Genomic DNA, 56,391 nt, shown 5'->3' on the forward strand with positions numbered 1-56,391 from the left:
ACCCGCGCCTGATCGAAGGCGTTCCGGTCTGGATGAAACCATTGAAGTTCGCGCTGAGTTTCGCGCTACTCTTCGGAACTCTGGCGTTGGTCGAAACCCGTCTGTCTGCCCGGGCCCGCGACGGCTGGACATTGCGGATCACCGGCTGGGTCATGGCGGCGGCATTTCTTTCCGAGATGGCCTACATGATGTATCAGGCAGGCCGCGGAGAGGCATCGCACTTCAACCTGTCCACGCCCTTTACCGAGTTGATGTACACGACCGTCATGGCGGTAGGCGCGGTGGCCCTTGTCGTCGGGACGGCCGTCGTCGGCTGGGTCGTCAAGCGCGATCAGGCTGCATCCGTCAGCCCCGCAATGCGCGAAGCGATCTGGCTGGGCTTTCTGCTGACCTTCGTGCTTACGATGATCGTTGCAGGCTATATGAGCATCGGGAGCACTCGCTTTGTCGGTGTGCACCCAGACGGCGCACCAACCTTACCGCTGCTGGGGTGGTCAGGTGTCACTGGTGACCTGCGCCCGGCACATTTTGCATCGTTACACGCCATGCAGGCGCTGCCGCTTCTGGCGCTTTGGCTGGGTCGTGGCGGAGAGGGGTTCGGTGCCGTCCGAACCATTCGCATCGCCGCATTCGCCTATGCCGTACTGACCTTGGCCATCTTTGCACAAGCTCTGATGGGCCTGCCCCTGATCCCGCTTGGATAACGCTCCCTCCGGTCGCGCACTCATGCGCGGCCGGTTTCAACGCCATCGGCGAAAAGGCGAAATTTTGCCTCTCAAGGCCTCACTTCTCGCACTCTGCATCGGTGTACTGACACCAACGCTTGCCTTTGCAACAATGCCTGCCGATGAGCTTGGCGCATGGTGAACCGGGATAGGCGACCAGCCCGCTCCCGATGGCGGAACCGCATATCTGCAAGTTACAATCGTCTTCACCTAAACGGCTGTTCGCGGCACCTCTGAAGGCGCCGTCATTTATCGTACCGAAGTCGCGTTTTCCAAAGATCCATCACACCCTAATTCCCCGGTGTGCGCTCTGCCCATCCTGCAAAGATCCGCTCCAGGAACACGACGATGTAGAACAGGATGATGCCGAGCGCGGCCATGGCGAACAGAACGGCGAACATAAGAGGGTAGTCGGCGCTGATACGCCCGCTGTCGAACAGGTCGCCAAGCCCACGGCCATGGGGGCTTACGATCTCCATCAGGTTGGTGCCGATGAACGCCAGTGTGACCGCGACTTTGAGCGCGCCGAAGAATTCCGGCAGGGTTTTCGGCAGCGCGATTTTCCAGAAGATCGTGGTGTTTGTCGCGCCAAGTGACCGCAGAATGTCGCGGTATTCCGGCTCCAGCGTGCTGAGGCCGATCGAGACCGATACGGCGATCGGGAAGAAGCTGATCATGAAGGCGATCAGGATGGTGTTGAAGTTGTGATCGCCCACAAACATCAGCGCAACAATCGGCACGACGGTTGCCTTAGGAATCGCGTTGAAGCCCACGAGGATCGGGTAAAGGCCTTCGCGGGCGAAGCGGGAGAAGCCCATGATCATGCCAAAGAGCGTGCCAACGATGACCGCGATGAAAAGGCCCACAACCGTGCGCCACAGGGTTTCCCAGGATTTTATTAGGAAAAGGTCCCAGAACTGGATGTAGCGTGGCACGAGGTCTGAGGGGGAGGCCATGCGGAAGTCCGGCAATTGGTTCCACCACACCGCGAATTCCCAAAGGGCGAGAAGGACCACTATGAAAATCGTCGGGGCGAAGAATTTGCGGAACGTATCGTTCATGCCGCGCCCTCCTGCAGCCCATTCTCTTGCTCCTCGGGCACGCGGCCTTGGGCGACCTGAATTTGATGGCGGAGCGTTGCCAGCATCTCGGCCGCTTGCGGGGTGTAGAGATCTTCAAGCGTGCGCACACCGGGGATATCGACGTCCAGCACGTATTGGCTGCGCGCGGGTCTACCGGACATAACGACGACCTGGTCGGCGAGAAAGACGCTTTCGCGCAGGTCGTGAGTAATCAAAAGGCAGGTGAACGGCTCTGCCCGTCGCAGATCGTGCATGGTGCACCACAGGTCTTCGCGGGTGAATGCATCCAACGCGCCGAAGGGCTCATCAAGAATGAGGACGTCAGGTTTGTGGATGATGGATCGGCAAAGCGAGGCGCGTTGGCGCATTCCGCCCGAAAGCTCGGACGGTCGCTTATTCTCAAACCCGGCCAAACCGACCAGATCAAGCAGCGACATCGCGCGGTCATGGGCCTGCGCTTTGGTCATCGGGGATTTGACGATTTCGAGCGGCAGCATGATGTTTTGCAGGATCGTGCGCCACTCCAGCAAAACGGGGTTCTGAAAGGCCATGCCGACGGTGGGGCGCGGTGAGGTCACCTTCGCGCCATGCAACCATACATCCCCGACATCGGGCTTCATCAGGCCGGATACCAATCGGGTCAGGGTGGATTTTCCGCAGCCCGATGGGCCCACGACGGCGCAGAAGGAGTTCTCTGGAACCTGCAAATTGAATGCGTCCAGCACAGGCAAAGGCCCGGATTTGGTGCGGTACGCATGTGTCACCGCGTTCAATTCGATCATATTCTCGGACATGTCCCACCCTTCGTCAAAACTTGGGGCCACCAAAACGGCAGCCCCAAGTCAGATCAATCGCATAGCACTTGGCCTATTGCGGAGCGATCATCAAAACGTCGCCCTCGGGCAGGTATGCGTCCGTGAAATAGAGCGACGCATCGGGTTCAGCGGCGAACTCATAAGTCAGGCGCAACTGCTCAATGGCGTTGGCAAAACGGTCGGGGTCGATGCCGCCCATCCCGTTTTCCATCACATAGGGTGTGAGAATGTTGGCCTCGATCGCAAGCTCCAGACGGCGCTGCTCCAATTCTGCGTCACCTGCAGGGTTGCGTTCAATCACTGCGGCGGCCCCTGCGGCGGGGTCAGCGATGGCGGCGGCGGTGCCCTGTGCCACAGCTGTCAGGAAGGCCGTGACGACCTCCGGGTTCTCAGCGGCGAAGTCCGTGTTCACGATGATTGCATTGCCGTACAACTCGACCCCGTGATCCGCGAACAGGATCGTGGTGATGTCGTCCTCGGGGATGCCGAGGCGCGCAAGCGACAAGTAGGACGAGAAGTTGAAGCCCGTCACGCTATCAACAGCGCCTTCTGCCAGCATCGGCTCACGCGTTGGGAAGCCAACAGGCTCCACCGTGATGGTCGACACGTCGATATCGTTGATCTCGGCCAGAATGGGGAACTGCGCCCAAGCGCCATCGGGCGGCGGTGCGCCCAGGATGGATCCTTCAAGGTCGTCGATGCCGGAAATGCCTTGAGACACACGCCCGACGATGGAGAATGGAGGCACATCATAGACCATCATCACAGCCGTGACAGGCGCGCCGGGGTTGGCATCAAGGAACCGGATAAGTGAGTTGATGTCAGCAAAGCCAATCGGGAAAGCACCGGAGGCGACCTTGGGCAGAGCGTCGAGCGAGCCCTGGCCCGCAGTCACTTCGACCGCGAGGCCAGCATCTGCAAAATAGCCATTGTCTATCGCCAGGAAATAAGGGGCGGAGGGGCCTTCAAAGCGCCAGTCGAGCGCGAAGTTGATCTCTGTTTCCTGGGCAGCCAGAGGCGTTGCGACAAGCATTGCGCCAGCCAGCAGAGGCAGCATACGGGTGAACACGGGTAACTCTCCTTGTATTTAAGGCCGCACAACGGCCAGTGGAAAACCGTGTGCAGCGGCCATCGCGAGCGTCAATGTGCAACAGACACTGCGATATCCCCCCTTCTGGATTTGCTTCAAAAGTGGGCGCGTTGATTAAATACTGTGCAGAACTAAATTCAAGCCATCGCGAGAAGCGCCGCGGCAACGATGGCAATGAATGTGCGATAACCCATGTTGATGTCTTTGGTTGTCCAGGGCTCAGAGCTTCCATTGGATGCAAAGCAGAAAATGGGCGCGGCCGCGCGGGCAAGCGCGAAAAAGACCGCCACTCAAGCACCCTAGGTAGCTCGTCCCACGCTGCCTTGCTGCATCGTCAAAGCAGGCACTGGTAGATCACGCTGCGTTTTGGGGCGCATCCGGCTTGCCCTGCAGGACTTTGCGCATTTCCTGCCGCCGGGCTGAAAGCCCGATGCCTGGCTAGCCGAGGCAATGGCTCCGTCAATTGTCGCAACTGTTCGCTTCAAACTCACAGCCGTGGGTTGGCCGTGTTCATTCTAGACGGCCCAGAAACCGAAGCGCGCGAGGTTTCTTGATAGATCGCTTTGGGCCGCATCGAAAATCGATGCAGGGGCTGCATAAGACACCGTTCACAGGTCCTTTGCATCTACGAAACGATATTTTGCCCATGCGCGCTTTTCTCATGCTAGCCTTTTCACGAACCCGCCAAAGCCATTCAGTCGTTTTCGGAGATGTATCGTGCAAGCAAGCCTAACCTGTGCCTTTCGCCGCGCCACACTGATCTGTCTTCTCCTTGCCGCACCCTTGGCGGCCACGGGTGCCACGTGCGGCAATGACGCTTCCGGATTCTCCCGTTGGCAGCAGGAATTCGCGGCGGAGGCCGCCGCCGCAGGTATCGGTCCCGCCGGGTTGCAAGCACTGGCTGGCACGACTTACGCCACGCGGACGATTTCGGCTGACCGCAATCAGCGCTCCTTCAGTTATTCCCTTGAAGAGTTCATGCGCGTTCGTGGTGCCGATACGATTGTGCGGCAAGGCCGACAGCGGATCGCTGCAAACCCTGCATTTTACGACTCGCTTGAGCGGGCGTACGGCGTGCCCGCAGCCGTGATCGTCGCCATTCACGGAATGGAAACCGGGTTTGGCAACTTCATGGGCGATGCGAACGTCCTGTCGGCCATTGCAACGCTGGCCTATGACTGCCGCCGCTCGGCTTTTTTCAGCGAACATGCGCTGGCTGCGCTTACGCTCGTGGATCGCGGTGTCATAAGCCCCAGTGCAGTCGGCGCGATGCATGGTGAACTGGGACATACGCAATTCCTGCCAGGCAACGTTCTCCGCTACGGCGTAGATGGCAATGGCGATGGGCGCATAGACCTAAACAATCTGACGGATGCCCTGGCTTCGACCGCGAATTTTCTGCGCCAGAATGGCTGGCGGCCGGGTCAAGGGTATCAGGAAGGCCAGCGCAACTTTGCAGCAATCGAAGCATGGAATGCGGCGCCGGTCTATCAGCGTGCCATCGCGATCATGGCAAACCAGATTGAGGTCCAGTCCTAGCCATGGGCGGGACGTGAAGACGTCAGTGCGTCGACCACTTTCGGCCCTAAGCGGACATCCAGTGGGAGATCACCTTGCTGCAATGCGCAAGGCGGAGGGAGACGGTCGCTGCCGTCACGACGTCCTCGCCTTCAATTGTCACCTGCCCGTCGATGACCTGGCTGCCTTCGACTGTGTTGGCCGAGGGGCATGGCCTGAAGACCGCTCTTAAAGTCAGGACCTTGAAGCCGAGCAGCGTAGCAAAAACGGACTGGCTTGCCGAAGGATCTGAGGCAGCCGACTATACGGTGAATTCAATAAATCTGTTACATCCGCACCGCATGTTCGCGCCATTGAAATAGCAATGGCGATGCCAAATCCCCAGGCGTTATGCGTTTTGCGCACCACTTCAGCCAAAAGCACTGTTCACCGCGTGGCGCGTTCGGGTGTCACTCATACGTCCCAGGGCATACCCGCGAAGCGCTGACCGACCAACAAGAAGGGTAGTCGAGGCAAGCTCGTGGACCGCTTTCAGCAAGCTACGCCGAGATGCCCATGCCCAGTGTTAGCCATACCCCTTTCGGAGCTCCCCCTTGCGAACGCAGACATGAAAAAGGCCCTCGCAAGGAGGGCCTTTGATTTCAGTCCATTTGCCTTCAATTTGGTCGCGCTTCATAGCGCCTCTCCTTGGAACGTGGTTGCGGTTTGGTGGGACGAGGACATCAGTTAGATGCGATATCGTCGTTCTCAGGCGGTGTGATTTCGAGGCCGGGTACGGTCACGGTCTCTTCGGTGATTTCGACCGAGCCTACTTCGGCGTCGAATTCCGGTAGATTGCCGCCTTCCATGGTGACGTCCGGCAATGTCGCTTCTTCAGTCTGATCGATGTCGATCATGTAGATGCCAACAACGGCAACGATCGCGGCGGTGGCAATGGCGAGAATGGTTCCGGTTTTCATATCTCAATCTCCTCCGGTTCTTACCAGACAACGGGGTTTCGAACAGAAGGTCCCAAGACTTTTTTGCAGTTAAAACAAATTCTTAAAAGAAAAGAGGCGAACGGTCACGAGGTTGAACCGTTCGCCCCTTTCGGGCATCTCGCGATGCGGTTGGCGTCAGCTTCGTCCACTAATGGCCCGCGCCATCGGTTTACAGGGCCACAACATCCTCGGTGCGAAAGGGCTCATTCAGAAGGTGAAAACCGTATTTCGCTGCATCGTCGTATCTGTGTTCGTCCTCGAGCAAGACAATCGGTGTGCCTTTGCGAACCCATGCGTCGAATTGCGGTGCCGACAACGTGCGTTCGAGACCGCCTGACGCAATAACCAGGGCGGCCGTGTCTTCCATGATCTGGGCGCAATCCCGGGCCGTTGGTCGTGACAGGCGCCGGCCTCGCTTGGATGGCATTGAAAGCTGCCACGCGTCGCTCTGGCTCGTGCGTCGGCTACGATGAAACCGCTCACCCAACCGTCACAGGATTTCGGCAGCCAACGCCGCAAATGGCTGGCTTCGATGCCCGCCTGGCCGCCGCAGACTGCGCGATCAAAGCCGATCAATCCGACAGTATTTTGGAAGGAGGCAATTCGATGACCGATGAAACGCACAACAACACCCGTTTGGACGCTGCCAAGGGCCATCTGTATGATACAGCCGCAAACCTGCACTCCCTCCATGGCCCCGCGCAGGCTATCGAACAGGGTTCTCATCTCGGACCAGATGATCGGGGCGTTGCGGATGGCCTCACTGATTGTCGGCTCCACGATCAGGTAGATCAGCGCAACTGCACACAAAAAGACCGCCATGATCATCATGGCGGCTGCTGCACTTGGAATGCGCCATCGGTCCAGCACGTTGCAAAACGGGGCGAGGACGATGCCCAAAACAATTGCGCTGATGATCGGTGCAAATAGCCCCTGCGCCTGGTCCAGAATGACAAAGAGCATGAGGACAACCACAGCGATTAGCGCCAGGTTGCCAATTCTTGCAGAGGAGAGGGATCTGTTCATTGGAGCGGAACGCAGACCGCGCTCTTTCAGTTCCATAATTCTCTGGTGCGACCCTGCCTTTCTTGATCACTCCCTGTCTGCGCCACCGTTCAATATCATCTAATGAAACGCCGCCAGATCCCGCGTTGGCGGGGTCGACGTTTGGCGCGGTCAAAGTGCTCGGGGAAGCGCGGGGCCTTTGGGTCACAGACTGAAGGCGGATTGGACAGCGTCGCGTGTGGTTTCGGATTTGCGGGCCTCGAAACTGATTTGTCCGCGTTGCATCACGTAGAACTGGTCGGCGAGGTTGAAGGCGAAGTCGAAATATTGCTCGACCAGGACAATCGCCATTTCTCCCTCGTCACGGAGTTGCGCGATCACGCGACCGATCAGTTGGATGATGTTGGGCTGAATACCCTCGGTCGGTTCATCCATCAGCAAAACCTTGGGGCGGGTCACAAGGGCGCGGCCAATGGCGAGTTGCTGTTGCTGGCCGCCCGAAAGGTCGCCGCCGCGGCGTTTCTCCATGTCTTTCAGGACCGGGAAGAGCTCAAAGATCCGGTCGGGGACGACGCGCTCGGATTTGGGGAGGCAGGCCAGGCCCGTTTCCAGATTCTCGCGCACGGTCAGGAGCGGGAAGATCATGCGGCCCTGCGGGACATAGCCGATGCCGAGGCTGGCGAGCTGATGGGCCGGGCGCTTTGCGATGGAGGTGCCGTGGAGCGCGACATCGCCGCCCGATATCGGGTGGGTGCCGGAGATCGCGTTCAGGAGCGAGGTCTTGCCGACCCCATTAGTGCCCATGATGCACGTCACTTCCCCAACCTTGGCCTCGACCGACAGGCCATTGAGGATCTGGCTTCCGCCGTAGTGAAGGGTCAGGTCTTTTGTCTGCAACATCGCCTAGCGCCCCAGATATACGTCAATGACCCGTTCATCTTTCATGACGTGGTCCAGTGAGCCTTCGGCGAGAACGGAGCCTTCGTGCAGAACCGTGACACGGCAGTCGAGCCTTCGGACGAATTCCATATCGTGTTCGACAACCACGACGGCATGGGTTTCTGCCAATCGTTTGAGAAGCGTGGTTGTGTGTTCACGCTCTTCGCTTGTCATGCCCGCGGCGGGTTCGTCGACCAGCAGAAGCTTGGGGTCTTGGGCCAGAAGCATCCCGATCTCCAACCACTGCTTTTGCCCGTGGCTGAGGATGCTTGCCATATCAGACAGCCGGTCTGTCAGGCCGATTTCGGCGGCAATGTCTGCAATGCGGGTGCGGTCGGTTTCGGTGACGCGGTCAAAGATGGCAGAGACCGGCCCGCGGGGCTTTTTCAGGGCGACCCGCAGGTTGTCCCAAACGGTTTGATCCTCGAACACGGTGGGGCGTTGGAATTTGCGGCCAATGCCTTCCTGTGCGATCTGCGCCTCGGACTTGGTCAGGAGGGAGCGGCCGAGATCCCCCCAGCGCACGGTGCCTTCATCGGGTCTAGTTTTGCCCGTGACAATGTCCATAAACGTGGTTTTGCCCGCGCCGTTGGGGCCGATGATGGCGCGCAGTTCGGGCAGGCTGATCTCGAAGCTGAGATCGTTGATGGCCTTGAACCCGTCAAACGTGACGGAGATGCCCTGGACTTCCAAGAGGCTGCTCATGTCCTGTCCTTCCGCACGATGTAATCAACCAGACCGCCCAGACCCTTGGGGGCAAAGAGTGTGACCAGCACAAAGCCCAGACCCAGCAGGACTGGCCACCAATCGACCCACTCGATTGCGAAGAGACCGAGGTTGATGTCAGGGGCGCGCCCGCCGGTGAAGTAGGTCGACAGAAGTGAGACGACCGCCGCCCCGATTACGGCACCATAGAGCCGCCCGCGCCCGCCGATGGCCACCCAGACGGCCAAGTAGATTGAAGCGATGGGCGCGATCTCGTCTGGGTTGATGATGCCGGCTTGCGGGTAATAGAGCGCGCCTGCAATGCCGCAGATCATGCCGGTCAGGGTGAAGACGAAGAGTTTGTAGGCTTCGACCTTGTAGCCGAGGAAGCGGACGCGCTGTTCATCATCGCGGATGCCTCGGACGATGTTGCCGAACTTGCCTGAGACCAACCAGGCCGCGCCGATATAGGTGAGCCCTAAGGCTGCGGCAGAGGCCCAGAAGAACCAGATGGAGATACGATCCTGGCCAATCGCCTCGGCACCGGGGATGTTCTGCAGGCCCGACAGGCCGTTATTGCCGCGCAGGCCGGTGTCGTTCTGGAACAAGTACAGCGACAGGGCCAACGTCATGGCCTGGGTCAGGATCGAGAGGTACACGCCAGTGACGCGGCTGCGGAAGGCAAGCCAGCCGAAGACCAGCGCCAGAAGGCCGGGGACAAGAACGATCAGCACCAGCGACAGGAACAGGCTGTCGGAGGCGGCCCACATCCATGGCCAATCCTCGCCACCGACGACTGAGAAGATTTGCAGGGCGGTGGCGTCGCTGACCTCAACCTCGGTCGGTGGGATGACCTGGTTGGCAAGGTTGGCGCGGACCACGGCTTCGGTCCGCGCTGTCATCAGCCACATGCCGATGCCGTAGCCGCCAAGCCCGAAAAACGCGAAATGGCCAAGCGAGAGGATACCGCAATAGCCCCAGACCAGATCCATCGCCAGTGCTGCGAGGCAAAGGCAAAGGGTCATCCCCAGCACCTTGGTAAAGCTGACTGATATGGCGCCGGTTCCATAGGCCTCGGACATGACGGTCACGCCAAGGGCGAAGGCGGCAAGTATGGCGATGAAGATGGGGACGGAGCGATTGCGTGTCATGCCCTCAATCCCCCGCAGCACGGCCGCGGAGCGCGATGATACCGCGCGGTCGGAACTGGATGAAGAGGATCACGAACAGGATCATGTAGGTTTGCGCGGCCAGCGTGTTGGTTGGGTTCAACCACTCGATGGCCTTTTGCAGTGATCCGATCATGCCCGCCCCGATCAGTGTGCCGAAGATGTTGCCGACGCCGCCCACCACAACGGTCATGAAGCTTTGCACGATGTAGTTCGCACCCATGTCGGGTGTGACCTGCGCGAAAAGGCCGATGGCGACGCCCGCCACGCCCGCGATGCCTGAGCCCAGGCCGAAGGTCATCATGTTGATGCGGTCAGGATTGATGCCCATGGAGGCCGCCATGGCGGGGTTTTGCGTGACGGCGCGGACCTCCAGCCCCAGCCGGGTACGGTTGAGGATGAGCCAGAGCAGGACGAAGAAGATCACGCCCAGGATGAAGATCGCAATGCGGATCGAGGAGATGGAGATGACGTCGTTCACGGTGACCGCACCGGCCAGCCAATCGGGCGGGGTGAAGGGGCGGGCCTGCGTGCCGAAGATCTGGCGGATGATCTGTTGCAGCGCGATGGAAATGCCGAAGGTCGCGAGCAGCGTTTCCAGCGGGCGGTGGTAGAGCCAGCGGATGACCGAGCGTTCCATCAGAACGCCAAGCGCGAAGGTCACAAGGAACGCAAGCGGCAGGGCGACGGCAATCGAAAGCGTGTAATCCGCGATCAAGGTTTGCACGACATAGCCGGTATAGGCGCCGATCATGATGAATTCCCCATGGGCCATGTTGATCACACCCATGACGCCGAAGGTGATGGCGAGACCGATGGCAGCCAGAAAGTAGATCGACGCCAGCGAAATGCCGTCGAGCGACAGGTCGAAGAAGCGATAGACGCCGACGCGGGACTCAATACTGTCGAGCGTGGTGCGCGCAGCCCGTGTCACGGCGGCGGAGGGTTCGGTATAGGCATCAAAGAAGGTGTGGGCGGCGAGGGCTGCATCGACCTCAGCCGAGGTGGGGATGGGTTCGGCGAGGTTTGCGTCGACCAGGGCGGCGTAAGCCGTGTCGCGGGCCTCTTCAGAGTTGAGCGTTGCGACCGGCACGCCGCCGACGCGCCCATCCACGATATTGGCGGCAAGCACATCGCGCTGTTCAGCGCGGGAGATCAGTGGCGGGGCGAGGTCAGACTGCACTAGCATAGCATAGGCGTCATCGCGGCTGAGGGCAGGGCTGCCCGGTTCCAGGATTGCGGCGATATTGGCCTCTTCGGGCAGCGCTTCGGCCACGCCCCGGCGGGTGGACAGAATGCGGTTCAACGTGGCGCGTGCATCGAGGCTGACATTGCCGTCGAGCGTGCGGATCGCGTCGACGCGGGTTTGATCGTCTTCGGCAAAGGCAATGATCAGGCCGGGCAAGGCAACCTCCAGCCGGGCGCGGATCGCGGGGTCTTCCTCGGCCTCCAGCCGCGCCTCGACCAAAGGCAGGTAGCTTTCCTCAGGATCGTCGGCGATGGCATCCAGCGCTTCGAGGCGAACGGCTGGATCGTCCGCCCCCAGCTGGAATTGCACCAGCGCCCCGCCGATCACCCGGCGCACACCGCCATTTGGGCGCAACTGCGTGATTTCGCGCGACCCTGCCGTGCCGACGGCCTCGCCCGTTGAAATGTCGAGAAGGACAAGCGGATCGGCATCTTCATCCTCGACATAGACAAACAAACCATCCGCATCGCGCTGATAGGCTTCGCGGTTCTGCCAGCGGGTCAGAAAGCCGGGCAGATCGGGGTGGCCCGTGGCCACCAGCGCATCGAGCGTTTCGCCGACGGTGCGCCGCGACGGGTCTGCGATCTGTTCGGCATGGTCTTGGAGGATGTCTTGCAGCGACAGGTCTTGTGCCTGTGCGGCTGGCGTCAGGAACAGCGAAATCGCCACGATAATGGCGATGCGGAGAAGGTGTTGCATATGGTGCGGCCTGCTCAGGGGGTCGTGATGGCGGGCCGCGTCAAAGCGCAGCCCGCCGCAAGAAAGGCGATCAGTAGTTCGACTGAATCTGAACGCAGGTCTCGGTTTCGGTGTTGTACATGCCGCATTCCAGACCCGGCCAATCGCTGACCAGAACCGCCGATTCCGGGAGGAAATCGGTCCAGGCGTCACCCGGAACAGGGTCGGTCTGGGAAATGATCGAGAACTGGCCATCCGCCTCGATCTCACCGATCAGGACCGGCTTTGCGAGGTGGTGGTTGGGCAGCATGACTGCGGTGCCGCCGGTCAGGTTCGGAACCTCAAGGCCGTACATCGCCTCACGCACCGCGTCGACGTCCGTGGTGCCCGCAGCCTCCACAGCCTGAACCCACATGTTGAAGCCAATATAGTGGGCTTCCATCGGGTCATTTGTGGGGCGGTTTTCATCGCCGATGAACTCATGCCAGGCGCTGATGAACGCCTCATTCTCGGGGGTGTCGGCGGACTGGAAGTAGTTCCACGCGGCCAGGTGGCCGACCAAGGGGCCAGTATCTAGACCAGCAAGCTCTTCTTCGCCCACGGAGAAGGCCACCACGGGGATGTCATCGGCTTCGATGCCCGCCGCGGCGAGCTCGTTATAGAAGCCGATATTGGCGTCACCGTTGATGGTGGAGATTACGCCAACCTGCTGCCCGCCTTCGCCAAGGGCCTGAACGTCGGCGACGATCGAGGACCAGTCGGAATGACCGAAAGGGGTGTAGTTGACGAAGATGTTTTCCTGCGGGATGCCCGCATCGAGCAAGTATTGCTCAAGAATGCGGTTGGTCGTGCGCGGGTAGACATAGTCGGTGCCCAGAAGCGCGAAGGTTTCAACGCCTAGCTCTTCCAGGAAGTAGTCGACGGCCGGGATCGCCTGCTGGTTGGGCGCAGCACCGGTGTAGAACACGTTGCGGGAGCTTTCTTCACCCTCGTACTGGACGGGGTAGAACATCAGCCCGTTCAATTCTTCGATGACCGGCAGGACCGACTTGCGCGACACGGAGGTCCAGGCGCCGAAGATCACGTCGACTTCATGCACGGTCAGAAGTTCCCGCGCGCGTTCGGCGAACAGCGGCCAATCGGAGGCTGGATCGACGACAACCGGCACGATTTCTTCGCCCAGAAGGCCGCCGGCAGCGTTCTGTTGTTCGATCAGCATCAGCATAACGTCGCGCAACGTGGTTTCGGAAATGGCCATCGTCCCGGTCAGGGAGTGCAAGATTCCAACACGGATTTCTGCGGATGCAGCATGGGCAGACACCAACGACAATGCGCTGGCGAGAAGTAGTTTTTTCATGTGAGCCCCCTCAGGCGTATACAAGTATTTCGCGCGTGCAGCGACATGGATACGGATTGGGGTGTTGTTGTCTGCCATTTGTTTTGCAGCTCTGTTGTGCGTTTTTTGCACCACCCCTATAAGTGCCTTATGCGGCACCTAAAAATGTATCGGGCGATCCAGATGATCCATCGCTGTGGCTCGATCCGACGGGCGGCGCAGGAATTGGCTGTCTCCCCTTCGGCGCTGAATCGATCTGTGCAAGCTTTTGAGGAAGAACTGTCGTTCACGGTGTTCCAGCGCACGGCCTCTGGCGTTGAATTGTCCGAAGCGGGTGAGTTGCTTTTGGACGTGATCGACCGCCATTTGATCGAATTCGGCGAGTTGCAGCGGCAATTGGGCCGCTTGCGCGATGGCGAGACAGGAGAGTTGCGGATCAGCGTGGGCAGTGATCTTCTGGCAGGCCACCTCTCCGCCGCGATCACCGATATGGAAACGGCCCATCCGGGCTTCACGCTCGAAGTCCGGTGTGAGGATGGCATTGAAAGCTTGCGCCAGCGGCAGGTGGACCTCGCCTTGCTGACAAACCCCGCCACCGACGACGCCACCGAAGTTGTGCACGCCCAATTGCTGCGCCTGCGCGCGTGGAAAAGTGAGGGGCAAATTGCAGTGCCTTCGGGCTTGTGGGATCTTGCGAAGGCCCGCGTTCTACTGCCGCCGGAAGGAACCGGATCCCGAATTGCGCTGAGCCATCTGCTGCGCCGAAATCGGCTTGAACTCAATGCGGTCTCATCCCTGCCTGCGTCGCAGGCCGTGGACTATCTTCAGCACACCGATCGTATCGCCATCTTTCCAGACGTCCTTCAGCCTAATGCGTACGGCCCAATGAAGATTGCCCCACTGCCGCTTGATCTGGGTGCCGTGCAATTTTGTGTCCTCAGATCCGCGCGCGTGCCGATGACCCGGGCGGCACAGCTTTTTCTGACGGGGCTGCAGTTGAAATTGTTGGATGTTGCTGCGGAGTGACCGAGGCTGGTTTGGCGAAACCTCTATCTGAATCGGGCCGTGTCTGGCCTACAAAAAGCGCAGGCGGTGTTTTTGTAGAAGATCGACGATGATCTTCTTCGCTTCGCGGCGGTGATCGCGGTGGGTTTCCCGCGCGGTCTTGGCGTCGCCGTCCTTAATTGCCTGATAAACGCGGCGATGGTCTTCGTTTGATTTCGTGGGCAGAGGGCGCATGAACAAGGTGGTCATCCGGGCGCGGCGAACCTGATCGCTCATCATGTGGACGATGCTCATGATCCGTTCGTTGCGGCCCAAGCGGACCAGTTCTGCGTGGAACCGATCATCGGCATTGGCCCACGCATCCAGATCCGATTGGGCGATTGCGATGTCCATATCGTCGATGGCCTTTGCGAGATCCTTTAACTCATCCTCATCCAGATCGGCCTGCGCGGCGCGTTCAGCGGCAAGGCTCTCCAACTCGGTCAGAATATCGTAGATCTCGGCCATGTCTTCCGGTGCCAAGGGGCGGATGCGCACGCCCTTGCGGGGGCGCATCTCCAGCAAGCCCTGGCTTTCCAACATAAGGACGGCTTCGCGCACGGGGGTGCGGGACATATTCAACTGTTCGGCAAGCTCGGATCTCGAGATGGTCTGACCCGGCGGCCAGTTCGCCCGCGAAAATCTTTTGGCGCAATTCATGCAAGGCACGCTGAGAACTGGACGCAGGTTTGTCGGACATGGATCGTTACGCTCGCTTCACGGCCTGTTTTTGCCCGGTCGCAGCAGAGGCATAGATCGTCTCTTCGATGCGCCGGACGGTCAGATAGCTTTCGGCCCTGTTCTCAATCGGTTCGCCGTCCAAGACGCCAGAAACCACATGGCTTTGCAAGGCGTGAACGCAATCGCCGCCAAAGCCCTCATGCGTATCGGGCGGGCAGATGATCGTCTCCGATTGATCGCCAAAGCGTCGCAGTGCAACAGAGCCATCCCCGCGGAGCAGCAGTGAGCCTTCCAATCCCTCGACCAACGCGTCGCCCATCGTGCGGCGCAAATTGTCGGCCCGGTGATCGAGAGTGCGGTTCCCGTCAAACAATGCGCGGACGCTGTTGGGATGTTCGAACAGGACGTAGCCCGCATCTTCGCCCGCAATGCACGGGTTGATGCGACGCAGATCAGCGAAGACCGCGACCGGATCACCAAGCAGGTATCGGAACGTATCGATGAAATGCACAGCCGTCTCGTGGATCAGGAAACGCTGCATATCGCGGAAATAAGGCTGCCGGTCGAGATAGGCGTCCGGGCCCTGGCCATCGCCGGGCCGGAAGCGAAAGCTGATCTGTTGGACGTCGCCGATTTGGCCTGCATCAAGGCTTTTCTTGATGGCGCGATACCACGGCTGGAAGCGAAAGTTTTCGTGGATGATGAGAGTGGCGCCGGCTTGGTGTGCCGCATCTGTGAGCGCTTCGGCCTCGGCCAGATCAAGGCCGAATGGCTTTTGGCAGATGATCCATTTGACGCCATTCGCAAGGGCTGACCGGATCACGTCAGCCTGCGCCATGGGAGGTAGGATGATATCCAGCAGGTCCGGGGCCGTTTCATCCAGCATCGCGCCGACGTCTGCGTAAGCCGGGCACCCCGTTGCGCGGGCCAAGGCAAGGTCATGGTCGCAGGACCCGACCAGATCGACACGCGCAAGCCGTGACCAGCTGTTGTAGTGGAACTGGCTGAAATAGCCCGCGCCAACACAGGCCACACGGAGGGACGCGCTTGCCGTCATAGGGCGTGAAGCACGGCGTTTGCCGCCTCAGACGTGCTGGCGGTGCCGCCAAGGTCGCGGGTCAGCACGTCGCCGCGCACGACAACCTGGTCAACGGCCTGCCGCAAGCGGTCGCCGTCAGCGCGCATCTCGGGGATGTCATGGCGCAGACCAAGCCAGTCCAGCATCATGGCCGCGGACAGGATCATCGCAAACGGGTTGGCCGTGCCCTGCCCGGCAATATCAGGGGCGGACCCGTGGCAGGGCTGAAAGACAGCATGGTCAAGGCCGATATCCGCTGAGGGCGCAAGGCCAAGCCCGCCCATAAGACCGGCACCAAGATCAGACAGGATGTCACCGAACATGTTCTCTGTCACCAACACGTCAAAGTCCCAGGGTTTTTGCACCATCCAAAGCGCCGTGGCGTCAACATAGGCATGATCTGCGGTGATCTCGGGGTGATGCGCCGCTTCGGCATCGAAAATCTCGCGAAAGAAGGCAAAGGCGCGGAAGACATTTGCCTTGTCGACGCAAGTGACCTTGCCGGGGCTTCGGCCTGTTTCTTTCCGCGTCTTCGCCAGATCGAAAGCAAAACGGAACAGCTTTTCCGAGACGCTGCGTGTGATCAGGAGCGTTTCCGTTGCTGCATCTTTTGTAACTTCGCCGCGGCCTTGCGAATAGAACAGGCCTTCGGTGCTTTCCCGGATCAGCACAAAATCGATCTCGCGATCTGCCGGCAGATTGAGTGGGCTGCGCTGGCCAGCCTTGACGGTCACGGGGCGGACGCCCGCAAACAGGGACAGCTCTTTGCGCAGATCAATCTGCGGTGAGATTTCCGTGCCATCGTCGTAGCGCACATCCGGCAATCCCATCGCCGAGAGAAGGATCGCATCGCAGCTGCGCGCCAGATCCATGGACGCTTGCGGCAGTGATTCTCCGGTCTGCGCATAGTGCGATGCGCCCGCGGGTGCGTCCTGGAATGTCAGCCCATAGGACTGCGCCGCCCAAGCCAAACGCTCCAGTATTTGAAGCGTTGGTTTCATGATCTCTGGCCCGATCCCGTCCCCGTGGAACACTGCGATATCAAGGGTCTTGGTCATTTGGGCCTCTTAGCGGATCAAAACGGAAAAGCGAACGTATCCGTTGATGAAGTTGACAACGTATCATTTAATGCATACGCAAATGAATGCAACATATATCAGCTTGCGTCTGGGAGGACGACCAAATGAACTTCAAACTCGGAAAACTGGCGGCTCTGGCCATTGCAGCGGCGGGGCTCGGCACTGTCGCCACTGCGCAAGAATACCCGTTCCGCGATATTACCACCGCCGTGGTTTGGGGCGCTGGCGGCGGCACCGACAGCATCAACCGGATGATCATGGCCGAGATGGAGGCGCATCTGCCCGTATCGATCAATGTCATCAACCAAACCGGTGGCGTCGCCGGATCCAACGGCATGGTCTATGTGATGAACCAGCCCGATGACGGCTACACGCTGGTGGGGCTGTCGGAATCAAATGTGACGGCGGCAGTTCAGGGCGGCTGGGATCAGCGCTTTGATTTCTGGTATCCGTTCATTGTTGGCGGATCGCCCGACCTGATCTCGGTGCCCGCAGACAGCCCCTACACAACGCTGGAAGAGCTGGTCGCAGCCGCGCAGGACGCGCCGGGAACCATTCCAGCGGCAGCTTCGGGTGCAGGCTCGATCCACCATTTGAACCTGTTGGCGATCCAAAATGGTGCGGATGTCGAATTCCTGTTCGTGCCCTATGATGGCTCCGCGTCCGGTCAGGAAGCGGCGATTGCGGGTGAGGTTGCGCTAGTCGTGACGTCGCTGGCGGAGCAGGCAGCATTGATCGAAGGCGGCATGCTGCGCCCACTTGCCATGCTGACCGAAGACAGTGCCGAGATTGCGGGCATCACCGTGCCGTCGGCGTTTGATATCTACGATGGCCTGGATGCGTATCTGCCGCTGATGCAGGCCATCGGGTTCGCCGTACATGACAGCGCATCGGACGAGGTGAAGGCGGCCCTTGGCGCAGCCTTTGAGGCAGCCATCGCGTCGGACGTCGTGGCCGAATGGGCGGCTGCGAACAACTACACTGTCGGCGGCCAATACGGCGAAGAGGCGCAAGCCATCTTCTCAACGTTGGAGGCCAACTTTGCCTACACCCTGCAAGAGCTTGGCGCGACAACCGTTGATCCTGCCAGCCTGGGGATCGAACGGCCCTGATTTCTCAATCTGGAACGTGACATTCTGCGGCGCCGGGCTCCCCTGGCGCTGCATTTCTGAGCAAGGTGATGGGACGCTGATCCGATGAATGACCCGGCTGTTGAAGAAAGCCCCTCAAAACCGCGCCCACCGACGAAGACATCGCGATCTTGAGGGCGCGGGATTTCTGGGCGTCTTTGCTGCTGATAGGCCTGTCGGTCTTCTTCCTGTGGCGGACCCTGGATATTCCCCTTTTCGGCGGCAACCGGGCCGGGGTCTCGGGCGCGTCCTGGTACAATTCCGCCGCGATCGTGCCACTGGGAATTTTCACTGCCCTGCTGATCCTATCGCTGGTTCTGCTTCGGATTGCGATCAAGGCGGGTGGTGCGAAAACAGCTTTGTCCGCCATGGGGATCGGGTGGGACCGAACCGAGGCTGTGCGTTTCAGCACGATCGGGATCATCTTGTTTTTCTACATCGCCGGGCTGGTCCCGCGTGTCGATTTCATCGCCAGTAGTGGCCTGCTGATCACGGCGTTGATCTTCGGGTTTCACGGCGGGCGTGTGGCGCGCATGGTGCTGTGCGCTGCTGTTGTGGCGGCCTGCGGTGTCTACGCTTTCGTGGCCCACCTGTCGCAAGCGGAATGGGGCGCGCATGACGATGACGTCGTGACACTGGTTGCCTGGGCCGGGCTGACCCTCTGGGTGCTGATCTGCGGGCGCGGTGACCGGGTCTTGCGAGTCGTACCAGTGATTGCGGTCCTGACGCCGGTCATCCTGGTCTGCGCGATGGCCTTCGGGTTCCGGCAGAACGTGCCGAACCGGGGCGGCGTGATCTTTAGCCAGATCGAATATCATTACTACGTCACTCTCCGCCCGATCTGGAGGGAGTAAGAGATGGACTTCATCCTGACCCAGCTTTCGGGTTTTGGCGGGGCGCTTTGGGCGCTGATCATTGATCCGCTGACGTATATCTACCTGATTGTATCGGTCTTTCTGGGCATCACCTTTGGCGCCTTGCCCGGGCTGACGGCGACGCTGGCGGTGACCATCCTGACGGGGTTTTTCGGGAACAAGGTGCCGCTGGATTATTCGCTGATCGCTTTGCTTGGGGCCTATGTCGGCGCCATTTACGGCGGCAGTTATCCGTCCATCTTGCTCAATATTCCCGGTACGGCGGCCAGTGCGGCCACCGCGATGGACGGCTACCCCTTGGCCAAGGCAGGCCGGGGCGGGGAGGCGCTTGGCCTGACCACAACAGGCAGCTTCATCGGCACGCTGATCGGCACGCTCGCGCTATTGGTCTTCGTCTGGGTTCTGCTGTTGCTGTCCGAGAATATCGCAAGCCCTGAAAAGGCGCTTCTGGCGCTGTTTGGCATCCTGCTGTCCGGCACGCTGATGTCCGAGGATTTGGTGGTGAAGGGATGGATTGCGGGGCTGATTGGCCTTGCCATGGCCATGGTCGGGCTGGACCCGCTTTTGTCCGAGCCGCGCTATACATTCGGCTGGTCTTACATGCTGAGCGGCTTCCAGGTGGTGCCGGTTCTGATGGGGGCCTTTGCGGTGCCGCAGATCATCGAAGGTCTGCGCCACATGGATGCAGGCAAGATCACGGAGCTGAAGGGCCGCATCCTGCCCAACTGGCGCGCGGTGCGCCGGTACCTGCCGACCATCACCCGGTCGGGCGTGATCGGCACCGGTGTGGGCGCCTTACCCGGCGTGGGTGAGGATGTTGCAGGCTGGGTCAGCTACGGCGTGGGCAAATCCGTCAGCAAGGAAGGCCACAAATTCGGGAAAGGCTCGCTTGAGGGGCTGTTGTCGTCCGAGACAGCCAACAATGCCTGTATCGGCGGCGCGCTTATTCCACTTTTGGTACTCGGTATTCCCGGCTCCCCCCGGCTGCGGCGCTGTTGGGGGCGTTCAAGATCAACAACATCATCCCCGGACCAACCATCGACCCTGACATCATTTTGCGCGTTGTCGCGATCATGGTCCTGGCGTCGTTCACGATGTTCTTCATGGGGCTTTTCACGGCGAAGGTCTTTATCAAGATCCTGGCGATCCCGCGGACCGTTTTCCTGCCCATTGTCATGGTGCTGACGACCATCGGGTCGTTCAGTGTCGGCGGCGGTATCAATGACCTCTACCTGATGCTTGGCGTTGGATTTGTCGCCTATTTTATGAACCTGCTGAAGTTTCCCATCGCGCCGCTGGTCATTGGGGTGATTCTGGGCGGTTTGTTTGACGAGACCTTCCGCAGATCCTTGTTGATCTCGGGCGGGGATGTGATGGTCTTCTTCTCGCGCCCTGTGGCGGGGGTCCTGCTGGTCTTGAACATCAGCCTTGTCTTGAGCCAACTTCCTTTTGCCAAACGCGCCTTTGCGCGTCTTCGTGGAAAGACTGTCTGATGTATGTAGTAGCCGTGGACCTTGAGATTGACCTGGCTGAGGCGGAGGCCTTCATGGACCTGATGCTGGCTAGTGCCGAAACCTCGCGCACCGCGGAAGAAGGGTGCATTCGGTTTGACGTCTGCACCGATCCTGCGCGGCCGGGCAAAGTCTTTCTGTATGAGCTTTACACCGATCGGGCCGCCTTTGACGCCCATCTGGCGTCCGAGCATTTCCTTGCGTTCGATCAGGCGGTTGCCCCGCTGTTGCGTGCCAAGTCCATCCGGACATTCGCGGAGGTCCGCCCATGACCGAGTGGGAGGTCTACAGCCTGAAATACGCGGACCGGAACGCGCGCACGCGGGCGGACAGCTTCATTTTCGATGACAATCACGATGCACCCCATGCGATGGACTACTTCATCTGGGTGCTGCGCCGCGGGCCTGAGGTGATCCTTGTCGACACTGGCTATGATGCCGAAGAGGGCCATGCGCGGGGGCGCCCGATCCGCATGGACCCTGTGGCGGCGCTGGAGCCTTTGGGTCTTGCACCGGACGACATCACTGAGGTCATCGTCACCCATCTGCACTATGACCATGCGGGCGGGTTGCACCTGTTCCCGAACGCCACACTGCACCTTCAAGCCGCTGAAATGGCGTTCGCGACCGGCCCTTGCATGTGCCACGACACCCTGCGCATGCCATTCACGGCTGAGCATATCTGCGAAGCGGTGCGCCGGCTCTATTCAGGCAAAGTCATCTTCCACCACGGAGATGCGGAGATCGCGGATGGCGTGACCGTCCATTGCATCGGCGGCCATAGTCGCGGCTTGCAATGCGTGCGGGTGCGCACGCAAGCGGGCTGGCTGGTGCTGGCCTCGGACGCGGCGCATTTCTATGAAAATGTCTTCGCGCGGAAACCTTTTCCAATCGTCGTCGATCTGCAAAACATGCTCGACGGGTTCGACACATTGCACATGCTTGCCTCTGCCCCTGGCTTGATCGTTCCGGGCCATGATCCACTCGTCCGGGCGCACTTTCCGCAGGCGATGGCGCCGCATATACACCGGCTCGACCACGGGCCAAACAAGGTGATCACCACATGAAAATTGGCGTTATTGCGGATGATTTCACCGGGGCGTCCGATATTGCGCTGACGCTGGCCGAGGCTGGAATGCGCGTGGCCCAGTTTATCGGCGTACCCGAAGGGCCCAGCGACCCAACGCTGGAGGCTGGGGTCGTTGCGTTGAAATCGCGAACCGCACCGGTGCAGGACGCCGTCGCGCAATCGTTGGCGGCCTGTTCCTGGCTCAAGGCCCAGGGCGCTACGCAATTCATCTTCAAGATATGCTCGACCTTCGACAGCACGCCGCAGGGGAATATTGGCCCGGTCCTCGATGCATTGGCCGACCATCTTGGCGCCGGGGCCGTTATAGTGTGCCCGGCTTTCCCGGAGAACGGGCGCAGCGTTTATCAAGGCCATCTGTTTGTCGCGGACCGTTTGCTGAGCGAAAGCGGCATGCAGGATCACCCGCTGACCCCGATGACAGACCCGGATTTGCGCCGGGTTCTTGCCGCCCAAGCGGACCGCGCGGTGGGGCATATTCCAGCCAAAACCGTGCGTGACGGGCCAGATGCCATCCGGCGCGCGCTGGAAGTGCAGGCCCATTTGATCACCGATGCGATTGCCGACGAAGATCTGATCCAGATCGGCAGGGCCGCCAAGGGCGAAGCGTTGCTTTGCGGTGGGTCCGGCATTGCCTTGGGATTGCCGGCCAACTTTGGAATTGCGCCGCGGACCCCGGACTGGCCGGGCATTGCAGGGCCGGGGGCGGTATTCTCAGGCTCGTGCAGTGTGGCCACGCGCGGCCAGGTCGCCGCCTATTCTGCCTTGGCCCCCACCTTTCAGATTGACGCGGCAAAGGCGGTGAACAGCGAATACAATGTCGCGGACCTGGTTGATTGGGTCATGGCACAGGATCGGGCGCCGCTGATCTACTCGTCCGCTGATCCGGACGTGGTGCGGGCGGCGCAAGCCGCCTTTGGGGCAGGCGTGGCTGCTGACGCAATCGAAGGCTTGTTCGCAGCACTAGCACCCGCCCTTGTCAACGTCGGCATCCGCCGCTTGGTCGTGGCAGGGGGCGAAACCTCGGGCGCGGTCGTCTCGGGCCTTGGGGCCAAGGTCCTCAACATCGGGCCGCGCGCGGCGGCGGGTGTGCCATTGGTTGAAAGCGATGGCACAGCGCTGGCGCTGAAATCAGGGAATTTCGGTGGCCCGGATTTTTTCGCCGAAGCACTGGCGATGATGGAAGTCGCAAACTGATCTAGCGGGGCGCGGCATCTCGGTCGCGCCGATCTGGGCCAGGGTGATGCTGGTCTCAGCAGTCAGAACCGACCAAAGCTGCGCCAAACCCTCTTCCCCTCCAGCCGCAATTGCGAACTGCAGGATGCGCCCCAGAAAGGCGAAATTCGCGCCCTGCATATACGCCTTCACGACATCCTCGCCGCTGCGCAGGCCGGTGTCGAAGAACAGGGGGTAATCGGGGCCGACCGCCTCGCGGATCGCGGGCAGAACAGAGATGGGGGCAGGGGCGCTTTCCAGTTGCCGCGCGCCGTGGCTTGAAACCTGAATTGCGTCAACGCCCTCGGCCTTCAGTTGTCCGGCATCCTCGGGGTCCAACACGCCTTTGACGACCAGATTGCCCGGCCATGCATCCCGCAATTTCTTGAGCGTATCCCAATCCGCCTTGGCCCGGCTGGCCTTGCGGTCAAAGCTGAAGCCATTCATCCGGAAATTCGCCATATCGGGCTTGCCCGCCAGCAGCGAGGTGATGGACCACCGCGGGTGCAGCGCAAAATCGAGGAACTGCCAAGGGCCGATGCGGAAGGGCAAGGTGAAGCCGTGGCGTAACTCGCGGGGGCGACGGCCAACCTCCGGCACATCGACGGTCAGAACTAACGTCTCGTAGCCTGCCGACTTTGCACGCTCGACCAGTTTGAACGTCTCTGTTCCATCGCCCGAGAAGTAGAGCTGGAACCATGCATAGCCTTGTGCTTCTTCTATAATATCTTCCAGCGGCGTGGAGGATACGGTGGACACACCCAACGGCACCTCTTCGCGCGCCGCCAGGCGTGCCAGCATCAGGTCTGCGCCGGGGCCGGACAGATTGCACATCCCCATGGGCGAGATGCCGAACGGGGCCTTTGTTGTCTTGCCAAATAGGGTGGATGACAAATCCCGCTGACTGACATCGCGCAGAATGCGGGGCCGCAGGGTGAGCGCGTCAAAGGCGGCTCGGTTGCGATCCGCCCCCGTTTCCGCCCCCGCTGCGCCGTCGATATAGTCGAACACCATCCAGGGCAGACGCCGCTTCGCAATGCGCCGCGCGTCCGCGCTGGAATGGATTGCCGGGGCCATGTTAGCTGGCCACGGCTTTCATGAAACGGTCGCGGATGATGACCGGGTCCATCGTGATGACAGGCATCTTGGCATTGCCGCTGTCGCATTTCACGATCATCACGGTGCCTTTGCCGCTATCGAGGGCGGCTTGCAGCGCGTCGCCGGTATCCACATCCTGCACCTCGACCACGTTGTCACAGCCCGCCGCGCGCGCCATGCCCGCAAGGTCGGTCTTGCGACCCGTATAGGTGGGCTGATCGCCGGTGGACCCGTACGAGCCATTGTCGATGATCATCAGAATGTAGTTGTCCGGGCAATTGTTGCCGATGGTGGGCAGGGTGCCGAGGTTCGTCAGGACCGAGCCGTCGCCGTCGATCACGACAACCGGCTTGGGCTGCGACAGTGCGAGGCCAAGGCCGATGGACGACGCCAGACCCATGGTGCCGAGCATGTAGAAATTCGTCGGCTGATCGTCGATTGCATGCAGTTCCTGGGACGGAATGCCAATATTGCAGACAACCAGTTGGTCACGAAGGATGGGCGCGATCTCGCGCAGGATTTCGGAACGGATCATTGGTCGCCATAGCCTCCCCAGAAAGAGGCATCCGTCAGGATCGCCACGGGTTTGTTTGCCATAAAGGTGTATTTCAGGATTTCGTCGAACTCTTCCGCGTCCGATTCCTTGTGGAAATGGTAGGTCGGGATCAGCATCTGGTTCAGCAGGGCCTTTGTGTGCACGGCCATTTCCACCTGACAGGCAACCGGTTCGCGCAGCTCACCCCGGTACGAAATCAGGATCGGTAGCGGCATCCGGTAGTACTGCGTCAGCGTGGCAAGCGTGTTGATCGTCACGCCAATGGCGGTGTTCTGCATGATGATGGCCGGGCGCTTGCCGCCCATCCACGCCCCGGCGCACAGGCCCATCCCCTCGTCTTCCTTGTTCGACGGGATGTGGAAGATCTCGGGCCGGGCTTCGACTTCGTCGATCACCCCGGCCAGCTGTTTGCACGGCACGGTGGTGATGAAGGACACGTCGTTGGCGACGAAATCGTCAACGAGCTTCTTGGAAATGTTCACTTGTTTCGATGCTCCTGATGGCCCAAGCGGCGGGCTGTTGCGGTAAGACGGCTTAGACAGTGTCGCGCAGGACGTGGACCGCGCAATGGGCGTGGCGCACGACCCGCGATGCTGTGGATCCCAGAAGGAAATCGACAAGCTCAGGGCGGTGGGAACCCATGATGATCAGATCGGCCCCTTCGGCCTTGGCTGCATCAATGATCGTGCGCCCCCCATGGCCCTTCACGGCGACACCCTTGGCATTGGGCACATTGGCCATGCGGTCAGCCATTTTTGCCTGTGCGGCCTCAAACGCGGCGTTTGAGATATCGGCGTCGATCCAGGCGTTCACAGTTCCCTGCGGTTCCTCAAAGACATGGAGTGCCGTGATCTGGCCCCCGTCAGCCAAAAGACAGTGCGCCAGTTTCAGCGCCTGCGGTCCATAGCCGTGGTCGAGGGCCATTGCGATCATGATATGCTTATACATGGTGGCGGTGTCTCCGTTCGGCGGTTGGGTTTACGCGTTGGGACGCAGGATGATTTTCGGGGCGGCCACGCGGCCTGCGCGAATGTCGGCAAAGGCGGCGGCTCCATCAGACAGGGGGCGGTCTTCCGTCCAGTCCAGCGGACCGAGACGACCCTCAAAAAGGGCGGCCGCCGTGTCGCGGAAATCCTGCTTGGTGTAGGTGTAGGTTCCGATGAACGTGATCTCCTGCAACGTCATGCGCCGGATATCCAGGCCGCCTGCATCCGAGCCAAGCCCGACATGGGCGATCACACCCCCGGTGATGCATGGGCAGAGGCAGCGGCGCGCGTCGCCTCGTACCCAACCGCGTCAATAACGACGGGGTAGAGCGCATCCGCAGGGATCGCGTCGGCCACGGCCTCCGCGCATTGGTCTTGCAGGAAGTGTCTGCGGGTCTCGTTCGGCTCAACGATCAGCGTCTCACGGCACCCCATGGCGCGAAGGGCCAGGGCTGCGGCCAGACCTATGGCGCCGCCCCCGATCACAAGGGCGCGTTTCTCCATGGTTGGGTGCAGCGCCTCGAGCGCCAGGCGCGCCGCGTGCCAGCTGACAGCAAGCGGTTCGGCCAATGCGGCCTTTGCCAGCGACACGGTGTCCGGCACAGTCACCAGATTGTCTTCCGGCATAGCCACGAATTGCGCAAACGCCCCTTCGCGCGGAGGCATGGAGATGATCTGACGATCCGGACACAGGTTTTCGCGCCCGGCTCGGCTGGCGGCACTGTCGGGGTTGGTCACAAGCGGATTGATCGTCACACGCCGCCCGTCTTGCGGGCCGCCCACGATAACGCCAGCCGCTTCATGGCCAAGGATCAGGGGCGCGGGCCGTCGGGCGTCATGGCCAAGATAGGCATGCATGTCTGAGCCGCAGATGCCAGCAGCCTCCACCCGGATCAGATGCTCCCCCGGACCGGGAACGGCCATCTCGGTATCCCGGAACCCCAGGGTTTCAACACCATCGTAAATCAGGGCCTTCATTTCGCTGTGAACCCCCCGTCGACCATCAGAACCTGCCCTGTGACATAGGCGCTGGCCTCGGAGCACAGGAACAGAAGCGGGCCGTCTATGTCATCCAACGTGCCATTGCGCCCCATGCAGGTATGCGCCGCATTCCGCGCTGCGCGTTCAGGGTCGGCAAAGACCGGGCCTGTCAATTCCGTGGGGAAAAAGCCCGGCCCGATGGCGTTGATGTTGATCCCAAATGCCGACCAGGCTTCGGCCATGGCACGGGTCAATTGGCCGATGCCTGCCTTTGACGCGCCATAGGCAAGCCCACCCGGGAACGCGCGCGTCGTCTGAAGCGATGCGAAATTCACCACGCGTCCCCAGCCCTTGTCTTTCATTGCCGGCACGAAGGCCTGCGTCAAAAAGAAAGGGGCTGCGAGGTTCAGGTTCAGAGTCAGATCCCATCCGTCCGGCGTGACCTCATCGGCAGCTTGGCGGGTGTTGACGCCCGCGGCGTGCACGATGATGTCCGGTGGTCCGAACGGGGCCGTCACGCTGGCCGCGATGTCGTTCAGCGCACTGCGATCCGAAAGATCGGCAGCCACCACGGCCGCTGGCGGGCCCGTCCGATCTGCCCAGTCTTGCAGGGCCTCTTCCCGGCGCGCCACGGCGACCACCCGCGCCCCGGCATCGGCCAGCGCGCTGGCGGCCTGTTGCCCCAGCCCGGCGCTGGCGCCGGTGACGCAGGCCACGCGGCCCGTCAGATCGAAGAGGCGCGAGGTGTCCGACATCAGCCGTCGGCGCTCAGATCAAAGTTCTCGCCGGGGAAGTATTTCGCCAGGCGCACATCGGCCGCCCGGGCATGGCCCTCCATCCCTTCCAGGCGCGAGATGCGCGCGGTCGCCTCGGCCACACCGCGTGAGCCTTCGCGCGTGGCTTGCTGCCAAGTGACGATCTTCATGTATTTGTGCACTGAAAGGCCGCCCGTGTAGGACGCAGCGCCTGAGGTCGGAAGAACATGGTTCGTCCCGGTCGCTTTGTCGCCGTAGGAGACCGTTGTTTCCTCGCCCACGAAAAGTGAGCCGTAGCAGGTCAGCCTGTCTTTCCACCAATCCAGATCGTCGGCCTGCACTGTCAAATGCTCGGGCGCATATTCGTCGGAACAGGCGGCCATATCTTCACGGTCCTCGCAAATGATCACCTCGGCATAGTCACGCCAGGCCGCGGTCGCGTTTTCACGGTTGGTCTCGGGCAGGTCGTCGATCAGGCCGGGGACCAGCGCCATGACCTTCTCGGCCAGATCGCGGTCGTCTGTGACCAGCCAAACCGGTGAGTTATAGCCATGCTCGGCCTGGCTCACCAAATCCGTGGCAACGATATGTGCGTCCGCCGTCTTGTCAGCGAGGATCAGGCTGTCGGTTGGTCCGGCGATCATGTCGATGCCAACACGCCCAAACAGGATGCGTTTGGCTTCGGCGACGAACTGGTTGCCCGGCCCGACAAGGATGTTGGCCTTTGGCAGACCAAACAGGCCAAAGCTCATTGCGGCCACGCCCTGCACGCCGCCAAGTGCCATGATGGTGTCCGCGCCGCAGATATGGGCCGCGTAAATGATGGCAGGCGCGACACCAACACCGGGGCGGGGCGGCGAAGTGGCAACGATATGTTTGCATCCCGCGACCTTTGCCGTCGTCACCGTCATGATGGCGCTGGCGATATGGCTGTAGCGGCCACCGGGGACGTAACAGCCTGCCGTATCGACCGGGATCGCCTTTTGGCCAGCAATGAAGCCCGGTACGATCTCGACCTCCACATCGCTGAGCGTGCTTTTCTGCGCCTCGGCGAAGCGGCGCACATTGTCGTGGGCAAAGCGGATATCGGCCTTGAGCTTTTCAGGCACTTGCGCTGCCGCGGCCTCGATCTCTTCCGCGGTCAGAATGATGTTGCCGTCGTACTTGTCGAACTTGGCGGCATATTCCTTCGCCTTTGCGTCACCGCCAGCCTCGATATCGGCAAGGATGCTCTGCACCGTCTCGTGGACGTCCGAGGCATCCGACTTTGAGGTGAGTTGCGCTTTCTTCAAATATTCGCGGGTCATCGGCGGCGTTGTCCTATCGATCGAAAATCTGGGGCGGTGGCGCCGTGCGGGCTGCGAAACGGCGAATCTCTCAGCCTCATGTAAGCGCTTGCACATTCATTATGCAAGCGCTTACATTTTCGACCGGCAACGACCAACACAAGCCCTGTTTCATGGCGACCAATTCAGGGGAGCGGCTTTCAAAGTGTGACCCGATTGGTGGTCAGAATGCTGTGCCGTTGCTTTGCAGATGCCCTGAAAATGCAACTTCTTCTTGTTGCTAAATCACATCCCCGCGCCGAACGGCGGCCTCGACCTCGGCGATATCCTCAGACGACAGGCCATAGTCCCGGGCTGCCGCGTCTGCGCTGATATAGCCGCGCGCAAGATCCCGCATGATCGCGTCCCGCGACCGCTCCGCAGGGTCGCCGTAACCCGCGCCACCGGGGAAAGCCATTTGCACCCGCCGTCCATGTGGCACGAATTGCTTGCCCTTGCCCCGCATCGGCGTGCCGTCATCCTGCGCAATCGTGGTGCGCGCGCCGTCCGCGCCGCCCCGCCGCCCCCGGGCCGGATGCTGGCCTCGGTCGAACATGGCCTGAATGTCAAACTCATGCCCTCCTCGTGCGCCGACTTCCATATATTGGCCCAAACCGCCGCGTGTCTTGCCGGCGCCGCCGCTGTCAGGCCGCAATTCCTTGCGCCAGATGATCACCGGCCCCGCATGTTCCGTGGCCTCAATCGGCATGGTCATGACGCCCGAAGGGAAGGCCGTCGCATTCATCCCGTCCAGATCGGGCCGCGCCCCGGATCCGCCGGAGTTGAACGTCAACACTTCCGAGCGTCGGGCATCCGCCGGGGCAGGGGCGTCGGTGCGGGGCCGCAGCGACACCTGGAAGTTGCACAGACATCCTGCACCCTCCGCGGGCACCAAACCGGGCACGATCTTGTCAAACGCATCGAAGACCGCATCCGGCACAAAATGGCCCACAATATGGCGCAGGGCCACGGGCGCGGGGTGCAACGCATTCACGATGGTGCCTTCAGGCGCAGTCACCTCAAACGGCGCCAACGACGCCGCATTGTTGGGGATTTCCGGCGCAATGGCGACCTTCAGCGCGTAGCAGGCATAGGCTTTGGTGTAGACCATCGGGCAATTGATGCCCTTCTTGTCGACGCCACTGGTGCCTGTGAAATCCGTAACGATCCGGTCCTCTTCGACACGGACCGCTACCTTCAAGGTAATGGGAGTGTCGAACCCGTCCATGGTCATCGACCCGTCGGCCGTGACACGCGGCAGGGCATTGATCGCCTCTAGCGTTGCGCGGCGCGAATTCTCGAGGATGAAGGCGGCAATCCCGTCTAGGTCCGCCAACCCAAACTCATCCATCATGTCCATCAATCTGCGGTGGCCGATCTCGTTGCAGGTCGCCAACGCATAGATGTCGCCAATCAGCTGATCCGGCTCGCGTACATTGCCCCGTATGATGCGCGTGAGGGTTTCGTCCACCACGCCCTTTTCAGCGAATTTCATGATCGGGATATACAGCCCCTCTTCATAAACGCTTTGGGCATCCGCCCCAAAACCGCGCCCGCCTATGTCGACGATATGGGCCGTGCAGGCGAAAAAGCCGACAAGCTTGCCCTTGTGGAACGATGGCGTGACCATCGTGATGTCATGCAAATGGCCAGTGCCTTCCCACGGATCGTTGGTGATGTAGACGTCGCCCTCAAACATGCTCTCGCGTCCAATCCGGCGGATGAAATGCGCCACGGCATCGGCCATGGCATTCACATGGCCCGGCGTGCCTGTCACCGCCTGGGCGAGCATCTGCCCCTCGCGATCATAAACTCCGGCGGACAGGTCGCCTGCCTCGCGGACGGAGGTCGAAAAGGCCGTGCGCACAAGCGCTTGCGCCTGTTCTTCAACAACTGAGATCAGACGATTCCACATGATCTGATAGGCGACATTGGACTGGGTCATGCGGCACCTCCGGCATGGGCGGGTTTCGTCATCACGTCGATACAGCCATCACTGTTGCACATTGCATCACGGCTGCTGGGGACGATGATGGTGGTCTCATCCTCGACGATGACAGCCGGCCCCTGTGCGATCTGGCCCGTGTGAAAGCCCTCGCGCCCTACAACCTGGGCATCGGTGAAGGCCGCCTTGGCCGGATCAAACAGACGGCGCGTACCGCTATTCTCAGCAGCGCCGCTCACGTCGGTCTGCTGTAGCGGTTCCGGCTGGATAGGCGGCGTTGTGGCGTTCACGGCCCAAACCGTGATCTCGATGTCCATGCCTTTCACGGTGCGCGCGAAAAGCTTGGTATATTCTTCTTCAAACCGCTGTTTGAACGTCTCGGCATCCGGGTCCATCGCCTGCGCCTCAGTCAACGGGATGGGGATTTCCCAACCCTGCCCGGAATAGCGCATGTAGACCTTGAACTCCGACAAGATGGGGCTTTCGGCATCGCAGCTGCGCACAAAGCCCGTCGCTTCCTGCTGCAATTCGGTCAGCAGCGTGCGGATCACCCCGGCATCGAAATCCGCCAGCCGCATGTAGACAGAACGGTTGGCCTCAAAACTGAAGGGCGCGCGCAGGAAGCCGATGGCGCTGCCGACACCGGCGCCGGGCGGCACCAGACACCGCGCAATGCCTAGCTTTTCACACAACCGCCCCGCATGCAGCGGGGCCGCACCGCCAAACGCGATCATCGTATATTCAGACAGATCTTCCCCATTCTCGACCGCGTGGACCCGTGCCGCATTGGCCATATTCTCATCCACAACCTCGGCCACGCCGAAAGCCGCTTCCTCAGCATCCATGCCCAAAGTGTTCGCGAGTACGTTTGTAAGGCCGGCGGAGGAGGCGTCCGGCGCGAGCCGGATCGACCCGCCTGCGAAGTTCTCGGGGTCCAGTTTGCCCAGAACCAGATCGGCGTCCGTGACCTGCAGGCCGGTCGCCCCCGCGCCCGTAGCAGGCTGGCCCCGGCTCGGACCCTGCGCTTTCAGGGCCTACCCGGATCTGACGCATCGCATCCACATGGGCCAGCGACCCGCCGCCTGCACCAATCTCCACCATATCGATCACGGGGATCGAAATGGGCATCCCCGACCCCTTCTTGAAGCGATAGGTCCGCGCGACTTCAAAGACGCGCGAGGTCTTCGGCGTTTGATCCTTGATCAGGCAGATCTTCGCCGTCGTCCCGCCCATGTCGAAGCTGAGGACTTTGTCCAAGCCATGCCGTGCCGCGATGTGCGCCGCGAATACGGCCCCGCCCGCAGGCCCGGACTCCACCAATCGGACGGGAAACTCCGCCGCATCCGCGATCGAGATGATCCCGCCGCCCGAATGCATCAGGAACACCTGACACTCGGCCCCCTCGGCGTGCAAACGATCCTCCAAACGGCCCAGATAAGACGCCATCAGCGGCTTGATATACGCGTTGGCCACCACAGTGTTGAACCGCTCATACTCGCGCATCTGCGGCGAGACTTCGGACGAAATTGAGACCGAAACATCCGGCAAACGCTCTGCCAGAACCTCGCGCACCAATTGCTCATGGGTTGGGTTGAGGTACGAATGGATTAGCCCCACTGCGACGCTTTCAAAGCCGCCCTCCGCAATCCGGTCGACCACTGCCTCGACGGCCTCACGCTGCAGGTCAATCAAGACTGCGCCGGTCGCATCCACACGGCCAGGCACCGTAAAGCGGCGTTCGCGCGGCAATAGCGGCTCAGGCAGGGTTAGGTTCAGATCATATTGCTCAAACCGCGATTCAGTTCGCATTTCGATCACATCGCGGAAGCCTTCCGTTGTGATCAATGCCGTCTTGGCCCCGCGCCGCTCGATCAGTGCGTTTGTAGCCAGAGTGGTCCCATGGATGATCTGTCCAATCTCGCCCGGCGTAACCCCGGCCTTCCCGCAGACCTGCTTCATCCCGTTGATGATCGCGTCCTCGGGCGCGGCATACGTTGTCAGAACCTTGGTCGAATGCAGCCCCGTGGCCGTTTCCAGAACCACGTCCGTGAACGTCCCGCCGATATCAACGCCAAGCCGGTTTGCGATCTTTGCCATGAAGGGCCCCAGTGCTTTCTCGAATATTTCGGTTAAAGCGCAAAACGGCCTGAGCGCAAAATTCATTTTTTGCGCCAAGATGATAAAGAAATTCTATTCTAAGTCGGCCGCGGCCTGATCTGCCGCCATCCGGGCGGCCTTTTCGACAAACCCGGCCGAGGTCCCTGCATTAAAAAGCGCCGCGAACTGCAGGCTGTCGGGAACCCATACGCCATCCAGTGCGACCATGCCCGCCAGCCCGCCTGATAGCCGCTTTGGCAGCAACGCGATCCCCATCCCGTCTGCCGCCATTTGCAGGGTCGAGGTCAGACTGCTCGAATGCGTGACGCGGGCGGGGTCAAACCCGCCGGCTGTCAGGTGCGCGCGCAACGCCTGGCTTGCACCCGTCGACTTGCCATGGGTCAAAATGCCAACATCGAAGATGTCCCGCAGATCGGGGTTCGGACCCAAACCTCTCACAAGGTCGGCGGCCCCGACCCAGCCATAGGCGTAATCTGCCAAGGCAACTCGGTCCGTCGACCCTCCTCGAAACGGGCCATTGGCAAGAATCAGATCCAATTGCCCCTCATTCAGCATCCGCTCCAGTTCAGAGGAAAGATCGACCGTCAGCTCAACACGCACAGCAGGATAGGCGGCTTTGAGCACCCGCAGGAAGTCGTGCAGCCAAGTCGCCGCGATCAACTCCCCCACACCCAAACGCAGCCTATCTTCCACGAGATCATGGCGACCCGCCGTCTCCAACAGCCGCTCACCCGCGCGCAATACATCACGGGCCACTGCCAGAACCTCTCGCCCCGGTTCCGTGAACCGAACCGAGCCCGCGTCACGGTGCATCAGCTTCAAGCCAAGCGCGTCTTCGAGCGCCGAGATGCGCACCGATACATTGGGTTGGGTCGTGCCAAGCATGTCGGCAGCCTTGCGAAAGGTGCCGGTGTCCGCCACCTGCACAAGGGCTTCAAGCTGCTTAAAAGTGATGCGATTTTTTATCATCGGACAGGCTTAGGATCACTCAATCGAATGATCAAGCCTGCCCGAAAGGCCTTATGCCCCGGCGATCTGCTTGGCTTTCTCCACCAAAACCTCCGCCTGCCGGATGGAGGCATAGTCGATTAATCGACCGTCGAGGCTGACGGCCCCTTTGCCAGCCGCCTCTGCCTCGGCCATGGCCTCCAGAATGCGGTGGGCCTTGGTGATTTCCGCTTCAGACGGGCTCATTACTTCATTTGCCAGTGCGATCTGGCTGGGGTGGATTGCCCACTTCCCTTCACAGCCCAAAACGGCGGCGCGATGGGCCGCGGCCTTGTAACCATCCGGGTCCTGAAAATCGCCGAACGGGCCATCAATCGGCCGCAGGCCATTGGCCCGTGCCGCAACAACCATACGCGCAAGGGCGTAGTGCCACATATCGCCCCAATGGGTTTCGCGCACGCCGTCCATGTCGTCTGTCAGGACCGAATAGGACGGGTTCACGCCGCCGATATTCGTGGTCCTGGCGCGCGTGTAAGCGGCGTAGTCCGCAACCCCGAAATGCAGGCTTTCGTTTCGCTTCGACGCGCCCGCGATCTCGGTGATATTCTGCATCCCCAACGCCGTCTCAATGATATGCTCAAACCCGATGCGATCCTTCAGGCCGACCGCGTCTTCGATCTGCGTCACCATCATATCCACGGCATAGACATCTGCCGCGGTGCCGACCTTGGGGATCATGATCAGATCCAGCCGCTCACCCGCCTGTTCGACCACATCGACCACGTCGCGATACATGTAATGCGTGTCGAGCCCATTGATTCGAACCGACATCGTCTTTGTGTTCCAGTCGATCTCGTTCAGGGCCTTGATGATGTTCTTCCGGGCCTGCGCTTTCTCGTCTGGGGCGACCGCATCTTCGAGGTCAAGGAAGATCACATCCACATCGGATTGTGCCGCTTTTTCAAACATTTGCGGCTGGCTGCCCGGCACCGCAAGTTCAGAGCGATTCAGGCGGGCAGGGGCCTGTTCAATGGGGTGGAAGGACATGGAATGCCGCCTTTCGTGTGCGTAACAAAGTTGCGGCAAAAGGGGTGATGGCGAACAAAAAGGTCAAGCTCTATCTGGGTCTACTTTTGTATACCGTCTTGCCCGCGCTCCAATGCAAGGCGCGAAGAATAGTAGAATGCAATCGCCTGCGCACGGTTCTTGACCGCCAGTTTGTCATACAGGTTCGACAGATGAAATTTCACCGTGTTGGTCGAGATCCCCAGCTTTGCCGATAGCTCCCGATTGGTCAGTCCCTCCGACAACGCCTCCAGCATCGCGCGTTCCTTCCGCGAAAGGCTTTGGATCGGATCCGCCTGCAGTTGACGGATATCTACAAACGGAAACACCATCTTCCCGGCCGCCACGTCGACGCAGATATCCAGCAGTTTCTCGGCGGAGGACGAGCGTGGCGCATAGCCCGCGGCCCCCGCGGCCATCGCTAGCCTTGGCAGGTCACCAGTGTCCTCGGCATACACAACAATCCTCGGCGCGTTCGCCTGGTCCCGCAAAACTTCTATAAGTTTGGCCCCGCCCAATACCGGCAGGGACCAGTCGATCACCCCGATCTGCACCGGGACCCGCATCACGGTGCCCAAAAATCCTTCCGCTGTGGCCGCCGTCGCCACAAGCGAGAATCGCGGATCTCGGTCGATCAACTCGGATAGGGCCGACAGGACCAGCGGATTGCCATCGGCCAGCATGATGTCGATCGGAGGGTTAACCATCTGTTACTGTTCTCAAAATGAGGAAAAACCACCAATTTGGGTAGGCAGGTATTCGGTATACATTGGCATATTTACCAATTTGGGTAGGTATTTACCCACCCATATTTATATCCAAAAGCAGGTATTCCGTCCGTTGTCCAGTTTTCCTTGCGCCATATGTTCGCTCTCAACGACCAAGATGACTGCAAGGCCAAGCGCCGCACTGGATGGAGAGACCATGACCGACGCTACCATTTTTCCGCAGCTGGAAATTCCCGAAACCATCGCCGCCGGCCCCGGGCCTGGCAATACCGACGGTCGTGTCCTGTCGCGGTTCGCCGGTGCGGGCCTTGCCGATCACATGCACGGCGACGTGCTGCGCGGCATGGCCGAGTGCAAACACATGCTGCGCGCCGTCATGGGCACTGAAAACGTGCACACCTACGGCGTCGCGGGCACCGGATGGTCCGGCCTCGACGTTATGTTCAGCGCCGTGCAGCCCGGCGAAAAGGTGGTGATGTTCGTCAATGGCACGTTCTCGGGTATCGACGGGCTGACGGTCCGCATGCGCGCGGCCACGGCTGAAGAACTCGCCGCCAACCCGATGGACCCGCAGCCTGCCTCCGTCACCATCATCAACGTGCCCCACGGCCAATCCGTCACTGGCGAGATTGTCGAGGCCGCCCTGGCCGAACATAAACCGAAATGGGCTGCCATGGCCCATTGGGAAACCGGCTCAGGCCGCGTGAACGACATCCAAGGTTTCTCCGACGCTTGCGAACGTCACGGCGCCTTGGGCCTTGTTGATGCCGTCTCCTCCCTCGGCGTGGAGGACTTCCGGATTGACGACTTTCCCGGGGTCCACGGTTGGGCCTCCTGCCCACAAAAGGGCATCTGCTGTCTGCCGCTGACCTACGCACCCGTCAGCTTCACCGATCACTACATTGCCGAGCTGATCAAGACCGGCACCCGCACCTTCGCTCATCACCCCATCCTCGAAGCACGCCACTGGGGCATCATCGACGGCAAGGATGTGGAGAAGGGCACCTACCATCGCACTCATTCCGCCTATGCAGTCTCGGCCTTCCACGAAGCGCTTCGCATCCTGCTGCAAGAGGGCGTCGCGCGTCGGGCACGGGATTACACATTCCACGAAGCGGCGTTGAAAGCCGCCGTGACCGCGATGGGCTGTGAAGTGACCTCGAACATGACCTCGCTTGTCGTCCTCAACCTGCCGCCCGCCATGGCAGGGCGTGAGATGGAGCTTGTCCAGCACTGCCGCGCGCAGAACTTCGGCATCTGGCCCACGCTCAGCGAGCCTGTTCAAGTCCGCATCGGCATTCTCAATCTTCTGCAAGAACATGTCATTCGCGACATCGTCACTCGTTTCGGGCAGGCGATCCGCGATCTGGGCGGCAGCTACGACGATCAAGCCGTCGCGCATGCTCTCGACAGCCATTACGGCCAAGCCATCGCAGCGGAGTAAGCCCCATGGATATCCACGAATATCAAGCCAAAGAACTGCTCGCGAATTTTGGAGTGGCGGTGCCAGATGGTGCGCTCGCCTACAGCCCCGAACAGGCCGCTTACCGTGCCCGCGAACTCGGGGGTGAGCGTTGGGTCGTCAAAGCCAGATCCACGCCGGGGGCGTGGCAAGGCCGGCGGCGTCAAGGTCTGCGACAGCGACGTGGAAATCCATGATGCAGCCGACGCGATGTTCGGCCAGAAACTTGTAACCCACCAGACGGGGCCGGAAGGCAAAGGCGTCTACCGCGTCTATGTCGAAGCCGCCGTGCCAATCGATCGCGAGATCTACCTCGGCTTCGTGCTCGACCGCACCAGCCAGCGCGTGATGATCGTGGCCTCCGGCGAAGGCGGAATGGAGATCGAAGATATCTCTGCTGACAAACCCGAATCCATAGTGCGCGCCACGGTTGAGCCCGCCGTGGGCCTGCGCGAATTCCAGTGCCGTCAGATGGCCTTCAAACTGGGCATCGAGGCGGGCCAGGTCCAACAATTCACCCGCACGCTGCAAGGCTGCTACCGGGCCTTCACGGAACTCGACTCCACGATGGTTGAGATCAACCCGCTCGTCATCACGTCCGACAATCGCGTCATCGCGCTCGACGCGAAGATGTCGTTCGACGACAACGCGCTTTTCCGCCACCCGCACGTGGCCGAACTGCGTGACAAAAGCCAGGAAGACCCACGCGAAAGCCGCGCGGCCGATCGGGGCCTCAGCTATGTGGGCCTCGACGGCAATATCGGCTGTATCGTGAATGGCGCGGGCCTCGCCATGGCCACGATGGATACGATCAAGCTGGCGGGCGGCGAGCCTGCGAACTTCCTGGACATTGGCGGCGGCGCCACGCCCGAACGCGTGGCCAAGGCATTCCGCCTCGTCCTGTCGGACAAAAACGTGCAAGCCATCCTTGTGAACATCTTCGCAGGTATCAACCGCTGCGATTGGGTGGCCGAAGGTGTGGTGCAAGCCATGCAGGAGGTCGGCGTCGAAGTGCCGGTCATCGTGCGCCTGGCCGGCACCAATGTGGAGGAAGGTCAGAAAATCCTCGCCCGGTCCGGCCTGCCGATCATCCGGGCCGCAACCCTGAATGAAGCCGCCGAACGGGCCGTGGGGGCTTGGAGAAACGACCTCTCTCAAGGCGTTAAAATGAGGGCCGTATCATGAGTATTCTTCTCGACGAAAAGACCCCTGTGATCGTGCAAGGCATCACGGGCAAAATGGCCCGCTTCCACACCAAGGAAATGATCGACTACGGCACCAATGTCGTGGGCGGTGTCGTGCCCGGCAAAGGTTGCGAGACCTGCGAAGGCGTGCCCGTTTTCGACACGGTCGAAGATGCCGTTGCGGCCACCGGGGCGGAAGCCAGCCTTGTCTTCGTCCCGCCCCTTTGCCGCCGACAGCATCATGGAGGCCGCCGATGCGGGCATCCGCTACTGCGTCTGCATCACCGACGGCATCCCGGCGCAGGACATGATCCGCGTGAAGCGCTACATGTACCGCTACCCCAAGGATCGCCGCATGGTTCTGACCGGTCCGAATTGCGCCGGTACGATCAGCCCGGGCAAGGCGATGTTGGGCATCATGCCCGGCCACATCTACCTCAAGGGCAATGTGGGCATCGTAGGCCGCTCCGGCACGCTGGGGTATGAAGCCGCCGCGCAACTCAAAGAGCTTGGGCTTGGTGTTTCCACCTCAGTCGGAATTGGCGGCGATCCCATTAACGGCTCGTCGTTCCGCGATATCCTCGAACGGTTCGAGGCCGACCCGGACACTCACGTTGTCGCCATGATCGGTGAGATCGGCGGCCCGCAGGAGGCTGAGGCAGCCGAATATATCCAGAACCACATGACCAAGCCGGTCGTGGCCTATGTCGCGGGTCTGACCGCCCCGAAAGGCCGCACAATGGGCCATGCGGGGGCGATCATCTCAGCCTTTGGCGAAAGTGCGTCAGAGAAGGTGGAAATCCTCTCAGCCGCCGGTGTCACCGTGGCCGAGAGCCCGTCGATCATCGGGGCCACCATCGCAGGCGTCCTCACGCCCGAGGCCGCCTGAGATGGGGCCGGTTGACCGCACCATCGACCTGATCCTGCGGCTCGCACGCCGCAAGGTTTGCGCGCTTCCGGGCAGCAAGATCCCGGGCCTCACCGCGCCGGAACTGGCGGGCCAGACCATCGGCATTGTCGGATTTGGCAAGGTCGGGCAGGCCGTCGCCCGCCGCGCGCGGTTCGAATTGGGGATGGAGGTTGTGATCCATACCCGCAGCAAGGTTGCGCCTGCCACACTCGCCCGCCTCGGCGCACGGCAAGTGGACCGGATCGAGGATCTGCTGGAGGTCTCAGACGTCGTCACCCTTCACTGCGATTCAGGCCCAGGAAACCGGCATATCATCGACGCTCCGCAGATGGACCGGATGAAGGAAGAGGCCGTCCTGGTGAACACTGCCTGCGCACGGTTGGTTGACCAGACCGCGCTGGCGCAATCGCTGATGTTCGACATGATCGGCGGTGCCGCGATGGATCACTTCGATGGCGCGCGCATTGACCCTGTATTGGCCCATTGCGAGGGCCTTTTGCGAACCAAAGCCTCCACGCGCCCGGCGCTCTCGCTGGTCGCCTAGTCGTCGCCCTTAGCTGCGGCGGCAGCCCCGCCTTTGCCAAGTGCCACCGTGCCAAACGGCCCGCCATGGACCATTTGCGCCAGATCGGTCGGGTCGCCTGCACCTTCCGCGGCCAGAATCTCCGCTGCGAACTGCTCCGCATTGTCTTTCGGGCGATACCCGAGGAAGGACGCCTTGGAGTTGTCCACCGGCGCGCGGTCATTGTCCGAGACACCGTAAATCACTGCAAAGCCGGTCGTCGGCGTATCAATCGCCCGCTCCACCAGATGCACCAGATCGCCGTCACTCAGCCACGTGCCCAAGGCGCGGGCGTTCTTCACCGGCGCACAGCTCAAGATACGCAGATGCACGGATTCCAGCCCACGCTTTTCCCAATACATCCGGCCAAGATCCTCGGTGAAGCATTTGGCCAGACCGTAAAAGGTATCCGGCCGACGCTCCGCATCAATTCCTATATAAGAATTGCGGGGATGCATCCCCACCGCATGAATCGACGATGCATAGACGATCCGCCGTGCACCCGCCTTCTGCGCGCTTTCCCACACATTGTAGGAGCCCACGAAGTTCGGCCCCAGCAATTCCTCGAACGGGCCTTCATCCACGATGGCCCCGAAATGGCACACCATTTCGACCCCATCCATTAGGCCCGCAATCGCGGCGTAATCCGCCAGATCTGCCTTCACATAAGTCTCGTTCGGGGCCAGCCCGTCAATGCCGTCCACAATGTCCGAGGTAACAAGCTCCTCACACATCGCCGCCAGCGCCGGTCTCAGGATCATGCCGCAGCGCCCCGCCGCCCCCGTCAAAACGATCTTCTTCAACATCTGTCTTAGGCCTTTCAGATTACGGCAGTCTCAAGGATCGGGTCGTTCTTCACGATCCGCTCATAGGCAAACGGGCTCAGATCAAGCGATTGGTAGGCGCCGTGGATCAACCATTCCGCCGTGCCACGCCCCATGGCCGGACTTTGCTGCAAGCCATGGCCGGAGAACCCGTTCAGGAAGATGAAGTTCGGCACGTCAGGATGCGGCCCAAGGATCGCATTGTGATCCAGTGTGTTCACGGCATAATGCCCCGCCCATTCCGCCTGAACCTTGACGGCCTCAAAGGCCGGAATGCGGGTCGCAAGCACGGGCCAAACATGGTTTTCCCACAGCCCGTGATCCATGACGAAATCATCAAAATCCACCGCCGGATCAATATCCGCATGCCCCCCGGCCTGATACGTGCCGCCCCCGTTTTCACGGCAATGCACGCCCGACGGGTCAATCGTCAGCGGCAGGTCACGATCCAGTGGGTTTTCCGCCTTGAACACCCAGGAATAGCGTTTGCGCGGCTCCACCGGCACCTTGATGCCCGCCATCGCAGCCGTCCTCGCGGCCCGGGGGCCGGACGCATTCACCACTTGCCCGCAGGAGATCACCGCGCCAGAGGCCAAGGTCACCGACTCGACCCCGCGGGCGGACCGCGCCATCTCGACCACCTCGCCGGAAACATACTCCACGCCCCGTTCGCGCGCTTGCCGTTTCCACCATTCAAAAACGGTTGCGCCGTCCCAATAGCCCTCGTTCACTGTGTTGATGGAGCCAAGTACGATATCATCCACATTGTAGAACGGATACCGCGCCACGATCTCGTCAGGCGTCAGCAATTCGGTCGCAGCACCTGCTGCATGCTGCACCTTGATGTTGTGGCGCAGGACATTCGCAAAATCTTCTGTATCCGACAGATAAAGATACCCGAATGACCGTACCGACAGCTTTGGTACACGGTCATCTCCGCCCATCCGCTCCCGAATATTGTTGACGAAATCAGCGGCAAACTGGCTGATCCGCACGTTCAACTCGGTTGAGAATTGCTGCCGCATACAGCTATTCGTGTGCGCCGTGGAACACTTCTCGTAGGATGGATCCCGCTCCACCACCAAAACGCTGCCGTCAAAGCCCATCTCGGTCAGCCACCACGCGGTGGACGACCCCATAATCGCGCCCCCCACGATCACCACATCATAGGATCCACGCGACGGCACGGTATCAAATGTCGGACTAACCATATCTCTCCCCGCCCGGTCGTTCCGCCGGTTTTCTGCACGCTGTCTCAGACTGCACGCGATGGCAAGCGCTGTGGCTCAGGACAATCCGTTTTCGTCCTTCACCGCCTCCATCGACACATGGGTTGAGGTTGCCGCGACATGGGGCAGGCGGCTGATCAATTCGCCCAAGACGCGGCGGTAATCGTTGATGTCGGTGGATCGGACCTTTAGCAAATAGTCGAACGCGCCCGCGATCATGTGGCACTGCTCGATCTCCGGCACCGCGCGGGCCGCCTCGTTGAAGGCCTGCAATGCCGCCTCCCGCGTGTCCTCCAGTTTCACCTCCACAAACGCCACATGGGCCAACCCCAGCCGTGCGGGGTCCAGCACCGCTCGAAACCCTTGAATATACCCCTCTTCCTGCAACCGTTTCATGCGCGTCTGGCACGGCGTCTTCGACAGCCCCACCCGATTTGCAAGCTCGGTCACGGGGATCCGCCCATCCGAGGCCAACACCGCAAGAATCCGCAAATCGGCCGCGTCTAATCGACTATCAGAATTTGGTTTAAGGCGCATTCAGAACGTCCTCGAATTAAAATTCAGACAAATCATACATCACACTCGCCTCAAACAGGCAATCAGACTTTCTCGGATATGCTATAATGCGGATGTCGCATTCAGGAGTGTGCCCCCATGTCCGACCTCTCAGCGTTCCGCCAGCCCATCCGCGCCGCCTATCTTGAGCCGCAGGATACGGCCCTTGCTCGCCTCGCCTCCGCGCACCCGATTTCGCACGCAACCCGGCAGGCCGCCTCCGCCCGCGCCGCGCGCATGGTGGCCGACATCCGGGCCGAGGATCGCGGTGGTCTGATGGAGGTGTTCCTGGCCGAATATGGCCTCTCCTCCGCCGAGGGCCTGGCCCTCATGCGCCTGGCCGAAGCGCTCCTGCGTGTCCCCGACGACGCCACCGTCGATGCGCTGATCGAAGACAAGATCGTGCCTGCCGAATGGTCCGCGCATCGCGGTCACTCCAAATCCACCCTCGTCAACGCGTCAACTCTTGCGCTGATGCTCACCGGGCGCGTCCTGTCCGACGAAGACGGGCAGGGGATCGCAGGCACTCTGAAGGGCGCGGTAAAGCGACTGGGCGAGCCGGTGATCCGCGCCGCCACCCGCCGCGCGATGAAGGAAATGGGTAATCAGTTTGTGCTGGGAGAAACCATCGCGGAAGCCGTCAAACGCGGGCAGGATATGGCCGCGAAAGGCTACACCTACAGCTACGACATGCTCGGTGAAGCTGCCGTTACAGCGGGCGAGGCCGAAGCCTTCCGCAAGGCCTATGCCGACGCCATCGCCCACCTCGCCAAGCACGCCCACAGCGCGGACATCCGCGAAAACCCAGGCATCTCGGTCAAACTCTCCGCGCTCCATCCCCGGTACGAGACAGCCAAGCGCGACCGCATCATGGCCGAGCTTGTGCCAACCGTCCTGACCCTCGCGCAACAGGCCAAGGCCGCCCAAATGGGCTTCAACATCGATGCGGAGGAGGCGGACCGCCTCGATCTCTCCCTCGACGTGATCGAAGCGGTTCTGTCCGATGACAGTCTCAAGGGATGTGACGGCTTCGGCGTTGTCGTGCAGGCCTATGGTAAGCGCGCGGCCCCGGTCATCGACTGGCTCTACGCGCTAGCCGAAACTCACGACCGCCGCATCATGGTCCGCCTCGTGAAAGGCGCCTATTGGGATACCGAGATCAAACGCGCCCAGGTCGCGGGCCTGCCCGGTTTCCCGGTTTTCACTGACAAAGCGGCCACCGACGTCAGCTACCTCTCTTGCGCCCGCCAACTCCTCGACAAGACCGACCGTCTCTACCCGCAATTCGCCACCCACAACGCCCATACCGTCGCCGCGGTTCTCGAAATGGCAGAGGACCCCAGCCTCTTCGAATTTCAGCGCCTGCACGGCATGGGTGAGGCGCTTCATGAACAGGTCCGGCGCGGGAACATGACCCGCTGCCGCATCTATGCCCCAGTCGGTGCGCATCGCGATCTGCTTGCCTATCTTGTGCGTCGCCTGCTGGAAAACGGGGCAAATTCCTCCTTCGTGCACCAGATCATGGACGAAGACGTGCCCCCTGCAGAAGTTGCCGCCGACCCGTTTATAACCCTCGCCGCCGCCAGCGCCGACGTCACAAAGCCGCGCAATCTCTTCGCCCCGGAACGCCCCAATTCGAAGGGCTTTGACATCACTGATCCCGCCGCACTGGCGGAAATCACGAAGGCCCGTGAGACCTTTGCCGAAGCCCAATGGCAGGCGGGCATCGGCACCGGCCCGTCCCTCGACATCACCAACCCAGCCGACCCGTCCGACATCGTCGGTCAGGTGCGGCTTTCCACCCGCGAAGATGCGGATGCCGCCATCGCGAAAGCCCAACCGTGGCTGGCCCCCAACCGCGGAGACATCCTCAACCAAGCCGCCGACCTCTACGAGGCCAACGCCCCCGAACTCTTCGCGATCCTTGCCCGCGAAGCCGGCAAAACCCTCCTCGATGCCGAAGCCGAACTGCGTGAGGCCGTCGATTTCCTCCGCTACTACGCCGCCCGCATATCTGACCTGACCGACCCAGCCTTAGGCCGCGTCACCTGTATCAGCCCCTGGAACTTCCCGCTGGCCATCTTCACCGGCCAGATCGCGGCAGCCCTTGCCGCTGGCAACGCTGTGCTCGCCAAACCCGCCGAAACCACACCCCTCATCGCCGCACGCGCCGTCCAACTCCTCCACGGGGCTGGCGTCCCGCAAACGGCCCTGCAACTCCTCCCCGGCGAAGGGGCTGACGTGGGCGCCGCGCTTACCTCTGACCCGCGCATCGACGGCGTGGCCTTCACCGGCTCCACCGCCACCGCCCAGACCATCAACCGCGCCATGGCCGCAAAACTTGCGCCGTCCGCCCCGCTGATCGCCGAAACTGGCGGCCTGAATGCCATGATTGTCGACAGTACGGCGCTTCCTGAACAAGCCGTCAAAGACGTCGTCCAATCTGCCTTCCAATCCGCCGGTCAGCGTTGCTCCGCCTTGCGCTGCCTCTACGTGCAAGAGGACATTGCCGACACCTTCCTGACCGCGCTTTTCGGCGCGATGGATGAGCTTCAACTTGGCGAACCGTGGGACATTGCGACCGACATCGGCCCGGTCATCGACGCAACCGCCAAGGCCAAGATTGATGCCCATGTCGCGCAAGCCCGCGACGACGGGCGCGTGCTCAAGCAGCTCGCCATGCCGGGGCAGGGCACCTTCGTGGCCCCCGCCGCAATCCGCGTCACATCAATCAAAGATCTTGTAGAAGAAATCTTCGGCCCCGTCCTTCACATCGCGACTTTCAAGGCCCGCGATCTGGATAAAGTCATCGACCAGATCAACGCCACCGGCTACGGCCTAACCTTTGGCATCCACTCCCGCATCGACGACCGCATCGCCGACATCACCTCCCGGATCGAGGCCGGGAACCTCTACGTCAACCGCAACCAAATCGGTGCCATCGTCGGCTCCCAGCCCTTTGGCGGTCAGGCCCTGTCCGGGACCGGCCCCAAGGCGGGCGGCCCGCACTACGTCGCGCGCTTCACCAAACCACAGCAGGGCAGTGGCACTTCCGGCTCCCCCTCCAAAGCCGAGGACGCCGCCCATGACCTTCGTGTCGCCGTCCCTGCCCATCGTACGCTCACCGAAACCCTGCTCCCCGGCCCAACCGGCGAAACCAACCGCCTCACCACGCATCCAAGGGGTCGCGTCCTCTGTCTCGGCCCCGGTCTCGACGCCGCCCGCGCACAGGCCAAGGCCGCCACACAAACCGGCAACGCCCCCGTCCTCGCGCCCGACCTCTCGCCGGAGGCACTCGCAACCCTGCCACCCTTTGATGCCGTGATCTTCTGGGGCGCAGATGCACGCCCCTACCGCCAAGCCCTCGCCGCCCTTGATGGCCCGATCCTGCCGCTGATCACCGAGGCTGATCCGACCCCGCGCCTGATCATCGAACGCCACACCTGCATCGATACGACAGCCGCAGGTGGCAATGCCGCGCTATTGGCGTCTGTCGCCTGAGAACCACGCGATGGCGGCATCGGCAGCGTCCGAATGCCCCACCGCATCCATCACCAACGTCCCCTCAAGGACGGTCAGCAAGGCGCGCGCCGTCTCCTCGCCCTCGCCTTCGGGCAATCGCTTCAGCACCCATTCGGTGAAACCCGCAATAATCAATCCGCCGGTGCGCCCATAGGCGAGCTCCCCTCGCGCTGACGCAGCAACGATATCCAGCCAAACCCGCGCATAGCCTGCCGCCATCGGCGAGCGCATCACAGCCACGACCGAATGCAACAACGCACCAGGGCTCTCAAATCGCGCTTCGGGCAAGGCCGCATCCAGGCCTTGCGTGAACCCCATCGCCAGGGTCTCTAGCAGCGCGCCGATCACGCCATCCTTGTCGCCGAAATGGTAAATCAGCATTCGGTCGGACGTGCCCGCCGCCTTCGCCAGCGGCCGCAGAGAGGCCGTCGTCAGCCCATGTTCCACCACATGGGCCGCCATCGCCGCCAACCACTTTTCTCTCTTTGCGTTGATTTCGCTCATTTCTTTTCTGTTGTAGCGGTTGCTACAAAATCATAGTGTAGCAAGTGCTACATAATTTCAACCAAGGCGAGTCCCATGACCCTCTTCCAACTTCTCCCCGCTATCGCCTACGCCGCCTGTCTGTTCGTCGTGTTCCGCCATGCGCTGTCCCCTGCGGACACCAGCCCCGGAAACTGGCGCTGGCCCGCCGCCCTCAGCGCGATCTTTCTGGCCTTTACTCTCTTTCAAATCGCGACCGACGGCATACTGATGTTCTGGACCAATCACAGCGTCAACGCCACTGGCAACCAGGTCTGGTTTGATCTGCTGATGTCGGTTTCCATGGCCTTTATTCTGCTCCTATCCAGGGCGCGGGCGCTGAACATGGCTATCATCCCTTGGGCGATCTTCGTAGCCAGCACGGCCTCCATCGGGCTCTTTGCCATGTGGGCGCGGGTCCTGTTTCTGGAGGAAAAGCAAAGCGTCGCTCAACCCGCCTAAGGTGCTCACTGCTCCATCGCGGCGTCCCAGGCCTCCAGAAAACTCTCACGGTTCAGGCGGTCGAGATACACCATCAGGGCCGGTCCCAAACGGATCGGCCCGAAGGTTGAGGCGGCAACCTCGCCACGCGCCTGCAACGGCGGCAGGACCGGCGCAGGCCCATTGCCCATTCCTTCGCTCAAAAGCGCATCCAGCATCAGACCCGCAGCGCCAACCCGCTCCGCTGTGGCGGGGATCAGCGCGGTGCGCAGCATGACATTCGCAAAATCCTCCAACGGCAGGATCGCAAGCCCCTCATCCAAGCCCAATCGCCCCTCGGCATAAGAGCCAAGCACGTTGTAAGCCAACGCCAATTCGCCAGAGGCGACATCATCGATCATCTGCGAAGAACAACAATAAAGCCGCGCGTCCAGCCGCCCCATCACCTCCGTCAGGCGCCAATAGGCATCAGTGGAACGCGCCTCCTGCGTTGCAAACAGATAGCCCAGGCCACTGGCGCGCAGATCATAGGTGCCAACCCCACCGGCAAACCGGTCGGGGTGATCGCGCAGCAGCGTGACCAGATCGGCGCGCGTGCGGGGCAGGGCAAGCCCCTCAAACCGCTCCGCATTGATCACGATGACGGCGGGTTCTGCCGTGAACGCGAACAGCTGGTCATTCCATCGCGCCCAATCGGGCAGAGCCTGCGTCACCGCGCTGGAATAGCTCTGCGCAAAGCCGTCATTGGCCAGCGCGAATTGCAGGTCCATGGCTGAGGACAACGCCAGATCAAACACAGCCCCGCCTCGGATCGCGCGGTGTAACTCCGCGGATGAGACGGCCACATAATCAATGCCAAGGTCCGGATTTGTGCTTTGAAACCGCAAAAGGAAGGGCTCGAACACATCCAGATCAGCGGTTGAGATCACGCGCAACATGTCCGCGCCTGTGCCTGGATAGGTGCGGCGATCCTCAATCTCGAAATCCTGCGCCCCCACGGCCGAAACGGCGAGGAGGGACGCCAACAGCGGCCCGAGGAGGGGCGCAAACCACCGCCTCATGCGGCGGGCAAGATCAGCGACACACATGCGCCCGCTCCCTCCTCATTGCTGGTCAGATCGAGGCGTCCGCCATGGGCGCGCAGCACTTCGTCGGCGATGGTCAGCCCAAGGCCGGACCCAACCACACCCTCCACCTGATCGCCGCGCCGGAAGCGTTCGGTCAATTGTGTGGCCGATGCCTGCCCAAAGCCCGGGCCCTGATCACGCACCATCACTTGCGCCTCGCCCCCGCCATTGCGGACAGACAGGGTCACGACCGTCTCGGCGGGGGAGTATTTGATCGCATTGTCCAACACATTGCGCAGCGCGTTCTGGATCAGGATCTCATCCCCCTCCGCATGGGCCGGGGCCATATCCAGCGCAATGTCGATATCCTTCATCTGCGCCGTTGGCCGCAGCGCTTCGGCCACATCCCCCACCAGCGCAGGCAGGTCGAGCCGTTCGCGGGTCAGATCGTCGGCGCGGAACGAGACCATGGCATGATCCAGCAATTGCGAGGCCGAGCGGGAGCTTTCGTCAACCGCCCGGATCACCCGGCGCAGCGTCTGCTTCTGGCTCTCTTCCTCGACCGAATGCAGGGCAATCTCCGCCTGCGCGCGCACCACCGCCAACGGCGTGCGCACCCGGTGCGCGGCCTCGGCGATGAAATCCTCTGACCGGCGCAGCGATCCGCCAAGGCGTTCCATCAACCGGTTCAACGCGCGGACCAGCGGCATCAATTCCGGCGGTCCCTGACGTCTGAGCGGGCGCAAATCCGATGGCCCTCGCGTCGCCAGATGCTGCGCCATCGTGTTCAGCGGGCGGAGCGAGGCGCGCACCGCAAAGGCCGCGATCCCCACCGCCAGCACAAACACCATGCCCGACAGGACAGCCGCTTGCCGCGACAGGCCCGCCGCAATTGTCTGCACCCCGTCGCGTGTCTGCGCCAGCGTGACCGTGACAGGCACCGCCGCCCCGTCGCGCTGGATGATCCGTTGCAGGCTGACCGCCCGTACCGTCACGTCGCGGTAGGGCAGGGTCGCAAAGCGCGCCTCGCCCGAGGTCGCTTCCGGCCCCTCCAGATCACCATATCCCGTCAGCACCTCGTCGCCCACCGCCACACGGTAGAACACCCGGTCCTCGCTCAGCGCGCCCAACATCGAGAATGCCGAATAGGGCAGCTCCAGCCGGATCTCGCCCCCTTCGGAGCGGAGCGTTTCCGCAATCGATGTGGCCGAGGCCGCGAGGATATTGTCCTGCGTCCGCCCCGCCGCCTCACGGGCAAACGACGTCACCATGTACCAGCTGACCAGCGCCAGGATCGCAACCATTGCCGCCAGAAACAGCGTCAGCCGCCGGGCGATCGACCAGCGTTCCGAGACTCCGCCGCTCATGTATCCATCCGGTAGCCAAGTCCACGCACCGTCTCGATCCGCACGCCAACCCCGTCCAGCTTCTTGCGCAACCGGCCCACGTAAACCTCGATGGCGTTCTCCGTCACATCCGCCTCAAGGCTGAAGAGGCGGTCCAGCAATTGCCCCTTGGATAGGATCTGCCCCTGCGCGCGGGCGAACACCTCCAACAGGCGCAATTCCCGGTTGCGCAGGTCCAGCACCTGGCCACCATGCCGCAACGTGCCAGCCATGGGGTCGAATACGGCCTCGCCCAAGGTGATCTCGTTCTTCGCCGCGCCGCCGCGACGGCGCAGAACAGCCCGGCACCGCGCCTCCAACTCACTGAAATCAAAGGGCTTCGTGATGTAATCGTCGGCGCCTTGGTCCAGCGCGCCCACCCGGTCGCTGATCTGGCTGCGCGCGGTCAGCACGATCACCGGCGTCTCGAGGTGATCGCGGTGGTGGCTCAGGAATTCGCGCCCGTCTCCATCCGGCAGCATCACGTCCAGCAGGATCAGGTCGTAATCGGCCACGGCCAGACAATCCTCCGCCGCGCCAAGCGTGCCGGCATGGTCCACGGCATGGCCATCCAGCCCCAGCCGCTGCACCACCGCCTCGGCCAGTTCCGCATTGTCTTCGACCAATAGAAACCGCATCCGGCCCTCCCTCACGCGCGAGAGTGCCGTTGCCATTCATCCGACGCAACTGTCCAGATGTCAGACCAGCCCGGCCATGGCCGCAAAGGGATCGTGGTCCGGGTCATCGTTCCAGATGTACTCCGACCCCTCGGCCATCTCATCGGCCGCTGCGCGCCCGAACAAATCCGCCGCGGCCGCCAGCGCCATGTCCATGCCCGCCGATACACCGGATGAGGTGAAGAATTTTCCATCCTGCACCCAGCGGGCCTGTTTCACCCACTCCACTTTGGGGGCCAGATGCACCGTGTCGTTGAAGTCGAGCTTGTTCGTCGTCGCGCGCTTGCCGTCCAACACACCCGCCATGCCAAGCACAATGGTGCCCGTGCAAACCGCCATCACGCGTTCCGCCTTGGCCGAGGTTTCTGCAATCCACCCCAGAAAATCCGCGTCCTTCGCCGCGTCCAGGGCCGAGTCGCCGCCCGGCACAAACAGAAGTTCATAGTCGCTGCTCTCTGCCAGCGTCCGGTCCGGCACGATCCGCTGCCCATGGCGGCTTGGCACCGGATCAAGCGTCATCGCAACGGTCACAACCTCAATCTCGTCCCGAAACCCGCCGAGCATCTCGATCGGCCCGAAATAGTCGAGGGTCTGGAACCCCGGAAATAAAAGCGCTGCCATTTTGCGCATATCAGGCCCCTTTTTTGATGAATGTCCTCGCCCGGATCAACCGGCCGACCGCGCCAATTGGCCCTGCGATCCGTCAGACCGCAGCGGCAGGCGCAGCGAAAAGACCGCGCCCTTGCCGGGGCCGTCGCTGGCCGCCGTCACGTCGCCGCCATGGGCCCGCGCGATCTGCCGCACATTGCTCAGTCCAAGGCCCGTGGCACTTTCACCACCGGTCGGCTTGGCCGAGAGGATCTGAAACGCCCCGAACGCGTGGCTCAGATCGCTCTGCGTCATGCCCTGACCCTGGTCCTGCACATGGACCGTGACCGCCCCATGGCCGACCTCGACGCGAGCTGTGATCTCGGTGGCGGGCGGCGAATATTTCACCGCATTGCCGATCAGGTTGTCGATGGCCTCCAGGCACAGCGTTTCATCCAGCAGCGCCATGACAGGGCCATCCGCCTCCAGCCGTATCGCGATGTCCTTGCGCGCTGCATCCTCAGCGTTGTTGCTGACCGCCTGACGCACCAGCGAGGTTGCGTCGGTCTCACGCGGGCGGATCGCAATCCGCGCGCTCTCGCTCCGGCACCGGGCCAGCGTGGCATCAATGATCCCCGAAAGCCGGTCGGCATTCGCCATGATCTTCTCGAACTCCACTTCGGCTTTTTCGGCGTCAAACCGGCCGTTGCTAAGCCGCGCCTGCATCAACTCGACCTTTGCGACAATCGCAGCCAACGGGTTGCGGATGTCATGGGCCACCATACCCATCACCGAGGTCTTGAACTGATTGGCTTCGTGCAGGGCCTGATTGCGCAATTCCATCGACTCGTTGAGCGACTGCAGACGGTCAATCAACTGTTCACGCTCTGCGATCAGCGTCTTGTGCCGCATCTCGGCCTCTATCCGTGCGCCAAAGATCTTTACGATGTCCGTGGCCATCTGCGGCATGACAATCGGCGATTCCGAGAAGACGGCAAAGTTGCCGACAACCCGATTTTCATGGTCGCGAATGGGGACGCCCACATAGCCTTCCCAGCCGCTTTCGCGCGGGAATTGTTGGGCCAAAGCCCGCGGAACCGTGAACGTTTCTCCGCGGTAGACACAATGGCAGGGCGTGCCTTGAAGGTTATAGGCAATGCCCGCCTTCGGCATGCCATCCTTCAGCGCATAGGTTGCTTCTGCACGGGTGGCGGGGTTGCCATTCCCGACGGTCACCAGAACCATCCGGGCATCCATGGCACGGCGCAGGGCAAAGACGACACGTTCCAGAAACGCCGTCCCGATCTCACCGCCAACTTCGTTGGCAAGCGCCGAAAGCAGGGCCGCGCTCAGTGCCTCAACGTCGCTCAAGACCACTCCTCCATTTGGGGCACCGGACTTGGAAAAGCTACGCCATTCGATCCTTTGAAGTCCAGCGTCACCGCCCAGCGTCCGTGGACCGGCACACACGTGCCTGCGCCTTTCCCGATCCGTCCTCTAAGCTAGAGCGCCGGGTTCACCTGTCCATGTCAGGCTTCTGTCAGCTTCACATGCAACGAGATCCCCCAAGGACGGTGGAGGACCGTCCAACTATGGGAGGAAAACCAAATGAAATTCACACGTCGCGTTATGATGACGGCGGCCGCCGCTATGGTGGCATTTTCCGGTGCAGCACAGGCTGACGGGCACCAGGTGCTCGAAGAGCTGCACTTCCTGATCCCCGGCGGCGCCGGTGGCGGCTGGGATGGCACCGCGCGTGGCACCGGTGAGGCGCTGACAGGCGCTGGCCTCGTTGGCACCGCATCCTACGAGAACATGTCCGGTGGCGGCGGCGGTGTGGCCATCGCCCACCTGATCGAGAATGCCGACAGCATGGGCAACACGATGATGGTGAATTCCACCCCAATCGTTATACGTTCGCTGACGGGTGTGTTCCCGCAAAGCTTCCGTGACCTGACGCTTGTGGCCGGCACCATCGGTGACTACGCCGCCCTCGTCGTTGGCGCAGACAGCGAAATCCAGGACATGGCAGGGCTTGTGGCGGCCTATGAAGCCGATGCAGGCGCCTTCGCCATCGGCGGCGGCTCCGTGCCCGGCGGCATGGACCACCTTGTCGCTGCCATGGCCATGCAGGCCGCAGATCAGGACCCGACCGGGTTCAGCTATGTCGCCTATGATGCAGGCGGGGCCGCAATGGCAGCCCTTCTCTCGGGTGAGATCCAGGCACTTTCCACCGGCTTCTCGGAAGCCGTGGCACTGGCTCAGCAGGGCGAAGTCCGCATCATCGGTGTGACCGCAGCGGATCGTGTCGACACCTTCGCCGACGCGCCTACGATGATGGAGCAGGGCCTCGACGTGGAATTCGTCAACTGGCGCGGCTTCTTCGCCGCACCCGGTCTGGATGATGCAACCGTCGAAAGCATGCGCGCCGCCATCGCTGCGATGTACGACACCCCCGAATGGGAAGAAGTTCGTGCCCGCAACGGTTGGGTGAACATCCACAACCCCGGTGCCGATTTTGAGGCCTTCCTCGAAGCACAGGAACAGCAGATCGGTGATCTGATGCGCACTCTAGGGTTCCTGTAAATCCATTATGGCGCGCGGGGCTCACTCGCGCGCCACGACCCGGGCTGAAGCCCGGCCTACATCACGTCGTGGACCGGGCCTTGGCCCGGGACCACCAAAACACTTCAAACACCGGAAGGAGGCCCCCAATGGCGCTCGATCGCTGGATCGCGCTGGTCTTCGTGGCACTCTGCGTGCTCTACGGCTATGCCGCGTTCTTCACCATGGACCACCTGTTGCCGCCCTTTATGCAGCGCAACCCGGTCTGGCCCTCGACCTTCCCCAAAATCCTGTCGATCTGCGGCGTGATCGTCGGCCTCGTCGTGCTGCTCGGCATTGAAAAGCAGAGCACCGAGAAAGAGCCTTCGGCCACCGACATCAACTACCGCAATCTCGGCCAGTATCACATCGGTCAGGCGCTCGCCCTTCTGGGGCTGATGGTCGCCTACGCGCTATGCTTGCGTCCGCTTGGCTTCATCGCCTCAACGATCCTGTTTCTCAGCCTTGGCGCCACGGTTCTGGGGGAACGTAAGTTCCACTACCTCATCCCCATTGCCGCCGTGGCGACCTTCTTCGTGTGGTATCTGGTGCAAGAGGTGCTCGGCATCTTCCTGCGGCCCTGGCCCACATTTCTCGTGAATTGAGGGAGGTTCGTCATGCTTGAAGGTCTCATGATCGGCCTGTCCACGGCCATCAACCCGTTCAACCTGATGATGGTCGTCTTCGGATGCATCATCGGCACATTCATCGGCATGCTGCCCGGCCTCGGGCCGATGTCCATCATCGCCATCATGATCCCCGTGGCGATCACGCTTGGCGATCCCACCGCCGCGCTGATCCTGCTGGCGGGCGTCTATTACGGGGCCATCTTTGGTGGCTCCACCTCCTCGATCCTGCTGAACGCGCCGGGGGTCGCGGGCACGGTGGCCACCAGCTTCGATGGCTATCCGATGGCGCAAAAGGGCATGGCGGGCAAAGCGCTCACCATCGCGGCCGTCTCTTCCTTCGCGGGCGGCACAATCGGCGCGATCCTCCTGATGGTCTTCGCCCCGATGCTCTCGTCGGTGGCACTCCTGTTCCACTCCGCCGAATACTTCGCGCTGATGGTCGTGGGCCTCTCGGCCATCGCCGCCTTCGCGGGCACAGGCCAAGTCGGCAAGGCGCTGATGATGACGCTTCTGGGCCTGATCATGGCGACCGTCGGCGAAGGTGCGCAATTCAACATGCCCCGCTTCACGATGGGCCTGATGGACCTGCAATCGGGCTTCTCCTTCATCACGCTGGCCATGGCGATGTTCGCCCTGCCCGAGGCGATCTTCCTGGTGATGAACCCGGCCCGCTCGGCCCAAGGCTCTGACGGCGCATCAGGCGGCAAGATCACCAACCTGCGCTTCAGCCGCGAGGAAGGGCGCAAGATGATCCCCGTCATTGGCCGGCAATCGGTGCAAGGCTTCTTCATCGGCGTCCTGCCTGGGGCAGGGGCCACCATCGCCTCGTTCCTGGGCTACGCGGTCGAACGCAACATCGCGCCAAAGGGCGAGCAGGAGGAGTTCGGCAAAGGCTCCATCAAGGGCCTCGCAGCGCCCGAAACCGCCAACAACGCCGCCTGTACCGGCTCCTTCGTGCCACTCCTGACGCTTGGCATCCCGGGCTCCGGTACAACGGCGATCCTTCTGGGTGCCCTCATCGCGCTCAACGTGACGCCCGGCCCCCGCCTGATGACGGATGAGCCGCAGGTCTTCTGGGCCGTCATCATCTCGATGTATATCGGCAACCTGGTTCTCCTGATCCTGAACCTGCCGCTGATCCCCTATATCGCCAAGATCCTCGCAATCCCGCGCAACTACCTGATCCCGTTCATTTTGTTCTTCACCCTGATGGGGGCCTATATCGGGCAGAACAATTCGACGGAGCTTTTGATCCTCGTGGGCTTTGGCGTGGTGGCCACGATCCTACGCTTTGCGGACTATCCGCTGGCACCGCTTCTGATCGGCTTCATCCTCGGCACGATGCTTGAGGATAACCTGTCCCGCTCCATGCAGCTGGCGCAGGGCTTCGGGTTCATCTTCGACCGGCCCATGGCCCTGGGTCTGCTGATCCTGGCCGCCGTTCTGGTGCTGCTGCCAAGCTACCGCGCGCGCCGCGCCCGCAAGCGGGCCGAAGGCGTGGCAGATGGCGACTGAAGCGACCTCACCTGCACCCCTGTCCGGGGTACGGGTGCTCGACCTCACCAATGTGCTGGCGGGTCCCTTTGCCTGCCATCAACTGGCCCATCTGGGGGCGGAGGTCATCAAGGTCGAAACCCCAGGTCGGGGCGATCTGGCTCGCAACCTCGGGGCTTCCCCGACCTCAGCGCGCAGGGCATGGGCATCTCCTTCCTCGCCCAAAACGCGGGCAAGACATCCATTACGCTCAACCTCAAACATGCATCCGGCAAAGAGGCCCTCAAACGCCTCGTCGCCAGTGCTGATGTCCTTGTCGAAAACTTCCGCCCCGGTGTGATGGCCCGCCTCGACCTCAGCTACGACACCCTGCGCGAAACCAACCCTGCTCTGATCTACTGCGCCATCTCCGGCTTCGGCCAAGACGGCCCCATGGCCGCGCAACCCGCCTATGATCAGATCATCCAAGGCGCGTCCGGCGTGATGTCCATCACCGGCCACGACACGCCCACCCGCGTGGGCTACCCGCTGTCGGACACCATCGGCGGCCTCACCGCCGCCATGGCCATCACCGCCGCCCTCAACGCCAATCCGCGCGGCAGCTTCATCGATGTGAGCATGCTGGAGGCCACGCTCGCCACCATGGGCTGGGTCGTCTCAAACCACCTGATTGGCGGCGCAACACCCCAGGCGCACGGCAACGAGAACCCAACGTCTGCTCCTTCTGGCACGTTCCAGGCGCTCGACGCGCCCCTTAACATCGCCGCCAACAAGGATGAGCAATGGCAGGCGCTCGCGTCCCTCCTCGGTCGGTCCGACCTCTTGGCAGATGCCCGCTTTGCAACGCGTGAAGACCGCAAGGCCAACCGCCACGCCCTGCGGGCCGAGCTGGAAACGGTGCTTACCGGCCAAACCGCCGCGCATTGGGTCGAAGCCTTGAATGCCCATGGCATCCCCGCTGGCCCCGTCCTGACTGTCCCGCAAATCCTGTCCCACCCGCAAATCGCGGATCGCGGCTTGATCGCGCGCTTCGATCCGCCAAGCCTTGATCAAAGCATAGACGTCGTGACCACCGGCTTCCGCATGGACGACACGCGGCCGTCCGTGGCAACCCCGCCGCCCGCCCTCGGCGAGCACACACACGACATCCTGCGCGATCTGGGCTACGCAGAGGCGGACATCCAAAGGATGACCGAGGAGGGCGCGATATGAGCGATGTGTCAGATTGGTGGCGCACCAAG

The 56,391-nt window shown here is 61.6% G+C and carries 49 protein-coding genes and 6 pseudogenes (2 of these 55 only partly in view); 21 read left to right on the forward strand and 34 right to left on the reverse strand.

What is annotated here, in order from left to right:
• Positions 1–704 carry the 3' portion of a hypothetical protein gene (locus ACZ1HK_RS18600; protein ID WP_472629939.1) on the forward strand. 118 nt of this gene lie to the left of the window's left edge, so only the last 704 of its 822 coding nucleotides appear in the window; its start codon lies beyond the left edge, outside the window; it ends in the stop codon at positions 702–704.
• Positions 705–1,015: 311 nt separating this feature from the next.
• Here the strand turns inward: ACZ1HK_RS18600 and ACZ1HK_RS18605 are convergent, their stop codons facing one another.
• The 3 genes from ACZ1HK_RS18605 to ACZ1HK_RS18615 form a co-directional block, all read right to left on the reverse strand.
• Complete coding sequence (locus ACZ1HK_RS18605; protein WP_472629940.1) at positions 1,016–1,786, reverse strand: ABC transporter permease; 771 nt, start codon at positions 1,784–1,786, stop codon at positions 1,016–1,018.
• Complete coding sequence (locus tag ACZ1HK_RS18610) at positions 1,783–2,601, reverse strand: ABC transporter ATP-binding protein (protein ID WP_472629941.1); 819 nt, start codon at positions 2,599–2,601, stop codon at positions 1,783–1,785. Before ACZ1HK_RS18610 ends, ACZ1HK_RS18605 begins: the two co-directional genes overlap by 4 nt.
• 73 nt (positions 2,602–2,674) lie before the next feature.
• Entirely contained in the window at positions 2,675–3,655 is a 981-nt protein-coding gene (locus ACZ1HK_RS18615) for an ABC transporter substrate-binding protein (RefSeq protein WP_472630882.1), read from the reverse strand.
• A 774-nt stretch (positions 3,656–4,429) separates the two neighbouring features.
• On the opposite strand from ACZ1HK_RS18615, the gene ACZ1HK_RS18620 reads away from it, so the two are divergent.
• Positions 4,430–5,251 carry a lytic murein transglycosylase gene (locus ACZ1HK_RS18620; protein ID WP_472629942.1) on the forward strand — a complete coding sequence of 274 codons (822 nt, stop codon included), beginning with the start codon at positions 4,430–4,432 and terminating at the stop codon, positions 5,249–5,251.
• A gap of 701 nt (positions 5,252–5,952) precedes the next feature.
• Here the strand turns inward: ACZ1HK_RS18620 and ACZ1HK_RS18625 are convergent.
• The 7 genes from ACZ1HK_RS18625 to urtA all read right to left on the reverse strand — a co-directional run bounded on the left by ACZ1HK_RS18625 (position 5,953) and on the right by urtA (position 13,312).
• Positions 5,953–6,189 (reverse strand): hypothetical protein, encoded by a 237-nt coding sequence (locus tag ACZ1HK_RS18625; RefSeq protein WP_472629943.1) that lies wholly within the window; start codon positions 6,187–6,189, stop codon positions 5,953–5,955.
• A 228-nt stretch (positions 6,190–6,417) separates the two neighbouring features.
• Positions 6,418–7,173, reverse strand: coding sequence for a hypothetical protein (locus tag ACZ1HK_RS18630; protein WP_472629944.1), 756 nt, complete (start codon positions 7,171–7,173; stop codon positions 6,418–6,420).
• Positions 7,174–7,419: 246 nt separating this feature from the next.
• Positions 7,420–8,115 carry an urea ABC transporter ATP-binding subunit UrtE gene (urtE, locus tag ACZ1HK_RS18635; protein WP_472629945.1) on the reverse strand — a complete coding sequence of 232 codons (696 nt, stop codon included), beginning with the start codon at positions 8,113–8,115 and terminating at the stop codon, positions 7,420–7,422.
• A gap of 3 nt (positions 8,116–8,118) precedes the next feature.
• Positions 8,119–8,859, reverse strand: coding sequence for an urea ABC transporter ATP-binding protein UrtD (gene urtD / locus ACZ1HK_RS18640; protein WP_472629946.1), 741 nt, complete (start codon positions 8,857–8,859; stop codon positions 8,119–8,121).
• Positions 8,856–10,010 (reverse strand): urea ABC transporter permease subunit UrtC, encoded by a 1,155-nt coding sequence (gene urtC / locus ACZ1HK_RS18645; protein ID WP_472629947.1) that lies wholly within the window; start codon positions 10,008–10,010, stop codon positions 8,856–8,858. The genes urtD and urtC overlap by 4 nt, the downstream gene beginning before the upstream one ends.
• A gap of 4 nt (positions 10,011–10,014) precedes the next feature.
• Positions 10,015–11,976, reverse strand: a complete 1,962-nt coding sequence (gene urtB, locus ACZ1HK_RS18650) for an urea ABC transporter permease subunit UrtB (RefSeq protein ID WP_472629948.1) — start codon at positions 11,974–11,976, stop codon at positions 10,015–10,017.
• 70 nt (positions 11,977–12,046) lie between these two features.
• The gene (gene urtA / locus ACZ1HK_RS18655) at positions 12,047–13,312 is read right to left on the reverse strand and encodes an urea ABC transporter substrate-binding protein (RefSeq protein WP_472629949.1); all 1,266 of its coding nucleotides are present in this window, start codon (positions 13,310–13,312) and stop codon (positions 12,047–12,049) included.
• Positions 13,313–13,441: 129 nt separating this feature from the next.
• On the opposite strand from urtA, the gene ACZ1HK_RS18660 reads away from it, so the two are divergent.
• Positions 13,442–14,317 carry a LysR family transcriptional regulator gene (locus ACZ1HK_RS18660; RefSeq protein ID WP_472629950.1) on the forward strand — a complete coding sequence of 292 codons (876 nt, stop codon included), beginning with the start codon at positions 13,442–13,444 and terminating at the stop codon, positions 14,315–14,317.
• Positions 14,318–14,365: 48 nt separating this feature from the next.
• On the opposite strand, the gene ACZ1HK_RS18665 is transcribed toward ACZ1HK_RS18660, so the two are convergent.
• From ACZ1HK_RS18665 to ACZ1HK_RS18675, 3 genes are all read right to left on the reverse strand, one after another.
• Entirely contained in the window at positions 14,366–14,911 is a 546-nt protein-coding gene (locus ACZ1HK_RS18665; protein WP_472629951.1) for a GntR family transcriptional regulator, read from the reverse strand.
• Positions 14,912–15,041: 130 nt separating this feature from the next.
• On the reverse strand, positions 15,042–16,073 hold the full coding sequence (locus ACZ1HK_RS18670; RefSeq protein WP_472629952.1) for a Gfo/Idh/MocA family protein: 1,032 nt from the start codon (positions 16,071–16,073) through the stop codon (positions 15,042–15,044).
• Complete coding sequence (locus tag ACZ1HK_RS18675) at positions 16,070–17,152, reverse strand: isocitrate/isopropylmalate dehydrogenase family protein (RefSeq protein WP_472629953.1); 1,083 nt, start codon at positions 17,150–17,152, stop codon at positions 16,070–16,072. Before ACZ1HK_RS18675 ends, ACZ1HK_RS18670 begins: the two co-directional genes overlap by 4 nt.
• Before the next feature lie 125 nt (positions 17,153–17,277).
• Here ACZ1HK_RS18675 and ACZ1HK_RS18680 point away from each other — a divergent pair, with 125 nt between their 5' ends.
• The 6 genes and pseudogenes from ACZ1HK_RS18680 to otnK all read left to right on the forward strand — a co-directional run bounded on the left by ACZ1HK_RS18680 (position 17,278) and on the right by otnK (position 22,972).
• Positions 17,278–18,285 carry a Bug family tripartite tricarboxylate transporter substrate binding protein gene (locus tag ACZ1HK_RS18680; protein ID WP_472629954.1) on the forward strand — a complete coding sequence of 336 codons (1,008 nt, stop codon included), beginning with the start codon at positions 17,278–17,280 and terminating at the stop codon, positions 18,283–18,285.
• 176 nt (positions 18,286–18,461) lie between these two features.
• A complete protein-coding gene (locus tag ACZ1HK_RS18685; RefSeq protein WP_472629955.1) occupies positions 18,462–19,157 on the forward strand; it encodes a hypothetical protein in 696 nt (231 codons plus the stop codon).
• A 3-nt stretch (positions 19,158–19,160) separates the two neighbouring features.
• Positions 19,161–20,671 (forward strand): annotated as a pseudogene (locus tag ACZ1HK_RS18690) (tripartite tricarboxylate transporter permease).
• Positions 20,671–20,961: a putative quinol monooxygenase gene (locus ACZ1HK_RS18695; protein ID WP_472629956.1), complete on the forward strand. Its 291-nt coding sequence runs from the start codon at positions 20,671–20,673 to the stop codon at positions 20,959–20,961. Before ACZ1HK_RS18690 ends, ACZ1HK_RS18695 begins: the two are co-directional and overlap by 1 nt.
• On the forward strand, positions 20,958–21,755 hold the full coding sequence (locus ACZ1HK_RS18700; RefSeq protein ID WP_472629957.1) for an N-acyl homoserine lactonase family protein: 798 nt from the start codon (positions 20,958–20,960) through the stop codon (positions 21,753–21,755). Before ACZ1HK_RS18695 ends, ACZ1HK_RS18700 begins: the two co-directional genes overlap by 4 nt.
• Positions 21,752–22,972 (forward strand): 3-oxo-tetronate kinase, encoded by a 1,221-nt coding sequence (gene otnK / locus ACZ1HK_RS18705; protein ID WP_472629958.1) that lies wholly within the window; start codon positions 21,752–21,754, stop codon positions 22,970–22,972. The genes ACZ1HK_RS18700 and otnK overlap by 4 nt, the downstream gene beginning before the upstream one ends.
• Here otnK and ACZ1HK_RS18710 read toward each other — a convergent pair.
• The 12 genes and pseudogenes from ACZ1HK_RS18710 to ACZ1HK_RS18765 form a co-directional block, all read right to left on the reverse strand.
• Complete coding sequence (locus tag ACZ1HK_RS18710; RefSeq protein WP_472629959.1) at positions 22,907–24,067, reverse strand: alpha-hydroxy acid oxidase; 1,161 nt, start codon at positions 24,065–24,067, stop codon at positions 22,907–22,909. The genes otnK and ACZ1HK_RS18710 overlap by 66 nt on opposite strands.
• Position 24,068: 1 nt before the next feature.
• A complete protein-coding gene (comE, locus tag ACZ1HK_RS18715; protein WP_472629960.1) occupies positions 24,069–24,623 on the reverse strand; it encodes a sulfopyruvate decarboxylase subunit beta in 555 nt (184 codons plus the stop codon).
• Positions 24,620–25,126, reverse strand: coding sequence for a sulfopyruvate decarboxylase subunit alpha (locus ACZ1HK_RS18720; protein ID WP_472629961.1), 507 nt, complete (start codon positions 25,124–25,126; stop codon positions 24,620–24,622). Before ACZ1HK_RS18720 ends, comE begins: the two co-directional genes overlap by 4 nt.
• Before the next feature lie 52 nt (positions 25,127–25,178).
• Positions 25,179–25,592: a universal stress protein gene (locus ACZ1HK_RS18725; RefSeq protein WP_472629962.1), complete on the reverse strand. Its 414-nt coding sequence runs from the start codon at positions 25,590–25,592 to the stop codon at positions 25,179–25,181.
• A gap of 30 nt (positions 25,593–25,622) precedes the next feature.
• Positions 25,623–26,608: pseudogene (locus ACZ1HK_RS18730) on the reverse strand (alcohol dehydrogenase catalytic domain-containing protein).
• Positions 26,605–27,366 carry an SDR family NAD(P)-dependent oxidoreductase gene (locus ACZ1HK_RS18735; protein ID WP_472629963.1) on the reverse strand — a complete coding sequence of 254 codons (762 nt, stop codon included), beginning with the start codon at positions 27,364–27,366 and terminating at the stop codon, positions 26,605–26,607. Before ACZ1HK_RS18735 ends, ACZ1HK_RS18730 begins: the two are co-directional and overlap by 4 nt.
• Positions 27,366–28,673, reverse strand: coding sequence for a histidinol dehydrogenase (gene hisD / locus ACZ1HK_RS18740; RefSeq protein ID WP_472629964.1), 1,308 nt, complete (start codon positions 28,671–28,673; stop codon positions 27,366–27,368). Before hisD ends, ACZ1HK_RS18735 begins: the two co-directional genes overlap by 1 nt.
• Before the next feature lie 259 nt (positions 28,674–28,932).
• Positions 28,933–30,636: a hydantoinase B/oxoprolinase family protein gene (locus tag ACZ1HK_RS18745; protein ID WP_472629965.1), complete on the reverse strand. Its 1,704-nt coding sequence runs from the start codon at positions 30,634–30,636 to the stop codon at positions 28,933–28,935.
• Positions 30,633–32,733 (reverse strand): annotated as a pseudogene (locus ACZ1HK_RS18750) (hydantoinase/oxoprolinase family protein). The gene ACZ1HK_RS18745 and the pseudogene ACZ1HK_RS18750 overlap by 4 nt, the downstream one beginning before the upstream one ends.
• A 93-nt stretch (positions 32,734–32,826) precedes the next feature.
• Positions 32,827–33,723, reverse strand: a complete 897-nt coding sequence (locus ACZ1HK_RS18755) for a LysR family transcriptional regulator (RefSeq protein WP_472629966.1) — start codon at positions 33,721–33,723, stop codon at positions 32,827–32,829.
• A 51-nt stretch (positions 33,724–33,774) separates the two neighbouring features.
• Positions 33,775–34,749 (reverse strand): HpcH/HpaI aldolase/citrate lyase family protein, encoded by a 975-nt coding sequence (locus tag ACZ1HK_RS18760; protein ID WP_472629967.1) that lies wholly within the window; start codon positions 34,747–34,749, stop codon positions 33,775–33,777.
• A gap of 80 nt (positions 34,750–34,829) precedes the next feature.
• The gene (locus ACZ1HK_RS18765) at positions 34,830–35,474 is read right to left on the reverse strand and encodes a response regulator transcription factor (RefSeq protein WP_472629968.1); all 645 of its coding nucleotides are present in this window, start codon (positions 35,472–35,474) and stop codon (positions 34,830–34,832) included.
• A 217-nt stretch (positions 35,475–35,691) separates the two neighbouring features.
• Between ACZ1HK_RS18765 and ACZ1HK_RS18770 the strand changes: the two genes are divergently transcribed.
• From ACZ1HK_RS18770 to ACZ1HK_RS18785, 4 genes and pseudogenes are all read left to right on the forward strand, one after another.
• Positions 35,692–36,939 (forward strand): aminotransferase class V-fold PLP-dependent enzyme, encoded by a 1,248-nt coding sequence (locus tag ACZ1HK_RS18770; RefSeq protein WP_472629969.1) that lies wholly within the window; start codon positions 35,692–35,694, stop codon positions 36,937–36,939.
• A gap of 5 nt (positions 36,940–36,944) precedes the next feature.
• Positions 36,945–38,142 (forward strand): annotated as a pseudogene (locus tag ACZ1HK_RS18775) (malate--CoA ligase subunit beta).
• Positions 38,139–39,030 (forward strand): annotated as a pseudogene (sucD, locus tag ACZ1HK_RS18780) (succinate--CoA ligase subunit alpha). The pseudogenes ACZ1HK_RS18775 and sucD overlap by 4 nt, the downstream one beginning before the upstream one ends.
• 1 nt (position 39,031) lies before the next feature.
• Positions 39,032–39,595, forward strand: a complete 564-nt coding sequence (locus tag ACZ1HK_RS18785; RefSeq protein WP_472629970.1) for a 2-hydroxyacid dehydrogenase — start codon at positions 39,032–39,034, stop codon at positions 39,593–39,595.
• Here the strand turns inward: ACZ1HK_RS18785 and ACZ1HK_RS18790 are convergent.
• From ACZ1HK_RS18790 to ACZ1HK_RS18800, 3 genes are all read right to left on the reverse strand, one after another.
• Positions 39,592–40,419 carry an NAD-dependent epimerase/dehydratase family protein gene (locus ACZ1HK_RS18790; RefSeq protein ID WP_472629971.1) on the reverse strand — a complete coding sequence of 276 codons (828 nt, stop codon included), beginning with the start codon at positions 40,417–40,419 and terminating at the stop codon, positions 39,592–39,594. The two genes, ACZ1HK_RS18785 and ACZ1HK_RS18790, sit on opposite strands and share 4 nt — an antisense overlap.
• Before the next feature lie 14 nt (positions 40,420–40,433).
• Positions 40,434–41,648 (reverse strand): NAD(P)/FAD-dependent oxidoreductase, encoded by a 1,215-nt coding sequence (locus ACZ1HK_RS18795; protein WP_472629972.1) that lies wholly within the window; start codon positions 41,646–41,648, stop codon positions 40,434–40,436.
• A gap of 75 nt (positions 41,649–41,723) precedes the next feature.
• Positions 41,724–42,203 (reverse strand): Lrp/AsnC family transcriptional regulator, encoded by a 480-nt coding sequence (locus ACZ1HK_RS18800; protein WP_472629973.1) that lies wholly within the window; start codon positions 42,201–42,203, stop codon positions 41,724–41,726.
• A 117-nt stretch (positions 42,204–42,320) separates the two neighbouring features.
• On the opposite strand from ACZ1HK_RS18800, the gene putA reads away from it, so the two are divergent.
• The gene (gene putA, locus ACZ1HK_RS18805) at positions 42,321–45,722 is read left to right on the forward strand and encodes a bifunctional proline dehydrogenase/L-glutamate gamma-semialdehyde dehydrogenase PutA (protein ID WP_472629974.1); all 3,402 of its coding nucleotides are present in this window, start codon (positions 42,321–42,323) and stop codon (positions 45,720–45,722) included.
• On the opposite strand, the gene ACZ1HK_RS18810 is transcribed toward putA, so the two are convergent.
• Positions 45,702–46,247, reverse strand: a complete 546-nt coding sequence (locus ACZ1HK_RS18810; RefSeq protein ID WP_472629975.1) for a TetR/AcrR family transcriptional regulator — start codon at positions 46,245–46,247, stop codon at positions 45,702–45,704. The two genes, putA and ACZ1HK_RS18810, sit on opposite strands and share 21 nt — an antisense overlap.
• A gap of 75 nt (positions 46,248–46,322) precedes the next feature.
• Between ACZ1HK_RS18810 and ACZ1HK_RS18815 the strand changes: the two genes are divergently transcribed.
• Positions 46,323–46,727: a hypothetical protein gene (locus ACZ1HK_RS18815; RefSeq protein ID WP_472629976.1), complete on the forward strand. Its 405-nt coding sequence runs from the start codon at positions 46,323–46,325 to the stop codon at positions 46,725–46,727.
• A 5-nt stretch (positions 46,728–46,732) separates the two neighbouring features.
• Here ACZ1HK_RS18815 and ACZ1HK_RS18820 read toward each other — a convergent pair whose 3' ends face one another.
• From ACZ1HK_RS18820 to ACZ1HK_RS18840, 5 genes are read right to left on the reverse strand one after another with little or no spacing between them, the layout of a single operon-like run.
• Entirely contained in the window at positions 46,733–47,794 is a 1,062-nt protein-coding gene (locus ACZ1HK_RS18820) for an ABC transporter substrate-binding protein (protein WP_472629977.1), read from the reverse strand.
• The gene (locus ACZ1HK_RS18825) at positions 47,764–49,140 is read right to left on the reverse strand and encodes a sensor histidine kinase N-terminal domain-containing protein (protein ID WP_472629978.1); all 1,377 of its coding nucleotides are present in this window, start codon (positions 49,138–49,140) and stop codon (positions 47,764–47,766) included. Before ACZ1HK_RS18825 ends, ACZ1HK_RS18820 begins: the two co-directional genes overlap by 31 nt.
• A complete protein-coding gene (locus tag ACZ1HK_RS18830) occupies positions 49,137–49,796 on the reverse strand; it encodes a response regulator transcription factor (RefSeq protein ID WP_472629979.1) in 660 nt (219 codons plus the stop codon). The genes ACZ1HK_RS18825 and ACZ1HK_RS18830 overlap by 4 nt, the downstream gene beginning before the upstream one ends.
• 60 nt (positions 49,797–49,856) lie before the next feature.
• The gene (locus ACZ1HK_RS18835; protein ID WP_472629980.1) at positions 49,857–50,465 is read right to left on the reverse strand and encodes a DJ-1/PfpI family protein; all 609 of its coding nucleotides are present in this window, start codon (positions 50,463–50,465) and stop codon (positions 49,857–49,859) included.
• 36 nt (positions 50,466–50,501) lie between these two features.
• Positions 50,502–51,794 carry a sensor histidine kinase gene (locus tag ACZ1HK_RS18840; protein WP_472629981.1) on the reverse strand — a complete coding sequence of 431 codons (1,293 nt, stop codon included), beginning with the start codon at positions 51,792–51,794 and terminating at the stop codon, positions 50,502–50,504.
• A 237-nt stretch (positions 51,795–52,031) separates the two neighbouring features.
• Here ACZ1HK_RS18840 and ACZ1HK_RS18845 point away from each other — a divergent pair, with 237 nt between their 5' ends.
• The 6 genes and pseudogenes from ACZ1HK_RS18845 to ACZ1HK_RS18870 all read left to right on the forward strand — a co-directional run.
• Positions 52,032–53,009, forward strand: a complete 978-nt coding sequence (locus ACZ1HK_RS18845) for a tripartite tricarboxylate transporter substrate binding protein (protein WP_472629982.1) — start codon at positions 52,032–52,034, stop codon at positions 53,007–53,009.
• Positions 53,010–53,137: 128 nt separating this feature from the next.
• Positions 53,138–53,632, forward strand: a complete 495-nt coding sequence (locus tag ACZ1HK_RS18850) for a tripartite tricarboxylate transporter TctB family protein (RefSeq protein WP_472629983.1) — start codon at positions 53,138–53,140, stop codon at positions 53,630–53,632.
• Between the two features lie 12 nt (positions 53,633–53,644).
• Positions 53,645–55,171: a tripartite tricarboxylate transporter permease gene (locus ACZ1HK_RS18855; RefSeq protein WP_472629984.1), complete on the forward strand. Its 1,527-nt coding sequence runs from the start codon at positions 53,645–53,647 to the stop codon at positions 55,169–55,171.
• Positions 55,161–55,250: pseudogene (locus ACZ1HK_RS18860) on the forward strand (hypothetical protein); the annotation flags it as partial. The gene ACZ1HK_RS18855 and the pseudogene ACZ1HK_RS18860, both read left to right, overlap by 11 nt.
• A gap of 101 nt (positions 55,251–55,351) precedes the next feature.
• A complete protein-coding gene (locus ACZ1HK_RS18865) occupies positions 55,352–56,362 on the forward strand; it encodes a CaiB/BaiF CoA transferase family protein (protein WP_472629985.1) in 1,011 nt (336 codons plus the stop codon).
• Positions 56,359–56,391, forward strand: partial view of a citryl-CoA lyase gene (locus ACZ1HK_RS18870; protein ID WP_472629986.1) — the beginning only. The gene runs 735 nt beyond the window's last position; 33 of the gene's 768 nt are visible here — the first part of the coding sequence; its start codon is at positions 56,359–56,361; its stop codon lies beyond the right edge, outside the window. Before ACZ1HK_RS18865 ends, ACZ1HK_RS18870 begins: the two co-directional genes overlap by 4 nt.

This window comes from Gymnodinialimonas sp. JB5-7 (genome assembly GCF_055693405.1).

Excerpts from the sequence above, each read along its gene's own strand:
- ACZ1HK_RS18605 (WP_472629940.1), bottom strand. The coding sequence starts at position 1,786 with ATGAACGATACGTTCCGCAAATTCTTCGCCCCGACGATTTTCATAGTG.
- ACZ1HK_RS18610 (WP_472629941.1), bottom strand. The coding sequence starts at position 2,601 with ATGTCCGAGAATATGATCGAATTGAACGCGGTGACACATGCGTACCGC.
- ACZ1HK_RS18615 (WP_472630882.1), bottom strand. The coding sequence starts at position 3,655 with ATGCTTGTCGCAACGCCTCTGGCTGCCCAGGAAACAGAGATCAACTTC.
- ACZ1HK_RS18625 (WP_472629943.1), bottom strand. The coding sequence starts at position 6,189 with ATGAAAACCGGAACCATTCTCGCCATTGCCACCGCCGCGATCGTTGCC.
- ACZ1HK_RS18630 (WP_472629944.1), bottom strand. The coding sequence starts at position 7,173 with ATGCTCTTTGTCATTCTGGACCAGGCGCAGGGGCTATTTGCACCGATC.
- urtE (WP_472629945.1), bottom strand. The coding sequence starts at position 8,115 with ATGTTGCAGACAAAAGACCTGACCCTTCACTACGGCGGAAGCCAGATC.
- urtD (WP_472629946.1), bottom strand. The coding sequence starts at position 8,859 with ATGAGCAGCCTCTTGGAAGTCCAGGGCATCTCCGTCACGTTTGACGGG.
- urtC (WP_472629947.1), bottom strand. The coding sequence starts at position 10,010 with ATGACACGCAATCGCTCCGTCCCCATCTTCATCGCCATACTTGCCGCC.
- urtB (WP_472629948.1), bottom strand. The coding sequence starts at position 11,976 with ATGCAACACCTTCTCCGCATCGCCATTATCGTGGCGATTTCGCTGTTC.
- urtA (WP_472629949.1), bottom strand. The coding sequence starts at position 13,312 with ATGAAAAAACTACTTCTCGCCAGCGCATTGTCGTTGGTGTCTGCCCAT.
- ACZ1HK_RS18660 (WP_472629950.1), top strand. The coding sequence starts at position 13,442 with ATGCGGCACCTAAAAATGTATCGGGCGATCCAGATGATCCATCGCTGT.
- ACZ1HK_RS18665 (WP_472629951.1), bottom strand. The coding sequence starts at position 14,911 with ATGTCCCGCACCCCCGTGCGCGAAGCCGTCCTTATGTTGGAAAGCCAG.
- ACZ1HK_RS18670 (WP_472629952.1), bottom strand. The coding sequence starts at position 16,073 with ATGACGGCAAGCGCGTCCCTCCGTGTGGCCTGTGTTGGCGCGGGCTAT.
- ACZ1HK_RS18675 (WP_472629953.1), bottom strand. The coding sequence starts at position 17,152 with ATGACCAAGACCCTTGATATCGCAGTGTTCCACGGGGACGGGATCGGG.
- ACZ1HK_RS18680 (WP_472629954.1), top strand. The coding sequence starts at position 17,278 with ATGAACTTCAAACTCGGAAAACTGGCGGCTCTGGCCATTGCAGCGGCG.
- ACZ1HK_RS18695 (WP_472629956.1), top strand. The coding sequence starts at position 20,671 with ATGTATGTAGTAGCCGTGGACCTTGAGATTGACCTGGCTGAGGCGGAG.
- ACZ1HK_RS18700 (WP_472629957.1), top strand. The coding sequence starts at position 20,958 with ATGACCGAGTGGGAGGTCTACAGCCTGAAATACGCGGACCGGAACGCG.
- otnK (WP_472629958.1), top strand. The coding sequence starts at position 21,752 with ATGAAAATTGGCGTTATTGCGGATGATTTCACCGGGGCGTCCGATATT.
- ACZ1HK_RS18710 (WP_472629959.1), bottom strand. The coding sequence starts at position 24,067 with ATGGCCCCGGCAATCCATTCCAGCGCGGACGCGCGGCGCATTGCGAAG.
- comE (WP_472629960.1), bottom strand. The coding sequence starts at position 24,623 with ATGATCCGTTCCGAAATCCTGCGCGAGATCGCGCCCATCCTTCGTGAC.
- ACZ1HK_RS18725 (WP_472629962.1), bottom strand. The coding sequence starts at position 25,592 with ATGTATAAGCATATCATGATCGCAATGGCCCTCGACCACGGCTATGGA.
- ACZ1HK_RS18735 (WP_472629963.1), bottom strand. The coding sequence starts at position 27,366 with ATGTCGGACACCTCGCGCCTCTTCGATCTGACGGGCCGCGTGGCCTGC.
- hisD (WP_472629964.1), bottom strand. The coding sequence starts at position 28,673 with ATGACCCGCGAATATTTGAAGAAAGCGCAACTCACCTCAAAGTCGGAT.
- ACZ1HK_RS18745 (WP_472629965.1), bottom strand. The coding sequence starts at position 30,636 with ATGACCCAGTCCAATGTCGCCTATCAGATCATGTGGAATCGTCTGATC.
- ACZ1HK_RS18755 (WP_472629966.1), bottom strand. The coding sequence starts at position 33,723 with ATGATAAAAAATCGCATCACTTTTAAGCAGCTTGAAGCCCTTGTGCAG.
- ACZ1HK_RS18760 (WP_472629967.1), bottom strand. The coding sequence starts at position 34,749 with ATGTCCTTCCACCCCATTGAACAGGCCCCTGCCCGCCTGAATCGCTCT.
- ACZ1HK_RS18765 (WP_472629968.1), bottom strand. The coding sequence starts at position 35,474 with ATGGTTAACCCTCCGATCGACATCATGCTGGCCGATGGCAATCCGCTG.
- ACZ1HK_RS18770 (WP_472629969.1), top strand. The coding sequence starts at position 35,692 with ATGACCGACGCTACCATTTTTCCGCAGCTGGAAATTCCCGAAACCATC.
- ACZ1HK_RS18785 (WP_472629970.1), top strand. The coding sequence starts at position 39,032 with ATGGGGCCGGTTGACCGCACCATCGACCTGATCCTGCGGCTCGCACGC.
- ACZ1HK_RS18790 (WP_472629971.1), bottom strand. The coding sequence starts at position 40,419 with ATGTTGAAGAAGATCGTTTTGACGGGGGCGGCGGGGCGCTGCGGCATG.
- ACZ1HK_RS18795 (WP_472629972.1), bottom strand. The coding sequence starts at position 41,648 with ATGGTTAGTCCGACATTTGATACCGTGCCGTCGCGTGGATCCTATGAT.
- ACZ1HK_RS18800 (WP_472629973.1), bottom strand. The coding sequence starts at position 42,203 with ATGCGCCTTAAACCAAATTCTGATAGTCGATTAGACGCGGCCGATTTG.
- putA (WP_472629974.1), top strand. The coding sequence starts at position 42,321 with ATGTCCGACCTCTCAGCGTTCCGCCAGCCCATCCGCGCCGCCTATCTT.
- ACZ1HK_RS18810 (WP_472629975.1), bottom strand. The coding sequence starts at position 46,247 with ATGAGCGAAATCAACGCAAAGAGAGAAAAGTGGTTGGCGGCGATGGCG.
- ACZ1HK_RS18815 (WP_472629976.1), top strand. The coding sequence starts at position 46,323 with ATGACCCTCTTCCAACTTCTCCCCGCTATCGCCTACGCCGCCTGTCTG.
- ACZ1HK_RS18820 (WP_472629977.1), bottom strand. The coding sequence starts at position 47,794 with ATGTGTGTCGCTGATCTTGCCCGCCGCATGAGGCGGTGGTTTGCGCCC.
- ACZ1HK_RS18825 (WP_472629978.1), bottom strand. The coding sequence starts at position 49,140 with ATGAGCGGCGGAGTCTCGGAACGCTGGTCGATCGCCCGGCGGCTGACG.
- ACZ1HK_RS18830 (WP_472629979.1), bottom strand. The coding sequence starts at position 49,796 with ATGCGGTTTCTATTGGTCGAAGACAATGCGGAACTGGCCGAGGCGGTG.
- ACZ1HK_RS18835 (WP_472629980.1), bottom strand. The coding sequence starts at position 50,465 with ATGCGCAAAATGGCAGCGCTTTTATTTCCGGGGTTCCAGACCCTCGAC.
- ACZ1HK_RS18845 (WP_472629982.1), top strand. The coding sequence starts at position 52,032 with ATGAAATTCACACGTCGCGTTATGATGACGGCGGCCGCCGCTATGGTG.
- ACZ1HK_RS18850 (WP_472629983.1), top strand. The coding sequence starts at position 53,138 with ATGGCGCTCGATCGCTGGATCGCGCTGGTCTTCGTGGCACTCTGCGTG.
- ACZ1HK_RS18855 (WP_472629984.1), top strand. The coding sequence starts at position 53,645 with ATGCTTGAAGGTCTCATGATCGGCCTGTCCACGGCCATCAACCCGTTC.
- ACZ1HK_RS18865 (WP_472629985.1), top strand. The coding sequence starts at position 55,352 with ATGGGCATCTCCTTCCTCGCCCAAAACGCGGGCAAGACATCCATTACG.